The following is a 56651-nucleotide window of genomic DNA, read 5'->3' as shown; positions in this document are numbered from 1 at the left end:
ACCCGGCTTGGCGGAGCGAGCAAGGGGTATTTCAGTACGATGAACTTTTCGCTGACGCGCGGCGACAACCGGGACGATGTGCTTGAAAATTACCGGAAAATGGCGCGGATTCTGGGAACGGATGTGTCAAAGATGGTGCTCAGCCATCAGACGCACACGACGAATATCCGTCTTGTTACGGAAGCGGACGCTGGAAAAGGAATCTGGCGGGAACGCGATTATGAAAACATCGACGGGCTTATCACAAACGTGCCGGGGCTGACGCTGGTTACATTTTTTGCGGACTGTGTACCATTATATTTTGTAGATCCGGTGCATCATGCCATCGGACTGTCGCATTCCGGCTGGAAGGGAACCGTTCACCGGATGGGACAGAAAACGATCGAGGCGATGGGAGAGGCGTTCGGCACGAAGCCGGAGGATCTGCGCGTCTGCATCGGACCGAGCATATGCCGGGACTGTTATGAGGTCAGTGAGGATGTGGCAGACGCATTTAAAGAAGAATTTGGAGCAGAAATCAGTCAGGATGATTCAACATCCTGTTATTCCTGGAATGGGAAATCGATTCTCATGAATAAGGGGAATGGCAAGTACCAGCTTGACCTCTGGGGCGCGAACCGCCGGGTGCTCCTGGATGCCGGAATTTTGCCGGAGCATCTGGCTGTGACGAATGTATGTACGAAATGCAATCCGGATCTTTTATATTCACACCGCGTGATGGGAGATAAGAGGGGGAATCTGGCGGCATTTTTATCGCTAAAGTAAGTATACAATCTGTCTGTCAAACAAGTGAATGAATGTTTTGCAGAAAAGAACAGCAGCATGATTGAAAATCGGTCGTTCAAGTCCGGTTTTGTCAATCATGCTGCTGCCGTTTTTTTCGCCGTTTCAGCGAAGATTCAGAAGAGCCCTACGATGCCTTATTTACCAGCCATCTTTTTTTCCTGTTCCTCAATCATCTTTTTGACCATATAGCCGCCGACGGAACCAGCCTGTGCGGAGGTCAGGTTACCATTGTAGCCCTCGCTTAACGGAACGCCAATCTCATTGGCAACCTCCATCTTAAAGCGGTTCATCGCTTCCTTGGCTTCCGGTACATTGGTTTTGTTAGTGTTGTTGGAACTAGACATAACAGACGCCTCCTTTTTTGCGTGTGCCCCTTCAAACTTTCGTTTGTCCGGGTGTCTCTTTTTGTTACATTCTCAGTATGCGGATCTTAAAAGTGAAATACACTAGAAGGTTTTGTGCAAATTGACATTTTGGGGCAAAACACCCACAATGTAGGGAAAAAAGTTAGTATTGATCCGATTTTATGCTTGTATATCAGTAAAACTCATACTATAATAGAACAGATGTAGTGTTAAAAAATACGCAAACTGTTTGGTGAATTTTACGGTTGCAGTTCAAAATACATTAATATTTCTAGTAAGATGGAGAAAAATCCATGCGGGTAATAGCAGGAAGTGCCAGAAGGCTTACTTTAAAGACGATCGAGGGAATGGATACGAGACCGACGACGGACCGTATCAAAGAAACTCTTTTTAATATGATTCAGAATGATATCTATGGATGCACATTTCTCGATTTATTCAGCGGAAGCGGGGCGATCGGGATCGAAGCTTTAAGCCGCGGGGCAAAAGAAGCTGTTTTTGTGGAGAAGAATCCGAAAGCGGCGGACTGCATCCGTGACAATCTGAAAGCGGCCCGCCTGGCTGATAAGGCGACGCTGTTAAACTGTGATATTTCGGATGCATTGAAACGGATAGAAAACCGGAAGAGTGCGTTTGATTTCATTTTTATGGATCCTCCGTACAACCATCTCTGGGAGAAAGAAGTGCTTACTTATCTGGCGCATTCGTCCCTGGCAGATGAACATACGATGATCATCACAGAGGCATCGAAAGAGACCGGGTGCAGCTACCTTTCAGAACTGGGATACCATCTCGAAAAAGAGAAGATATATAAGACGAATAAACATCTGTTTATCCGAAAAGCTTGAATACCAAAGGAGAAAAAAAGATGAAAACAGCCATTTATCCGGGCAGCTTTGATCCGGTGACGCTCGGACATTTTGATATTATAAAGCGATCCTCCGAAATTTTTGATCAGGTCATCGTGGGAGTTTTGTGTAATAACGCAAAATCTCCGTTGTTTTCTGTCGAAGAACGTGTTAAGATGTTAGAGGAAGTGACAAAAGACATTCCTAACGTGGAGGTGCAGTCGTTTGACGGACTTCTGGTCGATTTCATGCGCCAGAATCACGCAAAGGTCATCGTGCGTGGTCTGCGTGCGATCACGGATTTCGAATATGAGCTGCAGCTCGCGCAGATGAACCGGGTGATTGCACCCGAAATAGATACCCTGTTTCTGACAACGAACCTTAAATACGCGTATTTAAGTTCCAGTATGGCAAAAGAGGTTGCGATGTACGGCGGAGACATTTCCGAATTTCTCGATCCGGTCATTGCAAAACAAGTACAGGAGAAATACCAGGCGCTTCAGGAAGACAGGGAATGTAAGTAAGGAGAAAAGCTATGAGCAGAATTGAACAGATCATCACAGAAATTGAAGATTATATCGACAGCTGCAAGTTTCAGCCGCTGTCCAACACGAAGATTTTAGTAAATAAAGAAGAGATTGAAGAACTGCTCGTGGAACTGCGTCTTCGCATTCCGGAGGAGATCAAGAAGTATCAGAAGATCATCAGCAACCAGGATGCGATTCTGCAGGAGGCACGTTCCCAGGCAGACGCGATGGTAGCCGAGGCGACCGCCCAGACCAATGAGCTGGTTAATGAGCATGAGATCATGCAGCGTGCATATGCAGAAGCAAACAGCATTATTGAGCAGGCAAATGCACAGGCACAGCAGATCGTGGACAACGCTGTCACAGAGGCAAACAATATCCGCCAGGGTTCCGTTCAGTACACGGACGACATGCTCCGCAGCCTGCAGACCATCATCAAGCATTCGATGGAGGGCGCGCAGAGCCGTTTCGAGTCTTACATGAGTTCGATGCAGTCCAGCTACGATGTCGTATCTTCCAACCGCAATGAGCTGGCTGGCAGTGTCGTGACCGAGCCGGAGGAGAACACAGGCGCCGAGGCAGCAGCGGCCGCTACACAGGCGGCATCCGGCGAAGCAGCAGAATAAAGAGAACGAACGAGAGACTGGCGTGAACCAGTTTCCACAGTACATAATGCCGGATGGAAAGTCCGGCATTTTTTTCTCTGTCTTTTCGGCTGTCCCGTATGACTGAATTTGTCTGGGCGATCCCGGATAACCCGCCAAACGCGGCACACGCCGCTATCGCACCGGATTGAACCGGGATACTGAATATAGCACCAGAACGGGCGATCGCATCGATGCCGGTTGTCATTTCAGCCGTCCCGATCAGAAACAGACGCAGCGTGCCGGAACAGAAGGCGTCGGCAAAGGCAGCGAGGATCGAATACAGCATGATCAAACCGCCGATGCGGACCTGCAGTTCGATGCAGTCCATCAGGATGGTGTCGAAGGAAGCGGGAACGGAGACGGATGTGGATTTTGTGCGGGCGGGCTTGACAGAGCCGGTTTGTTTCGAAAAAGATCGGTTTTGAAGGCTAAAAGAAGTTACTTTATTATAAATGCATAGGAGACTTCCAACCAATAAAAGCGGCGTATATAGTGCCAGAACCAGATAGTTTGACGGAACTGCCGGGTTCAGCCTAGGTGCAGCATATCCGGCGATAAACATGGGGCTTGGCGAAGCGCTGATGGCGGTCAGAAGCCGTTTTTCATGTGCCGAAAGCAGCGATTTCTGGTTAAAATCGGCGGCAGTTTTCATTCCCATCGGGTAACCGCAGAGCATCCCGGCAAGCAGGGCATAGCCGCTGTAGACAGACATACCAAGATGTTTCAAAACTGGGTGAAATGGCGCTAGAAGCAGCCGGACGCCGCCGTGTTCAGCTAAAAGCTTTGAGAAGAGCATAAAGGGAAATAACGTCGGAAAGACCGTATTGAACCATAAAAGAAGTCCTTTCTGTGCCCCATCCGCAGAGAGACGCGGATGCGAGAGCAGAAGCGACAGGATAAGTGCTGGGAACAGGGCGGATACTATTTTTTTTATATATGGCATGGGAGCGCCTTTCTATCATTAAAAAGTAATATAAAGATAGATTATATATATGTAGACAGAAAATGGCTCATTCCTTTTGGAAGCCTGAAAACCGGCATACCGAACAAAGAAAGAACGAATGAGCGCGAAGAAAAAGTCTTTAGAATCACGATTATAAATGGATATACAGAGCAATAGACAAAAACAGGAGGAAAACGATTGGATTACCGAGAACTGCCGGAAGAATTTCTTGAAAAAATGAAACAATTTCTGGGGGAGGAATACCCGGAGTATCTGGCTTCGTATGAGGAAGAGCCGCGTTCAGGGCTGCGCGTCAACACGGGCAGGCTGACACCGGAACAGTTTTTAGAGATGGCACAGACGGCGGACTGGAATTTGAAACCAGTGCCGTGGACGAAGAACGGTTTTTATTATCAGGGCGAACGCCCATCCAGGCATCCGTGGTACTACGCGGGACTCTACTATTTGCAGGAACCGAGTGCGATGTCACCGGCGGCATGGCTGCCGATCAAGCCGGGCGACCGGGTTCTGGATTTGTGCGCGGCACCGGGCGGTAAAAGTACGGAACTGGCGGCGAAATTAGCCGGTACAGGTGTCCTGTTTTCCAATGATATCAGCAATTCGCGCGCAAAAGCGCTTCTTAAAAATCTGGAAATGTTCGGAGCGGGAAATATCTGTGTAACGAGCGAGGCACCGGAAAAAATGGCTGGCATCCTGCCGGAGTTTTTTGATAAGATTCTGGTCGATGCGCCGTGCTCCGGCGAAGGTATGTTCCGCCGCGATCCGTCGATGGTAAAGAGCTGGAACGAAAAAGGTCCCGATTATTATGCGCCTCTGCAGCGCCAGATTCTCGACTGTGCCGTGCAGATGCTTGCGCCGGGCGGGAAACTGGTTTATTCGACCTGTACCTTTGACAGGGGCGAGGACGAGGGGACGATCGAGTATATTCTGGAGAAATATCCGGAGATGGCGGTCGTGCCGCAGAAACCGGAATATGGCTTTGAGGGAAGCCGTGGCATTGAGGGCTGTCTGAGATTGTTTCCGCACCGTCTGGAGGGCGAAGGACATTTTGTTGCGCTGCTGGAGAAGCGGGCGGAGAAACCGGACGCAAATGTCAGGGATTTGGAAAATGCTGGTGAGAAAGCATTGAGCGCTCCACTTTCGGTAGAGAAAATAGAAGCGCGGTTGTGCCGTATGGCGCAAGATGGTAAGTCCAGACAGATGGCTTATGGAAAAGCGGAAGGGAAAACGTTTAGAAAAGGAAAAAACGGGGTGCAAAACCAGACAGCCGAAGACTTTTCTCCCCTGTTCGACCTTCTGCGCCAGCTTCCGGTAAGAACCTGGAATCCCGATCAATTCTACCGTGACAACGAGCGCATCTATTATCTCCCGGCAGCGCTGGCAGGCGACAATACGCGCTATTTTAAGCCGCTCCGCTGTCTGCGTACCGGGCTTCTGCTCGGAGAACTGAAAAAAGGGCGGTTTGAACCATCCCAGGCGCTGGCGATGAACCTGCGGATGAAGGAATTTGTAAATTACTTAAATTTTAATGCCTCGGATGAGCGCACGATCCGCTATTTAAAGGGCGAGACATTGACAGCCGCAGAGGAAGAGGCAGCAGATGGTCTTGTACTAATCTGTGTGGATGGATTTCCACTTGGCTGGGCGCAGAAACGGGGCGGTCAGCTTAAAAATAAATACAATCCCGGATGGAGGTGGCAGTGATGGGACAGGGTAAAAGTATACGTTTAGACCGTTTCCTGGCAGAGATGAAGCAGGGAACGCGCAGTCAGGTAAAAGAGATGATCCGCAAAGGGCGGGTTCTGGTCGATGGAACCGTCTGCCGCGAGTCTGACCGGAAAATATTCCCGGACGAAACCCGGGTTACACTGGATGGACAGCCGGTTGGCTGGGCAGACACGGAATATTATATGTTAAATAAACCGCAGGGCGTCGTTTCCGCAACGGAAGACGGGCGCTATCAGACTGTCATTGACCTTATTGATGAAGCAAAGCGAAAAGACCTCTTCCCGGTCGGACGCCTCGATATTGATACGGAAGGACTGCTTCTCATCACAAACGACGGTGCGCTGGCGCATGAGCTTCTGGCACCGAAAAAACACGTGGATAAGGTCTATTTTGCACGCGTAAAGGGAACACTGAAAGAAGGAATCGAAGCGCGCTTTCAGGCAGGACTGACGCTGAAGGATGGCACACCGGTACGGCCGGCAGAGCTTGTGATCGAGAAAAAATGGAACGACGCAGGAGAAGACCTCTGCGAGGCGCGCCTGACCATCCATGAAGGAAAATTTCATCAGGTAAAGCGGATGTTTGAGGCAGAGGGCGGCGAAGTCATTTACCTGAAACGCCTTTCGATGGGACCGCTTGCCCTGGATGAGGCACTGGCGACGGGAGAGTACCGGGCGCTGACGGAAGATGAAATTAGAGCGTTAAAAGAAAGAACGCTAATCTCACAAAATTGTGTATCGAATGACGAAAATTTGTCAGACATCCAAAATAACACACCTCCTGAAATTAATTGGAACACAGTAGACGCCGTCCTCTTCGATCTCGACGGCACCCTGGTCGATTCCATGTGGATGTGGAAAGCGATCGACGTGGAATTTTTAAAGCGTTACGGCTATGACTGTCCGGAAGATCTTGAGAAGGTGATCGAGGGCATGAGTTTTTCCGAGACAGCAATCTATTTTAAAGATCGCTTCCAGCTGCCGATGACCCTGGATGAGATAAAGGCCATCTGGATTGAAATGTCGATCGATAAATACCGCCATGAGGTACCGCTGAAATCGGGTGTTGCGGAATTTCTTTCATTTTTAAAGAAAAAAGGAATCCGCATGGGAATTGCAACGAGCAATGCACAGGATATGGTAGCAGCCGTGCTGGATTCTCTGGATATCCGTTCCTATTTCGGTGTGGTGGCAACTGCCTGTGAGGTGGCAGCAGGAAAACCGGCGCCGGATATCTATCTGAAAGTAGCGGCGGATCTGGGCGTACAGCCGGAAAAATGTCTGGTATTTGAGGACGTCCCGGCGGGGATTCTGGCTGGAAAACGGGCTGGTATGCGCGTCGGCGCGGTCGAGGACGTATTTTCACTTTCCATGACCGAAGAAAAGAAAGAATTAGCTGATTTTTATATCCGGGACTACCGGGAACTGATACAGGGGGCAAGATAAAATGATACATGATTTTTTACCGATCTGCCGGGCGGATATGGACAAGCGCGGCTGGGAGAGCTGCGATTTTGTCTACGTGTGCGGGGATGCGTATGTCGATCATCCGTCATTCGGCCACGCGATCATCAGCCGTATGCTCGAAGCGCACGGCTATAAAGTAGGCATCATCGCCCAGCCGGACTGGAAGAATCAGAAATCCATCCAGATTTTGGGTGAGCCGCGTCTCGGATGGCTGGTTAGTGCCGGAAATATGGATTCGATGGTGAATCATTACTCTGTTTCCAAAAAGCGCCGCGCAAAGGATTCCTACACACCGGGCGGCGAGATGGGAAAACGTCCGGATTATGCGACGATCGTCTATTCTAACCTGATCCGCACCTGGTCGAAAAAGCCGATCATTCTCGGCGGTATCGAAGCCAGCCTGCGGCGTCTGGCACATTATGATTACTGGTCTGGAAAAATGAAACGGTCCATTCTGCTGGATTCCCAGGCAGATCTGATTTCCTACGGAATGGGCGAGCGCTCGATCGTGGAGATCGCGGATGCACTGGCCAGCGGCATCGAGGCAAAGGATATCACCTTCATCGAGGGAACTGTTTATAAGGCGGAAAACCTGGATTCTGTTTACGACGAAATCCGTCTGCCGTCTTACCGCGAGGTTTCCTCTGATAAAAAGACGTATGCGGAGAGCTTTTACACCCAGTACAGCAACACCGATCCATTTTCGGGAAAACGCCTCGTTGAGCCGTACAGCGACCGCCTCTATGTGGTCCAGAATCCGGCGGCGAAACCACTGACCCAGGAAGAGATGGACGATGTTTACGCACTTCCATACATGAGAACCTGGCATCCGTGTTACGATGCAGCGGGTGGTATTCCAGCGATCACGGAAGTAAAATTCAGCCTGATCAGCAACCGCGGATGCTTCGGCGGATGCAGCTTCTGTGCGCTGACCTTCCATCAGGGACGCATCGTGCAGACCCGCAGCCATGAATCAATTATTCAGGAAGCAGAACTTTTGACCCAGGAACCAGATTTCAAGGGGTACATCCACGATGTCGGCGGTCCGACCGCAAACTTCCGGCACCCGGCATGCGAAAAACAGATGACCTACGGTGCCTGTCCGCACAAACAGTGCCTGTTCCCGCAGCCGTGCAAAAACATGAATGCCGATCACAGCGACTATATTTCCCTGTTAAAGAAGCTGCGGGCGATTCCGAAGGTAAAAAAAGTTTTCATCCGTTCGGGTATCCGTTTCGATTATCTGCTGGCGGAGAAAAACCGGGCATTCTTGCGGGAGCTTTGTCAGTACCATGTCAGCGGACAGCTCAAGGTAGCGCCGGAACATATATCGGATAATGTATTAAAACGGATGGGAAAACCGGAGAATAAGGTTTACCGCCAGTTCATGAAGGAATATGCAGCGATGAATGACTCGCTGGGAATGAAGCAGTACCTCGTTCCGTACCTGATGTCCTCCCATCCGGGTTCCACGCTCAAGGAGGCGATCGAACTGGCAGAATATCTGCGCGACCTCGGCTACATGCCGGAGCAGGTGCAGGATTTCTATCCGACGCCATCCACACTATCTACATGTATGTATTACACGGGATATGATCCGCGCACGATGGAAAAAGTGTACGTGCCGACCAACCCGCATGAGAAAGCGATGCAGCGTGCGCTGATCCAGTACCGCAACCCGAAAAACTATGATCTGGTACTGGAAGCACTCCGTCTGGCAGGCAGAACGGATCTGATCGGTTTTGATAAGAAATGCCTGATCCGTCCGCGGCAGATCAAAGGACGCGATTTCGCGGCTGGCGGATATAAAGGGGCGCATCATGGCAGCCAGACGGCAAAACCGGCTGCTGCCAATCGTGCAAAAGACACCAAACGACCGGCTGTGGGCAGTATGGCCGGGCACAAACAGACCGGCATAAATGGAAATGGACGAAATGCGGGGGGATTTGGCAGCGCTGGTGTTGGAAAGAACGGTGGCAGCGGAAAGAAAAAAGCCATCCGGAACGTGCACAAGAAGAAATAAAACTCATGTACTCTCGGAATGCAGGAAAGACTCCGAGAGTACATACTTGAGACGGGAGGAATTTCTCATGAAAATTGCGATAATTACAGGTGCCTCTTCCGGCATGGGGCGCGAGGCAGCCAGACAGCTGGCGGATCGCTTTTCGGGACTCCAGGAAGTCTGGCTGATTGCCCGCCGGATGGACCGGATGCAGGAGCTGGAACGGACGCTGCCGATCCCGGCGCGTTGTTTTTCCATCGATTTGACGGATGCATCCCAGCGCGAGACGCTGGAAAACGAGCTGGCGGCGCGCAAGCCCAACGTAAAGATCCTGGTAAATGCTTCCGGCTTTGGTAAAATCGGAACAGTCGGGAACCTGCCGCTTGACGATGAAACGGGAATGGTAGAACTCAACTGCGGGGCGCTGTGCGCGGTCACGCATATGGCGCTTCCCTATATGAGCGAAAACAGTCGGCTTCTCCAGTTCGCGTCGGCAGCGTCCTTTCTGCCGCAGCCAGGATTTGCCATCTATGCAGCAACCAAGGCATTTGTTTTAAGCTACACCCGCGCCCTGCGGGAAGAACTCCGTCCGCGCAGAATCGGTGTGACGGCGGTCTGCCCCGGACCGGTCAAAACCGAGTTTTTCGACATTGCCGAGACAACCGGGGAGATTCCTCTTTATAAGCGTCTGGTGATGGCAGATCCGCACAAAGTTGTAAAACTTGCCATCCGCGACTGTATGGCGGGAAAAAGCGTGTCGGTTTACGGCGTATGGATGAAGGCATTCTTTGTGCTCTGCAAGGTAGTGCCGCATGAATGGATTCTGCGCGCGATGCAGGCGTTAAACCATTAAATCAGACAAAAAGCTAGTATCATTCAATAAAAACATGATAGAAAGGATTTTTACACCGTGAAAAAGATAAAAAAAGGCGATTATGGCTACCGCAATCATTTCAAGCGGAAACAGCTTTTTATCATCGCACTTCTGGCATTATTTATCATCGCACAGCTGGTTGGGCGGTCTTTTACAGACAATGATTCCGTCAAAAAAATTCTGACGGTCATGGCGATCGTCACGGTACTTCCGGCGGCGAATCTCGCTTCCCCGCTGATTGCCATTTTCAAATACCATACGCCGGAGCAGGCGTTTCATGAGGCATATATGCCGTATGAGGAAAAATTTGAAGTTCTCTATGATCTGGTTCTGACGACACCGGAAGATGTGATTCCGTCCGATGTGACCGTCGTTCACCCGACCGGCATCTATGTGTACTGCATTAATCCAAAGCTGAATGTAAAGCGCGCGGAGGCAGGTTTAAATGAACTGTTAAAGGCTAACAAACTGGATCCGAACCTGAAAATCGTGACCTCACGCAGCACCTTTGACAAGCGGATTCACAGCCTGAAACCGGCGTCAGAGTATGAGGACGATGGAACTGTAGAGTACGGTGTGCGCGTAATAAAAGGATTATCGATGTAAAAAAGGGAGGCGGCAGCCATGCGGATGCTGACAGTATCTAAAAATGAGGCGGGGCAGCGCCTGGACAAGCTGCTGGCAAAATATCTGAATCTGGCGGGAAAAAGCTTCATTTATAAAATGATGCGGAAGAAAAATATTACCCTGAACGGAAAAAAATGCGACGGTTCCGAACATCTGACCGAGGGCGATGAGATCAAGCTGTTTCTGGCAGAGGAGACGATCGAGAAATTTTCGGAAGTGAAGATTCAGAAGGTTCAAAAGAAAAAGCTCGATATCGTCTACGAGGACGAACATATTTTACTGATCAATAAGCCATCTGGAATGCTGTCCCAGAAAGCGAAAGAGACGGATGAATCGCTGGTCGAATACCTGATCGACTATCTGCTGGATTCCGGCAAATTAAAGAAAGAGGACCTGGCGTGCTTCCGCCCGTCCGTCTGCAACCGCCTCGACCGCAACACAAGCGGCATCGTGGCAGCTGGACGTTCCCTGCCGGGACTGCAGATCATGTCCGAGGTCATCAAGGATCGGAGTCTGGGAAAATATTATGTCTGCGTCGTGCGGGGAATCGTAAAAGGCGAAGCCCGCATCGAGGGATGGCTGACGAAAAATGAAAAGACGAATCAGGTGTCGATCCGAAAAGAGGAGACCCCTGGAAGTCTGCCGATCCGGACTGCATACAGACCGCTGGTATCTGGAAATGGATATACCCTTCTGGAGGTTCATCTGATCACCGGACGATCCCACCAGATCCGCGCCCACCTGGCTTCCATCGGACACCCGATCGCCGGGGATCCAAAGTACGGCGATCCCCGGGTCAATGAGGAAGTGAAGAAACGCTTCGGCGTCCGTTCGCAGATGCTTCATGCGTGGCGGCTGGTAATGCCGGAAACGATCTCCGAGCCGCTTTCATATCTGGCGGGCAAAGAATTTACCGCGCCTATGCCGGCGGAGATGAAGCAGATGGAAACGATGATGAAATCAGCTCCAAAACGCCCAGCCAGTCATCGCCCGTAAATTTTAAATTGTGGGAAAAACTAAAAAATGAGTGGAGGAGCAACAACATGGGGACATGGAACAGCCGGGGACTTCGTGGTTCAACCCTGGAGGATATGATAAACCACACAAATGATCTTTACCGAGAGAAAAAGCTGGCATTGATCCAGAAAATCCCGACGCCGATCACGCCCGTCTCGATCGATAAAAGCAGCCGCCATATCACGCTGGCGTATTTCGATCAGAAGAGTACCGTCGATTACATCGGCGCGATTCAGGGCGTCCCGGTCTGCTTTGATGCGAAAGAATGCGCGGCAGATACATTTCCACTGCAGAACGTCCATCCGCATCAGGTCGCATTTATGCGGGAATTTGAAGAGCAGGGCGGGATTGCTTTCTTAATTATATATTTTTCACAGAGGGATGAACTTTACTACCTGCCATTTTTCCATCTGGACGCATACTGGGAGCGGATGCAGCAGGGCGGACGAAAGAGTTTTACATATGAGGAAATGGATAAAACGTGGCGCATCAAAAGCCACCGGGATATATTAGTCCATTATCTGGAACCGCTGAGCCGGGATTTAGGAGAAAGAGAGGATGATTTTTCATGAAAACAGCCGTAGAACGTTTTTTGAAATATGTATCATATGATACGCAGTCAGACGAGGCATATGACACCTGCCCGAGCACAAAAAAACAGCTTCTGTTAGCCAATGAGCTGAAACGCGAGCTGGAAGAAATGGGTGCATCCGATGTGCGGATGAGCGAGTACGGATACTTGTTTGCACGCATTCCGGATAATACAGGCAGTACCTCTGCACCGCAAGAAGCGGAAGCTTCTTTCAGCACTGCGTCTGCTCACGGTGCATCCGGCGTTGGACAGAAAGCCACCATCCCGGCGCTTGGCTTCATTTCCCACATGGACACCGCGCCGTCCTTAACCGGAACAAACGTAAAGCCGCGCATCGTCCAGGCATATGACGGCAAAGATATCGTATTAAATGCAGAAAAACAAATTGTCATGAAAGTTTCAGAATTTCCGTTTTTAGCCGACTTAAAAGGTCAGGATCTGATCGTAACCGACGGAACCACGCTTCTGGGCGCCGACGATAAGGCAGGCGTGGCGGAGATCATGACGATGGCAGAATATTTCCTGACCCATCCGGAGATTCTGCACGGCGAGATCTGCATCGGGTTTACGCCGGACGAGGAGATCGGACGCGGCGCCGATCGTTTCGATGTGAAAGACTTCGGCGCGGCGGTTGCTTACACGGTAGACGGCGGTCCGATCGGCGAGATCGAATATGAAAATTTCAACGCCGCTTCCGGCAAAGTCCGGATTCAGGGAGCCAGCATCCATCCGGGTGATGCGAAGCTCAAGATGAAAAATGCCCTTCTCATCGGCATGGAATTTCAGAGCCTGCTGCCGGTCTTCGAAAATCCGATGTACACAGAAGGTTATGAGGGATTCTATCACCTGGATGAAATGAGCGGAAATGTAGAAGAGGCGCAGTTAAATTATATCATCCGCGATCACGACCATGAAAAATTTGAACAGAAAAAGAAATTTTTCGCCGAAGCCGCCGATTTCCTGAACCGCAAATACGGTAAGGGCACCGTGATCGCCGAAGTAACGGACAGCTACTACAACATGAAAGAAAAAATTGAGCCGTGCATGTACCTGATCGATACCGCCAAAGAGGCGATGACAGCCTGCGGCATCGAGCCGGAGGTCGTTCCGATCCGCGGCGGCACCGACGGCGCCCGCCTCTCCTACATGGGGCTCCCGTGCCCGAACCTCTGCACCGGCGGATATAACTATCATGGAAAATATGAATTTATTCCGGTGGCGTCATTGGAGAAGACGTCCAGGGTTCTAGTGGAGATTGGGAAAAAGTTTGCTGTCATAAGAAGCAGTGTAGAGTGATTATGAAATAAAGACAATCCTTTAAACAGGCAAATTGCCCTTATATAATAGTGCAAATTGCCTGTTTACTTTCATGAACTGGTAAGTCAATATTAATTTTTCTGTTAAATGGAATCCATTTCATTATTTCTATTATAAAATTTATTATGGAAACAGGATGAGCTTCATACTGGATATTTTATATTTTTTAGACTTCTATGGAATCGGATATTTTTGTGCTAAAAAGCTAACGAAAAAAAACGGATACAATTCCGCTTGATTTTTCGCTCTCAAACAAAGCATTTCTGTTTGGTCTGGGTGGTGCGTTTGCTGGGGTGTGTTTGAATCTATTTTTTAATCGGAATTTTCATGTAAACTTTTTCAGATGGCAGTCGTTTATGATTTGTTTTGGTGGATTCACTCTCATGTACCTTATTACCAGTCATACCAGTAAAAATAGAAGCGTCAGCGCAAATGAAACATTGTCACAAAAAGCGTCATCCAATATGCAGCCTATAAACAATGTATCCGCAGCAGAGGCAACGGAGCAGCCACTAACCAGAGCAGCGACAGAAATACCCATCAACCAGGAACATTTTTTTGTTGCAGACATTGATAACGAACTAGATTATGTTTTTTTAGATGAAATTTTATATCAATCATTTAATGGAACTGGCTTAAAGATAGTTGCTATTTTCCCCTTCCCCCGCTACCAGGTTTAAAATCTCCAAGTGTATACAAGTATGTTTATGCATAATATGATTTTGAAAAATGCTTCCTTATTTTTGCACAAATATATAGAATCACTTTTAGCCATATTGTATGTATCATTTCACATACAGGAAATACACCCGTTATATGTTTGTGCGTATTTACAGAATAAATGGTTGCAAAATTCTTACTTGCATATCCGAACCAGATATGTTACATTTAACTCATCAAGCATATATATTTCTTTATCTGCAATTCAAGCAATCTTATATTCTAATTATTAATCTGAGAAATCTTATGCTTATCCAACTTGGCAATACGAAAGAGCAGGAGATTCTCAGAAAAGCCAGATTCTCCTGTCAGAAAGGGGAGAATTATGGGGAATTTAATGAGGGTGCGGAGAAATCACAAGGACACGCTGTTCCGGATGCTGTTCAGCACAAGGGAGAATCTGCTGAGTTTGTACAATGCAGTGAATCATTCGCATTATACAGATCCGAAAGAATTGGAGATTGTGACGCTGAAAAATGCTGTATATATGAATATGAAAAACGATCAGGCATTTTTGCTGGATATGCAGTTAAACTTATATGAACATCAATCGACATGGAATCCGAATATGCCACTGCGTTTTCTGTTCTATGTGGCGAAAGAGTACCAGATGCTGGTCCGGAACCAGACCTTGTACGCATCGGCATTGGTGGAATTGCCGACACCGCATTTTGTAGTATTCTACAATGGAGAAAAAGAACGGGAGGCGGAGGGGCTGCTTAAATTGTCACATTCGTTCATGCAGAAGACAGAACATCCTGAGCTGGAATTGCTTGTGAAGGTTTTAAATATCAATCTGGATAAAAATCTGGAGATCCTGGAAACCTGTCGGTTGTTGAAAGAGTATATGCTGTTGGTTCATAAAATACGGCAGTATGCGATTGAATACAAAGATATCAATCAGGCAGCTGAAAAGGCTGTGACGGAATGTATTGATGAAAATATATTGGCAGAGTTTCTGAGGAAGAATCGAGCGGAGGCGATAGAGGTGTGTATTTTTGAGTATGACGAGAAGAGGGAAACGGAATTGATACGGAAGGCGGAGTTTGCAGAAGGGGAGAAGGTTGGTGAGGCTAAAATACTTTTAAACCTGATTGAAAAAGGCATACTAACAAAGGAACAAGCCCTTGAACAATTTGGTGGTACTTATGAGGACTTGGAAAAAGCAGCTTTATCCGTAACACTGGTTTGAAATTTTCTCCCAAATTCAAGAAAAAACCATTGACAGATCCATATTCCGATGCTAGAATATCTAAGTGTGCCGCACAGCGAGGCTAAAAGTGCGCAAGCCGCCATAGCTGGCGAGTAATGATAATAGGAGGTGCCATCAGATGTACGCGATTATTGCAACAGGTGGTAAGCAGTATAAGGTTGCCGAGGGCGATGTAATCAAAGTTGAGAGACTCGGTGCTGCTGCAGGTGAAGCTGTTACTTTCGATCAGGTTCTGGCTGTTAACAACGGTGAGATGAAGATCGGATGCCCGACTGTAGAGGGTGCTACTGTATCCGCAACAGTTGTTAAAGAAGGCAAAGGCAAAAAAGTTATCGTTTACAAGTATAAGAGAAAAACTGGCTACCATAAGAAAAATGGTCACAGACAGCTCTTTACAGAAGTTAAGATCGAAAAGATCAACGCTTAATTGAAATGATTCAAGTAGACGTATACTCCGATTCCAAAGGATGTACCACGGGAGTGGAAGTAAAGGGACATGCTGGATATGATGAGTACGGCAAAGATATTGTCTGTGCGGCTGTATCCGTTCTGACTGTCAATATGGCTAATTCGGTGGAAAAATTTACCGATGACGGTTTTAAGGGCAGTGTGGATGAAAAGACAGGTCAGTTTATTTTTCATTTTACCGGTACTGTAAGTGCGGAATCAAAACTCCTGATGGATTCGCTGATACTTGGACTTACCGATATCGCGGAGAGTTATGGAGATAAATACATTAAAATTCGATTCAGGGAGGTGTAACGCATGTTTAAAATGAACCTTCAGTTATTCGCTCATAAAAAAGGTGTTGGTTCCACAAAGAACGGTCGTGATTCTGAGTCTAAGAGACTTGGTGCGAAGAGAGCAGACGGACAGTTCGTATTAGCTGGCAACATTCTTTACAGACAGCGCGGAACCAAGATTCATCCAGGTGTGAACGTAGGACGCGGTGGAGATGATACATTATTCGCTATGGTTGACGGCGTCGTAAAGTTTGAAAGAAAGGGCAGAGACAAAAAGCAGGTTTCTGTTTACCCGAGAACAATTAACGAATAATTATAAAGAAGCTCCATACGGATTGTATGGAGCTTCTTTCAGATCAGAAGGAGGTATTTATGTTTGCCGACAGTGCAAAAATTTATATCAGATCCGGAAAAGGCGGCGACGGTCATGTCAGCTTCCGCCGGGAACTTTTCGTAGCTGCTGGCGGTCCGGACGGCGGCGATGGCGGTCGCGGCGGCGATGTCATTTTTGAAGTGGACGACGGACTGAATACCCTGACCGATTTCCGTCATGTCCGCAAATATGTGGCTGGCGACGGAGAGCAGGGCGGAAAGCGCCGCTGTCACGGAGCAGACGGCGAGGATCTGATTGTCAAGGTTCCAGAAGGAACCGTTATCAAGGATTTTGAATCCGGTAAGGTAATCGCGGATATGTCCGGCGAGAACCGCCGAGAAGTGATTTTAAAAGGTGGCAAGGGCGGTCTTGGAAATATGCACTTTGCGACCTCGACGATGCAGGTTCCGAAGTATGCACAGCCGGGACAGCCGGCACAGGAACTCTGGGTACAGCTGGAATTAAAGGTAATCGCAGATGTTGGTCTGGTTGGTTTCCCGAACGTCGGTAAATCGACCTTACTTTCACGCGTTTCCAATGCACGTCCGAAGATTGCCAATTACCATTTCACGACGCTGAACCCGCATCTTGGAGTGGTTGATCTGCAGGATGGACAAGGCTTTGTCATGGCAGATATTCCGGGGCTTATCGAGGGTGCTTCCCAGGGAATCGGTCTGGGACATGATTTCCTGCGCCATATCGAGAGAACCAAGGTTCTCGTTCATGTTGTGGATGCGGCATCCGTCGAGGGACGTGATCCGGTTGAGGATATCCGTACCATCAATGCGGAGTTAAAAGCATATAATCCGTCGCTTTTAGAGCGTCCGCAGGTGATTGCTGCCAACAAGGTAGATTCGATTTACAATACCGGCGAAGAGGACTGGGAAGACCCGGTAGAGCGCTTAAAACGCGAATTTGAGCCGGAAGGCATCCAGGTATTTGCCATTTCTGCAGTTACCGGACAGGGTGTAAAAGAGCTCCTTTACCATGTAAATGATCTGCTGAAAACGGTTGACCGCAAGCCAGTTATTTTCGAAAAAGAATTTGAGTACCAGTATCAGGGCGAGAATCTTCCGTATACCGTGGAACGCAATGAAGATGGTATTTATGTGGTAGAAGGACCGAAGATCGAGAAGATGCTCGGTTACACAAACCTTGATTCTGAGAAGGGCTTCCAGTTCTTCCAGAAATTCTTAAAGGACAGCGGTATTCTGGCTGAGCTGGAAGAAGCTGGCATCGAAGAGGGCGATACAGTTCGTATGTATGGTCTTGAATTTGATTACTATAAATAATTGACATTTACGTAACTGTTCAGTACCTTCACAGTCACGCGCAAAAATCCATTAAAAATTGCCTACGGCAATGGGATTTTTGCCTGCTGGTCCATGTTTTCGTACGGTCAGCGCAGTAAATGCGCAGACCTACTGAATAGTTACACATTTACAATATTTCAAACTCAGAAATCCACACTGGATCTGAGTTTGAATTTTAACAGGAGATAGATTTTATGACAAGCAAACAGAGAGCTTATTTAAAAGGTCTCGCGATGACCATGGATCCGATCTTCCAGATCGGCAAATCCAGCCTGACGCCAGAACTGACCGCTGCTGTGGCAGAGGCGCTGGAGGCCCGCGAGTTAATTAAACTGAATATTCTGAAGAACTGCGTCGATGACGGCAATGAGCTGGCAGCCGTTCTGGCTGAGCGTACCCACGCACAGGTAGTACAGGTAATCGGCAAGAAAATTGTTCTTTATAAAGAGGCAAAGGACGAGAAGAAACGTAAGATCGTTCTGCCAAAATAAAGGAGCTGCATTCTGCGAATGAATCTCTGACAGAAAGGATACGGATGACGATGAAAAAGATCGGTATTATGGGGGGAACATTTGACCCGATCCATAATGGACATATCATGTTGGGAAGACAGGCGTATGAAGAATATGATCTTGACTGCATCTGGTATATGCCCTCCAGGATCCCGCCGCATAAAAAGGATCATACGATCACAGCGGCAAAGGACCGTTTGGCAATGACTGCAGCTGCGATCGCGCCGTATCCTTATTTTAAGCTGTCTGATTTTGAACTTCGCAGAACCGGCGGAAATACCTACACAGCAGACACGCTTCGCTTATTGAAAGAAGAATATCCGGATGTTGAATTTTTCTTTATCGCGGGCGCAGACTCAATTATGGACATTGAAAAATGGTATCATCCCGAATATGTTCTTCCAGCCGTCACATTTTTGGCGGCAGCAAGAGAGCATGAGGAGGCGGATCGTTCGCTGGATGAGCAGATTTCCTATTTAAACCAGAAATATCAGGCGCATATTCTGCGTCTTCACTGCCGTGAAATGGATGTTGCTTCGGCGGAGATCCGCGCGGCTTTCCGAGCAGGACACGCAGCAGACGTTCGTTCCCTGGTGCCGAAGGAAGTCTGTCAATATATCGAACAGCACGGCTTGTATCAGGAGGTAAATGTGTAATGGACGAAAGAATTACAGAGATACGGAAGCATTTGAAAAAGAAATTGAACCCGATGCGCTATGAACATACGCTGGGTGTTTCATACACATGTATGGCTCTGGCAATGCGTTACAGTGCCAATCTGGATCAGGCGGAGATGGCTGGACTTCTCCATGACTGTGCAAAGCGCTATGATGATGCGACTATCATCTGCAAATGCCAGGAGCATGGCATTGAACTGACTGAAGGTGAACTGCGGGCTCCGGCTGTGATTCATGCAAAATTAGGCGCATGGATGGCAGAACACAAGTATGGTATTACCGATCCAGAGGTCTTATCTGCAATCGCCTGCCATACGACCGGAAAACCAGCGATGTCCCTGTTAGACAAGATCCTGTACGTAGCCGATTACATCGAACCGCGCCGTGATAAGGCGCCAAATCTGCCGAAGCTCCGCCGTCTTGCATTTGAAGATCTGGACGAAGCGCTGTATCAGATTCTGGACAGCACCCGCAATTATTTAAAGGAAACGGGCACGGCAGAGGATGATACAACCGAACAGACCTGGGAATACTATCATGAACGTCATGTTCATCAATAGACACATTAACAGGATTTAAATAAAATAATGAGGAGGATAATCCCCGTGGAAGCAAAAGAGCTGACCAAACTTGCCGTAAAGGCGCTGGAAGATAAAAAAGGCGAAGATATTCGCGTCATTGATATTCATGGAGTATCTGTACTGGCTGATTACTTTGTCATCGCAGACGGAAGCAACGCCAGCCAGGTAAAGGCAATGGCAGATAATGTAGAGGAAGAACTCGGCAAAGCCGGTCATGAGTGCCGTCAGATCGAGGGCTATCAGACTGCTGGATGGATCCTGATGGATTACGGCGATCTGATCGTACACATTTTCTCCCGCGATGACAGACTGTTTTATGATCTGGAGCGCATCTGGAGAGATGGAAAAGTAGTTGAGAATGTGGAGGAATTGTAATAGATTTTTGTTTCATTCCTTTTATATCACGAACAGAAAGGGAAAAACCTGCAAATGGTTTTTCCCTTTTATCGCGAATAAGAGAGAAAAACTTGAAATCTGTGTTTTCCCATCTATCGCGAACAAGGCTGATAAAGTGTTTTCCTTTCAACTCAAAACTTACTTTTTAAAAGCGCTCCATTTTGTAAATTTCAAAAATAGTGAAATAAAACGAGTTACAAGGTTGGAATACGCTAATTGCAACGAACGCAATTTGTTTATTGAGAAGTGTTGTATCAAAGCAATAAGTATATATATTGATATTTTTTTAAAAGATCATATAATAGTGGTAGGAAAAACCCTACATTCCCTACTGCTATAGTATGATTGGTACTGGTGGGTCTGTCCTTTCCGTGGTAGAATATTTACGTTATCAAGAAACACGGTCCTGAATCATGGAGGTGCAAAGTATGGAACCAATGTATTTGTCAATCCAGCCGGAAGAGACAGGGGAACGCATAAGAAGACTGCTTTTGGAACAAGGGTATACGATTCGGGAAATCCAGGGAGCTTTCGGGTTTGAAAATCCGCAGGCCATTTACAAATGGCTGTCCGGTAAATCGTTACCCAGCATCGACAACTTCATTATTTTAAGTAGATTATTGCATACTACGATTGAAGATATCCTCGTCATTGACGGGGATATTCCTCGTTTATGGGGAATTTTAAACCGATGGTTGAATGACATCCGTTGCCGTATGATTTACAATCGGATCAGAAACAAATGATAGCGGAGAGGACGGTGAAACATGGAATCGGAACATAAATTTATGTTAAATGATATTCTGCGAAAGAAACGGAAACGTAAGATGCGCAAACCGGAATGTCCTGTTTTTCTTACTTACGGACCGATTCACGTTTTCCCCTTGGAATGGATAAAACGTTGGAAAGAAGATATCATCTGCATCTGTCAGAGATTGCGTTACGGATACTGCTACCGTGATGCCTGGGCGATTGACCAGTGGTTTCTTGTTATCATCCCCAACATGCTCAACGATCTACGTATCAACGGTCATGGATATCCGGGATCTTTCACAGGAACCGAAGAAGAGAATGTGCGGAAATGGAACCGGATCCTAGAACATATGGAATTTCTATTTCGGGAGGCAAACGAGGAAACCTGTCACCGGAAAAATCCATATGAAGAAGCATATGATCAGGCAAGAGAGGCTTTCACCCGGAAATACGGGATGTTTGGTGAAAAGCTGAAAACCGAAGAAGAAAAAGAGCAGGAAAAAGATAAAGGTTATTACTGTGTGCATACCATGTCCGATGTGCCGGAATACAAGGAAATATTGGACCAATGGTTTGCAGCGGAGAAGGAACTGGCAGCATACCGAGATCGGTGTATGAAAGAAGGAATGAAGCTTTTTGCCAGATATCTCTGGGATCTGTGGGACTGAGATCATTTTTATTTATATTGATAAGAACATTGTGGGAGGCGAAAATCATGCAGAAAATTACATCGGCTTATGCAAATAAGATGCTGAGAAGCCTAGAAGAAGACAAGGCATTCTGGGTAAACAAGGAATCGACATCCAGTACTTACGTGGCTGCGGTCAACGAGGAACCAGTCGTTCCGGAATATGATTACATGACTGTTGCGAATACGATTGATGAGATTGACAGGAAGATCCTTACTATCAAGCACACATTGAATCTGACCAATGCCACCGCAAAAGTGCAGGTCGGCGCTCAGGAAATGAGCATTGACGGCATCCTAATCCGGATGGCGCAGCTCAACAAGAGAAAGACGGTGCTTGACGATATGCGCAAGAGACTTCCAAAAACGCGAGTCTATGGCAACTCCTTCGGTTCTTCTGGTTCGGCACCGGAGTATAAGTATATCAACTACGATCCGGAACTGATCCGGCAGGAATATGACCGCATCTCCAATACGATCATGGAAATGCAGATTGCACTGGATCGTTATAATCAGACGGTGCTGTTTGAGGTGGATATCTAAGTAGAATTTCCGTACAGGGCATACTTCTAACAAAAAATTACGAGTGGTTACGGTTCATTGTCATCGCTTATCGGTTATTTGTTATCGGGTTATGTGTTTCGGTTCATGGAGACGGCTTTGGAAAAGCATATCATGCAGATTTTCAAATCACCCTGTAAAAAACCTGTGAGGGATCACGGTGCCAAGGTACGGTTTTCAGGCACAACGGCTGCGGAAGCAATTCCGTAGCCATTTTTCATGGTAAGAAGGATTTCGGTCTGAAAGAGTTCAAAACCTAACTCAAAACTTACTTTTTAAAATCGCTCCATTTTGGAAATTTCAAAAATAGTGTACTGAAGTGGGTTATAAACACGGAATGGATTGGGTCACAAGAATTCCAAAACCGGAATTATGATAAAGCGCTTTATGATTTCAGGCAGGAACGTCTGAGCGAAAATTTGACTCAAAACGTTATCCGCAGAAACCGCTAATTGGAAATTCGAATTCGATGATGATATAGTTGGGCAGAAAAAATCGAAAGGAGATCAGACTATGGGAAGACTTTACAAAATCAACCAGCCGTGTCCCAAGTGCCATGAGGAACATAATTGGTGGCACATTCAGCTGACGGATGAGGAACAGGCGAAGATGGATGCGTATGTGGCAGCCAGTGAGGGAAAATCATCCTTGGAGTTACTTCTGGGCGAGCCGGGAATTGTTGTTATGCGAAAGCTTAAGTGTTGTTGCTGCGGTCACGTATTTGAAGTGAAACAGTACATTATTCAAGGGTATATCAGCATATGAAGCATAAAACAGCTTGTTTCTAATAGTAAATTCCAGTTTTGAAGAACTTTGCAAAACTAACGTCCATAAAAATCATGATATTTTGATTTGCCAGAATTTACTTTTGCAAGTGATTAGCTAAATCAGAACTTAAACTTGCAAACTGGAAGCTCGGATTCCAATTCAGCTCTCCTAGAAAGATCCCTTCGATTTTTCGGGGGATCTTTTTGTGACATAGAAAACCTCATCCTATGGTGAAAAAACAAAACAAAAAACAGAAAAACAAAGAAAAAGAAAGATTAGTACTTGCTTTTCCTATAAAAGGTGCTTATAATGTATGTAAATAAATCAGCTGCTAGTTAGTAGCAAAACTAATAAATACATATAAGAGGAGAAGAAGAGATGAGAAAAAAACTTGCAGTAATGATGGCTGCTATGGCCGCAACCGCGATGGTAGGGGGCTGTGGTGCAAAGGATGCAGCACCGACCGGCGCAGAGACCAAACCGGCTGAGACTTCTGCTGCTCAGGAGACAGAAGCAGCTCAGGAAGAAACCAAAGAGGCTGATGCCCATGAGGCAGAATACCTGGCAGAGTTTTTCGATGTACAGATCAAAGAAGATCCGGACAGTGCTGCTTTTTCCGCTGACCTGAAAAAGGTAGCAGGAGATGAGGCACCGGCTGTCGAGGGGGACATGACCTGGTTTTCTGCTGTGAAAGCTGCTGTGGCTGCTGCTGATTATGAAGAGCTTGCTCTTAGCTATCCGGAAGATAAGATTAAAGATCGTCTTGAACAATATGGGGTAAAGATGGATGAGACGAATGAATATGCCAGATACGTTGCTGCTGCTCTGGATACCAGCCTCATCACTTCCGAAACTGCGAAAAAAGTCGTTGCAGAAGATGCCTTTACAGCTGAGGATGAAATCAGTCTTCTGATGGCAATTGCCAATGCAAATGGAGACGCAAGAAACTACCTTGGCATGTCAAATGATCCAGACATTTACGCGAAACTGGACCAGGCATGGAATTCCTTTATCTTATTTGATGACAGCAAACTGGCAGAGATCGGAAAAGAAGCTGTACAGAACAAGGTAACCACCGGATATGGATTAAAATCTGCTGCATACAGTGCCCGCTTTTTACCGGAACTGACCTTACAGTACGGTCATTCTGATATCAAACATGTACATCAGCTGATGGGGCTTCTGAACAGCGAGAATATCACAGCAAAGGTTCAGCTTGAGCCGAAGATTAGTATTTACCAGTATCTGCCGGAGTGGGGTCCGATCCCGGAGGCTACTCCAACCTACGAAGTAAAAGAATATGAAGATCTTGCACTGGTATATGCAGTAGAATATGACCTTGAGCTTGAGTTCGACAATCTTGAGGATATGAATCGTTTTGACGAAGTAATCAAGACGTACGCAAAGAAAAATGAAGGAAATGAAGAAGCAAAGGGCCTGATCTATGCATCCTGGTGGCAGCCGCTTTATTCTTCAACCAGAACAGATATGCCGGAGACTGATTATCATCAGATCTATGATTGCGTAATCACGAACGATACATATTCCATTCATCCATTTACCTTACCGGAAGATAAAGATGAGGTTGTTGAAAAACTGACGGAAATCTCCGACGGCCTGGAAGTTGTACCGGTTGAACGCTTCTGCAATACCGCTTTCTATAATTACCTGGAAGGTGAGGACTATCAGTAATATGCATGCAATCGAACGTGCAGAATACATCTTGTCCATGCTGGAGAAGAATAAAGTAGTCATGGTGACGGATCTGAGCCGTGAAATGGGAGTTACGGAAGAAACGGTTCGAAAGGATCTGGAAAAACTGGAAAAACAGGAGAAATTAAACCGTGTTCACGGAGGTGCCTACTTAAACGAAGGTTTTGGCAATGAAACGCCCATCTCGGTTCGCAGCAAGGTGATGCAGGAAGAGAAAAAGCTTCTTGCATCTCTCTGCATGCAATGGATTCACGAAAAGAGTTCCATTTTTCTGGATTGCAGTACCACGGCTCTTCATATTGCAAAGCAATTAGCGGATTTTCCCGGCAAGCTGACCGTCATGACCAATTCTCTGGCAGTGGCAAAGGAGATTGATGCGAATCCGCAGATTCGTCTTATTTTATTTGGCGGTGAGCTGAATCGCGATCGGGAAGCGTTTGAAGGACAGACCGTACTGGAACAGATGAAAACCTGCTTTATCAATTATGCATTTGTCAGCAGTGCCGGCTGCAGTCTGGAGGCAGGTATTACAGATTCCACCCGTGAAGAAGCAGATATCCGTCGTCAGGTATTAAAGCAGGCGAAACATAAGATCCTGGTGGTGGACAATACGAAGATCGGACGCAACGAGGTGTATGTGATCGGAGAGTTGGAGCAGCTCAGTCAGGTGGTTGTGGATCATTCCATCCGAAAAACCAATCCGGACCTATGGGAATGGTTCCAGGCACATCAGATCCCTGTCCTGGAAGGGAAAGCGGAAAGAAAATCAAAAACCAAAGGAGATGAGCGATAAGATTATGACAGATTTGAAGGAACTGAAACAAAATGTGCTGATGACAGCGAAAAAGGCCTATGATGAAAAGCTGATGGCCGGAACAAGCGGCAATATCAGTGCTTACTTTCGTGAGAAGCAGTGGATCGTAATTACTCCCAGCTCCTATGATTACAGTTTGATGGCGGAAGAGGATATCGTAGTGATTGATCTGGATGGCAATCTGGTCGAAGGAAGACACAAGCCATCTTCCGAGTGGAAAATGCATGCTGAGATTTACCGTCACCTGTCCCATGCTAATGCGGTGGTGCATACACATTCTCCTTATGCAAGCAGTTTTGCGGTAAACCATCAGGAAATTCCAGTTGTACTGATTGAAATGATTCCTTTCTTAAAAGGGAAACTGGAGGTAAGTCCTTATGCACAGCAGGGAAGTGCAGAGGTTGGTCTGAATGCAGTTCCAATCCTGGAACGGAAAAATGCCTGTCTGATGGCCAATCACGGTGTCGTGGCTATCGGCGGAACATTACCGGAAGCATATACAAACAGTGTTTATGTGGAGGATGCTGCAAAGATCTATCATCTTGCACTCTGTTCAGGACATCCGGTTGTGATCAAAGAATACGAGGAGGTCTGATATGACAAAGGCGTATGAACGATTATTAAAATGCTATCAGTGCTTTAAAGACAAAATTAATTTTAAGCCGGAGGTGGCACTGGTGCTGGGATCCGGACTCGGTGATTATGCAGATACCATTCGGGTAGAAGCTGTTTTGGATTATCATGATATTGAGGGTTTTCCTGTGTCCACAGTCAGCGGACATAAGGGCAGATTTGTCTTTGGATACGTAGGAGATGTCCCGGTCGTAATCATGCAGGGACGTGTCCACTACTATGAAGGATATTCCATGGAGGATGTAGTTCTTCCCACCCGTCTCATGAAGATGATGGGGGCCCGGGTCTTGTTTCTGACCAATGCTTCCGGCAGTGTGAATTATGATTACAAAGCCGGTGATTTTATGATGATCACCGACCAGATCAGTAATTTTGTACCGTCTCCTCTCATCGGACCCAATGAGGAGATGCTGGGAGAGCGTTTCAGCGATATGTCTGAGATTTACCGTAAGGACCTTTGTGAGATCATCCGGGGTGCTGCTGCAGACCTTCAGATTCCGCTTCAGGAGGGAACCTATATCCAGCTGTCCGGTCCGAATTTTGAAACTCCCCATGAAGTAAAAATGTGCCGGATACTTGGAGGAGATGCAGTAGGAATGAGCACCGCATGCGAGGCCATAGCTGCCAATCATATGGGCATGAAGGTCTGCGGTATTTCCTGCATTTCCAATCTGGGATGCGGAATGACTGATCAGCCTTTGAGTGCGGAGGAAGTGAAGGAAACAGCTGACCGTGTTGCACCGTTATTTAAACAGCTGATTACGGAATCCATAGTTCGAATCGGTAAAATGATCTGAGTGATGAATAAAAAACAAAGGAGATGATAAAGTGGACAATCAGTCAGAAGCAATCAAAAATGTGTACTTGCATGAAGACGGCAAAGCTGTGATCATCATTGATCAGACTAAGCTTCCAACGGTTACCGAATACCTGACCCTTGGAACGGCGAAGGATCTGTATGATGCCATTTTTGAATTGAAAGTCCGGGGAGCACCGGCAATCGGAATTTGTGCGGCATTTGGAATGTATGTTCTGGCCGGAACGATTGAAACCGGGGATTACGATGAGTTTTTAAAGAAATTCAGAGAGTATAAGGATTATCTGAACTCTTCCCGTCCAACGGCAGTGAACCTGAGCTGGGCATTAAACCGCATGGAGCAGGTAGTGACAAGCCACAGCGATGCTTCTGTACCAGAGATTCTTGGATATCTGAAGAAAGAGTGCATGGATATTCAGGAAGAGGACAGCCAGATGTGCAGAGCGATTTCTGAATATGGTTTAAGCCTTATTAAGGACGGAGACGGAATTCTGACACATTGCAATGCCGGACCCTTAGCCACCTCCCGCTATGGAACTGCCTTAGGACCTCTCTTCCTTGGAAAAGAGCAGGGCATGAATTTCCATGTATTTGCAGATGAGACAAGGCCGCTTCTTCAGGGAGCAAGACTTACCTCATATGAGTTAGATCAGGCAGGAATCGATGTAACATTGATTTGTGATAACATGGCCAGCATTGTAATGAAAAACGGCTGGATCCAGGCCTGCTTCGTAGGCTGTGATCGTATCGCTGCCAACGGTGATGCGGCCAATAAGATTGGAACCAGTGGTGTTGCAATCCTTGCAAAACATTACGGAATTCCGTTCTATGTATTAGGACCGAGTTCAACCATCGATCTTGACTGTGCAACTGGCGATGATATCCAGATCGAACTTCGAAGTCCGGAAGAGATCAAAAGCAAATTTTATGAAAAACCGATGGCACCGGAGGGTGTCAAATGTTATAATCCGGCATTTGATGTAACCGATCACACGCTGATCGCCGGAATTGTAACGGAAAAAGGAATCTGCAGATCACCGTATACGGAGAGTCTTGCAAATATGTTTGGCAAAAACAAAAAATAGGAGGAAAAGATTGATGAAAAAATTATTTGGTATTGTAGCAGGTGTAGCAGTATCCGCAGCGTTAATGACAGGATGCGGTGGAAACAATAATACAGCCGAGACAAAGGAAAATACGGCTGAAACAGCAGCAGCTTCTGCTGAGAACGCTGATGGAGATTTAAAGATCGCCATCGTGACCAGTCCATCCGGTGTAGATGACGGCTCCTTTAACCAGGATAACTACAACGGTATCCTGAAATTTATCGAGTCTCATCCGGGAGCAACCGTAACTCCGGTTCGCGAGGAAACCGGTGATCCGGCTGCAGTTATTCAGGCAGTTGCTGATATCGTTGCAGACTACAATGTGATCGTATGCCCGGGCTTCCAATTCTCCGGAATCGGAACCATCGCAACCGATAACCCAGATGTAGATTTTATCCTTGTAGATACGAATCCGACCGATTCTGAGGGTAATGACATCGAATGTGATAATATTTATGCAATGACTTTCAAGGAGCAGGAAGGAGGTTTCTTCGCGGGAATGGCAGCTGCACTGGAGTCTGAAAGCAAAAAGGTAGCTGTAGTAACCGGTATTGCATACCCAAGCAATGTAAACTATCAGTACGGTTTTGAGAGTGGTGTCAATTACGCAAATGAGAAATATGATACCGGTGTTGAGATCGTAGAGATCCCATCTTACGCAGGCGTTGACGTTACCAATAAAAATGTAGGTGGAAACTATGTTGGAAGCTTTGCAGATGAAGCAACCGGTAAAGTTGTTGGAAAAGCTCTCATCGATGAGGGCTGTGATATTCTGTTCGTAGCTGCAGGCGGTTCTGGAAACGGTGTATTTACTGCTGCTAAAGAAGCTGGCAATGTAAAAGTAGTAGGCTGTGACGTAGACCAGTATGATGATGGTGCTAACGGTTCTGATAACATTATTTTGACTTCTGTACTGAAAGTTATGAGCATGAACGTAGAGAAACAATTAAATGCTATCGCAGACGGAGGTTTCCAGGGAGCAAACGCTCTGTTAGGTGCAGATTCTGATTCTGTTGGTTATGTAACAGAGGAAGGACGTCAAAGCATGTCTGAGGATACCGTGAAGAAGATGGACGAAGCATATGAACTTGTAAAAGATGGAACTATCGTTCCGGCAGCAAACTTTAACGGAATTGAGCCGGAAGATTTCCCAGGATTGAAATAATACGTTCTGTACCAGAAAATGAGGAGGCTTAAATGTCGGAATATATCATTGAAATGAAGCACATCACAAAACGTTTCCCAGGTATCGTGGCAAACGATGATGTGACGCTTCAAATTAAAAAAGGTGAGATCTTCGCACTGCTTGGCGAAAACGGTGCCGGAAAATCAACTTTGATGAGCATGATATTTGGTATGTATGAACCGGATGAAGGTGAGATCTTCATCCGGGGTAAGAAAGAACAGATTCATTCTCCAAGCTACGCAACAAAACTCAATATTGGTATGGTCCATCAGCATTTTAAGCTGGTACAGAATTACACGATTACAGAAAACATTATTCTGGGTTTAAAGAAGAAAGACAAACTGTTTGGAATCCTTCCCTATGTTGATTTAAAAAAAGCAGATCAGGAGATCGAGGCGCTTTCTAAGAAGTACGGTCTGGAAGTCAATCCGATCGATGTGATCGAAAATACAAGTGTATCGACACAGCAGCGTGTCGAGATCCTGAAAATGCTGTACCGGGAAGCTGAAATTCTGATCTTTGATGAGCCGACAGCAGTGCTGACGCCTCAGGAGATTGAATCCCTGCTGACGATCATCCGCAACCTCAGAGATGATGGAAAAACCATCATCCTGATCACCCATAAGCTGGAGGAAATCAAAAAAATTGCAGATAGATGTGCGATTTTAAACAGAGGAAAGCTCATCGATGTTCTAGATGTCGCCACGACCTCTACAAAGCAGATGGCCAATTTGATGGTTGGACGGGAAGTTTCTTTTGAAGTAGAGAAATCAGAGCCTCATTACCGGGAGACTGTGTTAGAGGTAAAGAATCTCACTGTAAAAAATCAGGATCATTTTGAAGTAGTAAAAAATGTATCCTTTTCTGTCCACGGCGGAGAAGTATTTGCCATTGCCGGAGTATCCGGCAATGGTCAAATTGAGATTGCAGATGCGATTGCAGGAGTTGAGAAGGCAGCTTCAGGTAGTATTCTTCTGAATGGAGTCGATATCACCAATTACTCCATCCGCAAACGAACCCTGGAAGGAATCTCTTATATTCCGGAGGATCGGCAGAGCTGCGGCCTGGTCATGGATTTTACCCTGGAGGAAAATCTGGGACTGAAAAACTACTTCCGAGAACCATTTTCCCATAAAGGTGTACTGGATAAAGCAGAATTTTCCCAGTACGGAAATGAACTGATTGACCGGTATGACATCCGGAGCAGTCAGGGAAACAAGACCATTGTCCGCTCCATGAGCGGCGGTAATCAGCAGAAGGCCATCATCGGAAGAGAGATTGAACTTCAGTCTCCTCTGATGATCTTTGTGCAGCCAACCAGAGGTCTGGATATCGGAGCCATCGAAAATATCCATAAGCAGATTATCCGACAGAGAGATGCAGGAAAGGCAATCCTGCTGATTTCGTTAGAGCTGGATGAGATCATGAATTGTGCAGATACCATCGGAGTAATATATAATGGAGAAATCCAGAAAATAGCAGCTGCAAAAACGCTTACATCAAATGAAGTGGGAGAATTTATGATGGGGGTGCACCAAAATGCTGAAAATTAAACACAGATTGAAAAAGATGCTTGTCAGACTCCTGGGAAATGAAAAATACCAGGGTATCACCATTCCCATGTCGGCCATTTTCTTAAGCCTTCTGGCTGGAGCTGTGATCATTCTTTCGCTTGGCAAGAATCCTCTGTCGGCCTATGGTAACCTTCTTCAGGGGGCTGGATTCCTCCCGAAACCGAGTTATGCCGGATATAAGAATATGCTGACCGACTTCACCAGTTATATGAATGCCTGGACTCCGATGCTTTTTGCGTCTCTGGCAGTAGCAGTCGGTATGTGTGCTGGACTCTTTAATATCGGTGTCTCCGGTCAGATGCTTACCTCTGGTTTTATCACAACTCTGGTGATCGGATATAGTTCCCTTCCGGCAGCGGTGGCTAAGCCATGCGTACTGATTGTCGGAGCAGTCGTTGGTGCACTCATCGGTGCACTTATTGGCTGGTTAAAATACAAATTTAATATCAATGAAGTCGTATCTTCGATCATGATAAACTATACGGCCCAGTATGTGATCAGCTTTTTCATCAACACGTACTATATCAATCCGGTTTCCAGGCAGTCCCAGGCCGTCTCGAAAGCATCCCGCCTGACTCTGATGGACACACCCGTCGGAAACTTGAAAATGGATATTCCCTTAGGAATCCTTCTTGCAGTTCTGACTGCAGTCCTGGTGAAGTTCGTGTTAGATCGCACCGTATTTGGCTATGAACTCAAATGCGTGGGACTTGGAAGAAAAGCGGCCATGTATGCAGGTGTCAATGTTGGCAAAAGCATGATCATGGCGATGATGTTCTCCGGTGCATTAGGAGGCCTGGCAGGAGTGACGTACTACCTGGGGTATTTTGGTTCGATTCAGCCCCGCGTCCTTCCAAGCACCGGTTTTGATGCCATCGCAGTGGCACTTCTTGCAGGAAACCATCCCATCGGCATCATATTTTCATCTCTTCTGATCACAGTGATCAGCAAGGGCAGTACCTACATGAATTCAGCATCCGGTCTGGAATCAGAGATCGCATCCGTTATCACCGGATTGATCCTGCTGTTTTCCGCCTGCGGTGTATATATCCGTTACAAAGTGAATCGAATGAAACAAGAGTTAAATGAAGAGACAGAAAGGGGGATCAGCTGATGGAACGAATCCTGATTGATGGTTTATCCTTTGCGATCCCGCTGTTCGTAATGGCAATCGGAGGGATCTACAGCGAAAAGAGCGGCGTGACGAATCTGGCTTTGGAGGGATTGCAGGGAATGGGGGCATTTATAGGCGCCTTTGTGGCCGTTCTGGCTGCAGGCTATTTTGGAAGCAATTCCCAGGTTCCTTATTATCTCGCAATTGTATGTGCCATGGCAGGTGGAATGCTGTATTCGCTCTTATATGGACTGTTATGTATCCGTCTGAAGGCAAATCAGATCATTGGCGGAGTCGTGATCAATATCCTGGCTATGTCACTGACTGCATTTTTTACAAAACTTTTAAACCGCCTTGTGTTCGGTGCAGCTTCGGAAAAATTTGTTCTGGGTGTGTCTGCACGGTTTACAATTCCGCTGCTCTCCGGCATCCCAGTAATTGGAGCCGCATTTAAAGATGTCTATCCATTTGAGATCCTGATCCTTCTGATCGCAGTTGTTGCCTGGTATGTGCTGTATAAAACGCGTTATGGCATGAATCTTCGTGCCTGTGGAGATAATCCTCACGCAGTAGACGCAGCAGGAGAGAATGTTACCCGGATCCGTCTGATTGCAGTCCTTGTATCCGGTGCTCTGTCCGGTCTGGCTGGAATCAGCTTTGCTTATTCCATTTCAGCGAACTTTTCTTCCAACATCTATGTGGGATACGGATATCTGGCGATTGCAGCCATGATATTCGGAAACTGGAAGATCCTTCCTACACTTGGATCCTGCCTGCTGTTTGGTTTTGCCCGATCCGGAGGCTATTATCTTGTCCAGAAGATGCAGATGCCCAGCAGTTACTCGGATCTTGCCATGACGCTGCCTTATATCGTTACAATGCTGCTTTTGATTTTCTTCTCAAAATACAATCGTGCTCCTCGTGCACTTGGAGAGATTTACGACAAAGGAAAGAGGTAGAACATGAATATTCGTTTTTATAATGCCCAGATTCTTCCGATGAATGGAAATATGGATATCATCCACGGAGAGGTATGGGTCGAAGGGAACACTATTACATATGTAGGTCCTCATAAGGAATGCGGCAATGTGTGGGACCGTGAGATCGATGCAGAAAAAAATCTCATCATGCCGGGCTTTAAAAATGCACATACGCACACAGCCATGACGTTTCTTCGATCCTATGCGGATGATATGCCGCTGCAGGACTGGCTGACAAAGCAGATTTTCCCGATGGAAGCAAAATTACAGCCGGATGATATCTACTGGCTCTCCAAACTGGGAATCATGGAATACCTGACCAGCGGTATTACCTCCTGCTTTGATATGTATCTGAATACAGAAATGATGGCTAAAGCATCGGTAGAATGTGGATTCCGGAGTGTACTCGTCAGCGGAATCAATGATTTTTCCTCTTCATTGGAGGAAGTGGAGGCAGATTTTAATACCTACAACCAATATGATGAGCTGATCAGGTATTGTCTGGGATTTCATGCAGAATACACTTGTTCCGAAGAACTCTTAAAAAAGATTGCCGAGCTGTCACAGCGCTACAAGGCTCCTGTATTTGCTCATATGTCAGAAACAGAACGGGAAGTGGCAGAGTGTGTACAGCGCCATGGAACTACACCTGCAGCTTATCTGGATTCCTTGGGCTTATTTGAACATGGGGGCGGTGGATATCATTGCATTTGGTTTACCGATGAGGAAATAGAACTCTTCCGCAGGAAAGGACTGACAGCGGTAACCAATCCTGGATCCAACACAAAACTTGCAAGCGGCATCGCCAACACTACGGCATTTTTGAAACACGGAGTCAATATGGCCATCGGCACAGATGGACCAGCCAGCAACAACTGCCTGGATATGTTCCGGGAAATGTTTTTAGTGACGGGACTGGGAAAACTTCATGATCGGGATGCATCTGCAGTACCAGCAGAAGAAGTTCTGAAAATGGCAATAACCGGCGGTGCAAAAGCAATGGGACTGACAGACTGCGACTGCCTTGCAGAAGGCAAAAAGGCGGATCTGATTATGATCGATCTGAACCAGCCGAATATGCAACCTATCAACAACCCGATGAAAAACCTGGTATACAGCGGAAGCAAACAGAATGTGAAGATGACCATGATCAACGGCAAGATCCTCTATGAAGACCAGAAATTCTTCATTGGGGTGGAGCCAAAGGAAGTTTACAAAAAGGCAAATGAGATCATAACCCGAATGAGACAATCGTAGGTAAAAGCGTTAAATTCCGTTGACAACACATTCTTTATTTGATACTATTTATCAAGTAAATTCAATATTCCATGAGGGAGTAGTTAGCGCGAAAGTGTGGTTTGTCAACATTCTGATTATAGCAACTGTATAATCTGGCAAATCTTAAATAATGAGACTCATGTATATCGATGGACGACAGTTTTTGTATCATGCATAGCTGTCAGTTGATATACATGAGTTTTTCTTTTGTGCATTGATGCAAAAAAGGGAGGACATCATAATCGACAGTAAGCGGTGAGGGAACATGCATTACATCTAGGAGGAAATGAAAAATGATGCTGTTTTTTAAAGTGTTTTTTACAGAATTTATCGCAGAGATGGGCGATAAAACCCAGCTTATGCTGATTGCTCTCACTTCAAAATATAAGTTGAGAGATATTATACTAGGAACTGCGGCGGCGATTCTTGTTCTGAATGGTCTTGCGGTTCTGGCGGGCGGACTTGTCAGTGAATTTATTCCTGACTGGCTTATTAAGATGATTGCAGCACTTGCATTTCTGTATTTCGCCGCATCGACTCTTGCCGGTGATGATGAAGAAGAAGAGGAGGAGGGCGGTAAATCAAAGATTCAGTTCGCACCCTTAGCTGTTTTTTGTACATTTTTTGTGGCAGAACTGGGAGATAAGACTCAGCTTACAGCCATCACGTTCGGAGCCAATGAAGGCATGAAATCAGCCTTTGTTGTATGGATTGGATGCTCTCTGGGACTTTTTGCAGCGGATATTCTCGGAATGCTGGTTGGATATCTTTTAAAGAGCAAAACTCCCGATGGGCTGCTGAATACACTGGCATTTGTTATTTTTTCCATATTTGGTGCTTTCACACTTCATCAGGGACTGAACATGATGAACGCAAGAGTCTGTCCGATTCCGGTATGGTCGGTATGGATTGCTGCGGCTGTTATTTTTACGGCCTTATGTGCCTGGATCTATATAAAAAGAAAGAAGGAAAATAAATGCGATATTTAAAACCACATTATTATGATAAATTTGTCTGTACAGCAGGAGATTGTCCGGATAGCTGCTGTGCCGGATGGCAGATCGTGATTGATGAAGCCTTTCTGGAGCGATATGGAAATGAAAAGAGCGAGTTCGGAACGCGATTACGCAATTCTATTGACTGGGATGAAGAATGTTTTTACCAGAACAATCGGCGCTGTGCATTTTTAAATGAAGAAAATCTCTGCGATCTTTATAAAGCACTGGGACCAGATTCTCTTTGTGATACCTGCCGGATGTACCCGAGACATACGGAAGAATACGAGGGACTTCGGGAATTATCTCTTTCCCTGTCCTGTCCGGAGGCGGCTAGAATCATTCTTTCCTGTAAAGAACCGGTCCGTTTTCTGGAAGAAGAGGACGATTTGGAGGACGATTTTGAAGAATTCGATTTTATGATGTTTTCCCAGTTGGAAGATACAAGAGATGTTCTGTTTTCGATTTTACAGGATCGATCCCTTCCTCTGACACTCCGAATGTCGGCATCCGAACAGCTGACAGAACAATATCAGATCCGGGTGGAAGAGCAGAAGGAATATGAAATTGATGAACTTCTGCGAAACTGTGAAGCTCATCATCAGAGAAAAAAACTCCAGGAATTTGTATCAGAAAGTCTTGCTGAAAAAGGCATTGATGCAGCATCTCTCCATCGGTGGGCACGCCAGATAGAAGAATTGCAGGTACTACGCGGTCTGGAACGCCTGCGTCCGGAATGGGATGATGTGCTGGATGGTGCTGAAAAGTGGCTGTATCAGGGAAGTGAGGAAACCTATCATAAAATTTGCGAAGAATTTCATAAGGCATATGGAAGCTTAGGAAGTCACAAAGAAGAATGGGAAAATCTGGGCGAGCAGCTTTTAATGTTTTTTGTCTATACCTATTTTTGCGGGGCTGTCTACGACGATATGGTCTGTTCCAAGATGGAACTGGCATTGTTCTCTGTTCGCTGGATACAGGAATTCCTGATGGTCAGATGGCTGGAAAATGGAAAGAAACTTTCCGTGAAGGATGTGGAAGAAATCTCCTGGAGATATGCCCGGGAAGTAGAACATTCCGATGATAACTTAAATGCACTGGAAGACTGGCTTTTTGAGCGGTATGCACCAGTTTAATCACCGAAAGAAGCATATTGCAAAAATGAATCATACGAACAAAAAAGCTCTATTCTATAAAATTGAGCGTACCGTATCTCCGGACGTCAACGAATAGAGCTTTTGAGTTAAATTTTGTCACATAATGCTTCTGCCATTTTCAGATAATACATGAAAGGTAAGCGACAGCGAACCAATGTGTTACCGCATAAGGCGCAACAGGCCGATTACTTTCCCAAGAATCTGTACTTTATCCACAATAATCGGATCCATGGTTGCATTCTCCGGCTGGAGACGATAGTGACCGTTCTCCTTGAAGAAACGCTTAACGGTAGCTGAATCATCGATGAGTGCAACCACGATCTCGCCATTCTCTGCGACACTGGTCTGTTCCACGATAACACGATCTCCGTCATAGATGCCCACATCGATCATACTATTGCCGCGGACCTTCAGCATAAAAGTTTCGCTGTTCGGAAGCAGTTCTGCCGGAATCGGGAAATAGTTCTCCACATTCTCATCAGCCAGAATCGGCGCACCGGCTGCTACAGTACCGATAAGGGGTACATTTACCAGTTCACGGCGGGACAGGTTAAAGGTGTCATCAACGATCTCGATGGCTCTCGGTTTCGTCGGATCCCGGTGAATATATCCGTTCTTCTCAAGCTGTTCCAGATGAGAGTGGACAGAAGAGGTAGACTTAAGCTGTACCTTTTCACAAATTTCACGTACCGTCGGCGGATAACCTTTCTTTAAAATGCATGCTTTAATAAATTCCAAGATCTCTTTCTGTTTATCTGTAATACGTCCCTGTGCCATATAGATTCCTCCTGTCGATGAAGTATATAAAATGTTTTTAATATCGGATATACAGTGATTCTGGCAGGATACAAGTCGAACGCCCACCTGATGGGACCAGCAGCTGAATCACTGAAAGGTCTGGCCTATAGTAAGCCCTTATTATATTATATATAGTAACATATGTTCGGGCAAAATGCAAACTATTGTTCGTTTTTATCAATGTTTTCTTTTTTAAGCTGTTCTCTTGCCTGCTCAAGCAGCACTTCCAGACGGGCATTTTCTTTGTCTGCCTGACGAAGGAGTTCCTGCATTTCCCGTTCTTTTTTGAATAGTGCGCGCTCCATCGTAAGCTCCGCCTGGGCTTTGCATTGCTGAAGACCCACATCAGCATCCGCTTTTTGTTTTGATAATTCCTGGGTAAGTTCTGTGAGTTTCTGCTGTAGTTCTTTATTTTCAGTTTCAAGTGCCAGAATCCGATCGGATGCATGCTGATAGGACTCTGACTTTACCTCCTGTTCCTTCTGAGAGTGAGAGAGAGCAAGTACAGTATCATGAAGTTCCTGTTTGCATTGCAAAAGCTCATTCTTAAGCATTTCTTCTGATTCTTTTGAATGTTCATTTTTCTTCAGCTGATTTTGTGCCTCTTCTAGTTTCTCCTTCAGCATCTGGTTGATCTGTTCCTGATCAGCAGCACCTTTTCTGAGCGATTCTAGCTGTTCGGTGAGTGTCTGTTCCTGCTTGGTCAGCAAAGCGAACTCCGCATCCATTTTTTTCTTTTCTGCTTGAAGTTGTTCTACTTTTTTCTGTAACTCTGTGAGGCGCAGTTCTTTTCTCTGGAGTTCAGAAGAGAACTCCTCCCGTGCTCTGGCTTCTGCATTCTGGTTCAATTCCAAGCTATACAGATATGCGGAGGTGATGGACTTAACCATGGTTTCAAACTCCTCAATCTCGACACTTCTCCCCGGAATTGAGGATTTGGCTTGATTTAACTCAAACACCTGCATCACATGATCAAAGCCCTGGGCCTGGTTCATTCCTTTTTGTTCGCAAAATGCACGGAAAGCATCCGCTGTATCGGAATCGATTCGAAAGTTTGCCTGTTTAATTTCTCCCATATTCTATATTCTCCAATCTATTTTTTTGTAACTGTTTATGCAACTATTCAGTAGGTCTGCGCATTTACTGCGCTGACCGTACGAAAACATGGGTCAGCAGGCAAAAATCCCATTGCCGTAGGTAATTTTTAATGGATTTTTGCGTGTGACTGTGAAGGTACTGAACAGTTACCTGTTTGTTTAATACCCTGACATTCTTGCTGCGAGGTGGTAACTGTTCATACTCATGTAGACAGTTACGCGAGATAATACTCTGCTTATCAAACTGATTTCAAAGAAGTGCTTTGCAAAGATCATGCGCCAAGTCTTATAACGTTCGATTTAAACTGAAATTTCAAATTGCGTCATACTTTATTTTATGTATATAGATTATCATGAAACCACAAGGGCGTCAATCTGATTCTGTGATATGTTATATATATGTTATACATAATTATTGTTATACATAGATTATGATTTTGATAGTAAAAATAGGAATGAAACCATCAACTATTCGTGAAAGGATGCTTTCGCGAATAGTTTTATCGACTTTTATGGACATATTTGCCAGAAATAGCAGCGCAGTTTTGTGCAATATGTATGATTCCCTATAAAAATCTATATACCTAAAGTATTTAGATTTTTATAGGAAGCAGGTGTCTGCTGCTTACGAGCAAAGCCGCGTTTTCTTACGGCACTTTTGAAACCGAAAGTACCGTAAGAAAAGGTGGTGGCAATAGAAATTTGCCGTATTTAAATGCGAAGCCACGGCAAATTTCGTTACTGGGCACGTATGCGGGAACAGTAGCAAACTGCGAACAAATGTTTGTTTTTTCTTTCAAAACCATTGACAAACATTTGTTCGTGTCGTATAATGTAACCATACAGAACAAATGTTCCTGACATTTTTATAATATTCAAATCTCTTCTCATTCTTTAAGAACAGATTTGAATACAAAAAGACGATTCCAACAAAACACGAGAGGAGAAGATTGCAAATGTATACGTTGAAAAAAGGTGTTATGGTTTTAGCTGTTGTTTTCATCATGCTGCTTTCGGGCTTTTTTGGACGGAGTCTGATGTATGTGATGGCTGAGGAAGAAGCAAATACTAGACCGGAAAAGTACTATACCAGTATTCATCTGAAAGATGGAGATACGCTCTGGAGCATTGCTCAGACATATTGTGCAGATTCGGAGGAGTCAGTTGAGGAGTATGTACGGGAGCTGCGCCAGATGAACAGTCTTTCGGATGACCATATTGACGCAGGGCATTACCTGACCATTCGTTATTATAAATAAATCGTTACCGTTCACATACACGTACACACAACCGATAACAGAGACAAAATCAAATTTATAGAATTTTCCATATTCCTGTCCGTAGTCTGTTCATTTAATCTATTTTCTGGTAGAATAAAGTTTAGCAAGCAGTCTATATCTGATTAAATGACAAGCGACAGATGAACAGGAGGAAATAAGGATATGAGTATTGTATATCACGAATCATCGAAGATATTTCATTTATATAACCAGACCATCAGCTATATCATGATGGTTCTTCCAAACGGACATATGGGACAGCTGTATTATGGGAAAAAGATTCGTGACAAGGAAGATTTCTCATACCTTCTTGAATTAGCTCCCAGAGACATGGCATCTTATCTCTATGAAAACGATCGCACCTTTTCACTTGGACATATTAAGCTGGAGTACGGTACTTACGGAAGCGGTGATTACCGGCATCCGGCAGTAGAGATTCTCCAGAATGATGGAAGTACCTATTCAGATTTTCAATTTACTGGATATCAGGTTACATCCGGAAAGCCAAAACTGCCGGGACTTCCCGCTACTTATACTGAACAGGACGGGGAAGCTGAAACTCTTATTATTACGTTAAAAGATACCCATACTAATCTGGAGCTGCATCTTTTATATACAATATTTGTCGAGGGCGGTGTCATTGCCCGAAGTGCTTCTATTTCCAATCAGGGAGACATTTCTGTACAGGTTCAGACCGCGATGAGTCTTTGCCTGGATCTTCCTGACCACGATTATGAGTGGATGCAGTTTTCTGGGGCATGGGCGAGAGAGCGCGCACTCCACACACGCAGGCTTGAGTATGGCATTCAGGCGATTGACAGCACCCGGGGACATTCTTCCCATGAGCAGAATCCGTTCATTATTTTAAAACGCCCTTCGGCTGACGAATTTCAGGGAGAAGCCATTGGCTGCAGCTTGATTTACAGCGGTAATTTTCTGGCTCAGGCAGAAGTGGAGTCACATGGAACCACCCGTCTTATGATAGGAATTAATCCGTTTGGCTTTAGCTGGGAGCTGAACCCTGGTGAAACCTTCCAGACTCCGGAGGCAGTGCTTGTTTACTCCTCTCAGGGACTTAACGACATGAGCCAGACTTTACACCGGCTGTACCGGCGCCGACTGGCAAGGGGGTACTGGCGTGATCGCGAGCGCCCAATCCTGATCAATAACTGGGAGGCAACTTACTTCAATTTTACCGAAGAAAAACTTCTACAGCTGGCTTCCAGAGCGCAGAAATGCGGCATAGAGCTGTTTGTTTTAGATGACGGCTGGTTTGGTGCCAGAAGCAGCTCAAAAGCCGGACTGGGCGACTGGGAGGCAAACCGTGACCGTCTGCCAAACGGTCTTTCCGGACTGGCACAGAAGATAGAAGCGCTCGGCATGAAGTTTGGTCTCTGGATCGAACCGGAGATGGTAAATGCCGATTCCGATTTATTCCGCACGCATCCTGATTGGATCCTCCAGGTTCCAGGGCGAACGCCTTGTCACGGACGTTACCAGTATGTATTGGATTTTTCCCGGCAGGAGATCCTTGATTACATCTATGAAAAGATTGCATCGATTCTGGAAAGCGCCTCCATTTCCTATATCAAGTGGGATATGAACCGGAGCCTCAGTGATGTATGGAGCAGAGGCGTTTCCGCCAGACAGCAGGGAGAAGTATTTCACCGCTACATTCTGGGTGTTTATCAGATGTATGAACGGCTGACAACACGTTTCCCGGACATTCTGTTCGAATCATGTGCCAGCGGTGGAGCGCGTTTTGATGCAGGTATGCTGTATTACGCACCGCAAGGCTGGATCAGCGATGATACAGATGCGATTGAACGTCTGCGGATTCAATACGGTACTTCCTATGGTTATCCGATTAGCTCGATGGGCTCTCATGTATCTGCTTCTCCAAACCATCAGCTTCATCGTCAGACGCCGCTTTGGACACGTGCCAATACCGCGTTCTTCGGAACTTTCGGCTATGAACTGGATCTGACACAGCTCGGAGAAGATGAGCTATCTGAATTAAAAATTCAGACAGCCTTTATGAAACAGCACCGGTCCCTGATTCAGTATGGTACTTTTTACAGACTTTCCAGTCCGTTTGAAAACAATATCACTGCCTGGATGGTAGTCAGTGAAGACCGCACAGAAGCCCTGGTCGGCTGGTATCGGACACTGAATGTCGCCAATGGTCCGTTTACGCGGCTGTATTTACAGGGACTGGAAGAATCCGTTCTTTACAATGTCACGGAATATACAGAAGGACACGAAAGTGCCGTAAGCACCCACTATGGCGACGAACTGATGAATTTAGGACTGATTACCAGTGACGCCTCTTCCGGACAGTATATGGATGGTAGAAGAGAGAGCTGCGACTTTGATTCTCGCCTGTTTTATCTACAAAAGCCGGCTGAATAATAAAATAAAAGCATTGAAAGGGGATTCTTCCGAATCTAATTTTCTAAAGAAGAATCCCTGTAACTGTTCAGTAGGTCTGCACATTTACTGCGCTGACCGTACAAAAACATAGGTCAGCAGGAAAAAATCCCATTGCCGTAGGCAATTTTTAATGGATTTTTGCGCGTGACTGTGAAGGTACTGACCAGTTACGAAACCCTTTTAATTTAAGTCCGGCGTTTCCCCGTATAATCCCGCTTCCGGCGTTCATTTATGATATGATTTAGAATCCCGCCACCGATAATAATAACGGCTGCCATCATCATCACACGTTTCGCTCCTTCCTGCGGAAGTGTACTCTTAGACGCAATCGACGCGGTATTGAATTGAAGAGTATATTCGATTTCATGAGGCGTTCCCATCGCCAGTGTATCCGCCCTGACTATAAGTTCTTTTGTTAGATCCAAAACAGGGATCGTAAAATGAGAGTTTGCGTCCTTGGCACTTTCATTCTCGTATTTTCTATTATCTACCACCATGTAATCATAATTGGAACTGCTCCATGTGACGGATATGTATGCCGTTCCATCTGTCACCGTCAGAAGAGCAGGACTCTGGATCGAAGCTTTTCCGCTGCCTCCGGTCATCGTTACCTCGATGGCATATTCACCATCCTCCAGGGAAGGCGGCGTTCCAGCAGCCGCCTGCGACGTCAATGCCCACCGGCTGTTAAATAAGATACAAATAATTCCCAGAAGAATGAAACCTATTTTTTTCATAGATAGAAACTCCTTACCCCGTGTTTATAAATTCTTTTTCTTATACAGAAACCAGGACGCAGCAACCGAAAAACACGCCAGATACAGAAGCAGGATTCCAATCGTCGTATAAGAAAATGCCTCATGATTGGCGATGCTGCGAAGCGCCGCACTGGTCTGCGATAAGGGCAGATATTCAATCACCTGGCGCAGACCATCTGGCATACTCTGGGCCGAAAAGAATGTATTACACAGATATGCCATCGGCATAATCACATAATTCGAAAAACGCGGTACATCGGCATGGTTTTTGGCATAAAAGGATACCACAACTCCAATTGTGGAAAACACAGAGCCGTTCAAAAACATCAGAAGAAACGACCAGCCGTTAAAACAGAGCCCCGTTCCGATCGGCAAAACCAGAAGAATAATCACGGCTCCCGCATATAATCCCCGGAGGCTTCCGCCGATGATCTGTCCCGCGATGAACTGCCACAGCGGGGTAGGAGAGATGATGACCTGGTCAAATGCCTTTTCGTATAATCTCTGGACGTTTAAGTTCTGGGCGATAGCATTGAAACTGCCGTTCATGGTCGTTAAGGCAACTACACCCGGAATCAGAAAGTTCAGATACGATTGTCCGTGCGACATGGTCTGGATTCCAAGACCAAACACCAGAATATATAAAAGAGGGGCAATCATGGCAGCAAGCGTGATTTTATAAAAATCCCGCCGGAATTCTACCCATTTTTCCCATAACACAGTAAGGATACCCATTGTTACCGGCATTCCAGCTGCTGCCCGATTGTCTCCAGAAATACATCTTCCAATGTCGTACTGCGAAGCGCTGTTTCCTGTTCTGACGCGGACAAATACTGAATTGCCTCCTCCTTTCCATGAAAATAGTGTGATTTCAGCCCATCTGGTAAAGTCTCATCGACCGCATACCGCCCCAGCGTCTCTATCATATGCCCCGGAGCATCTGTTTCCTCCAGACGTCCACCGCACATAAAGCCGACACGGTCACAAAGCGTTTCTGCTTCCTCCATATAATGCGTTGTCAGAAGAATGGTAAGCTTTTGCTGATTCAGCTTTTTCAGAAGATTCCACATCTGACGGCGGGCAAATGCATCCATCCCTGCAGTCGGTTCATCCAGAAAAAGGATTTCCGGTTCCGTTAAAAGTGCCCGGCAGACCATCAGCTTCCGCTTCATGCCTCCGGAAAGCTTTCGGACGGTTCTCTTCCGATAATCGATCAACCCGCAGAATTCCAGCAATTCCTCTGACCGCTCCCGAATCTTTTTGATCGGCATATAATAAAGACGTCCCTGATATTCCATAATCTCGTTCATCGTCATATCCTGACGCATCGAGTATTCCTGCGTAACGACACTGAGTTTTTGTTTCAGCTGATTTTTCTGACGTGTCAGCAGCTCTCCGTTGATCCAGATTTCACCCGAAGTCGGAAGCAGGAGAGTGGAGAGCATTCCGATGGTGGTCGTTTTTCCGGCACCATTCGGTCCCAAAAGCCCAAAGAACTCTCCTGTCTCAATTTTCAGGTTCAGATCCTCGACCGCTAGAAAATGATCGTATTTTTTTGTAAGATGCTTTAATTCAATCATGGTTCCCTTCCTTCACGACAATAATCGAATAATAACTTGCCCGATCTGGAATTTCATCGATTTTATGATAAATATGCTCCTCTGGCATACCACAATTTTCGATCATGGTACCTGTCATATGCTTTTCTTTCAGGGTCGCCTTGACAAGCGGCATCTTGGAAGCTGCTTTCATCAGAACCTTGGTACCTGGAAGTTCCAGCGCCGCCTCAATATCATAAGTGGACGGAATAATATGAAGCTGTTCTGAGCGGTCAACAAGACTGTCCTGAAGCTTGGCGCTGACCGCGCAGAAGGACGGAATGCCATTGATGATTTCAGTTGCATAACCATGTGCTTTTACAACCCGATGGATATAAATATAGGTACTGTAAATCGTTGGATCTCCGAGCGTGAGGCAGGCAACATCCTTCCCCTGTTCCAGCTGCTCTATAATCTGATTCGAGGCAGCCTGGTATGCTGCATTTAAAACAGCTTTATCTTTTGTCATCGGAGTAGTGAGGTTTAAGCATTCCTTTTCATCCAGATTTTCCACGATCCCGCTGGCAATTTTATAGGAAACTGCATTTTCCTTTCCATCCGCCGGTACCGCAATCACCGGGCACTTCTGAATCGTGTCAACTGCCAGATACGTCATGAGCCGCGGATCGCCCGGACCTACTCCTATGCCATATAAGGTTCCTTTTATCATAAACATTTCCTTTCTGTGAAAACTGTGAGAAATTGTAACTGTTCAACTTTTAAAATTTTTGTACGATGCCTTTTTTGCTTTTTTTATAAAGTACGAAATTAGCCTTTTTCATCGAAAAATTTAAAAGTAAAAAATTTTGTACTTTATAGTTAGTGGTTAATAAAAGGCTTAGATACAAGGATTATAGCATAAAGTACAAAAATTTCAAAATGTACTTTATTTCAGAATGTACTTTATTTCGAAACAGAATAAAGTACATTTTCAAATCGCTTCATTTGAAAAAGGAATGATGCAGACATGTTGAGCGCAGGCTCAATGTGGCTGCATTTTTTTCTTGTTTTTTTATAAAATCCTATTGACAAAATGATTCAGAAACACTAATATGATAATATAACATTATATAATGATATATAATCAATCGATTGAAGAGGAATTCGACTAAAGGAGCTAAGAAAATGAAGGTAATAGGGATTGGGGACAATGTATGTGATAAGTACATCCATTTAAAAACCATGTTTCCTGGGGGGGGGCAGGCGCTGAATTTTGCAGCGTATGCCGGAATGCTTGGAGCAGATGCCGCATATTATTTTAATCCGTTTGAATATGATAAGAAAAATGTACGGAATTTAAAAATGTATATGCAGTGACGAAGATAAACAGAGGGAGGAGCAGTTATGCGGTTTGCAGCGGTAGGATTCACCTGTATTGATGTATACAAAAACTTAAATATCAGTTACCCGACAGGCAATGGAATCGATCTGATGTTTAATCTGATGGATTTGGTTCCCGAGCTTGTGCCGTCCGTGGTGACGGCGATTGGAGATGATGCCTATGGACAGTCTATGCTGGAAGCGTGTCAGAAAAGGAAGGTAGATACCGGACATGTTACCATTGTTCCCGGGGGACAGACGGCAGTGATAGAGATGCTGTTAAATGGCAGAGACCGGGTGCATCACAGGGCGGAAAAAGGAGTCATGATTCCATATCAGCCAACGGGAGAGGATATGGATTTTATCCGGACACAGGATTACATTCATACCGATCTTTCGTGGAATGTGACAGGATTGCTGAAGGACATGAGAAGCAAGGGAACGAAGATCTATTTTGATTTTTCTAAGCGGTATCGGCATGAGGATGTTCCGACCATTCTAAAAAATATCAATTATGGTATTTTTTCATTTGAAGAGGAGACCGAGGAGGTAAGAGAGCTTTTGCGGATGGGCTGTTCCATGGGAGCCGAGGTGCTGCTTGCCACATTTGGGGAAGGAGGCTCTCTGGCTTTTGACGGAACAGAGTTTTATCGACAGCCGTGCATACCGGCACCGAAGCTGGTGAATACCGTAGGCGCGGGAGATTCCTATGGCGCCGGCTTTATGAGCGGAATTCTTCGGGGCAGGAGCATACCGGAATGTATGCTTTCCGGCGCGAAAAAGGCTGCTGAGATTGTCAGTATATTTGAACCTTATCATGTGTAAAGGAAGCTTTGGAGAGAAAGGAGTTGTCGTTTCGTGATTATTGATGTACATGTACACCCGGTGTTATTTGGTCCGATCTGTACAGATTCGGACAGGGTGAATTTCAGAAAGAAGGCGTTTGGCCTGTACAAATCATCTCCTGTGCCCATGGAGCAGGTCATGGCTGTGATGGATCATGCCGGAGTGGATCGGGCGGTAATTCTTGCGGAAGATTATTCTGCATCGATGGGACAGCCGATTGTGTCAAACGAAGAAGTAAAGAGGATCGTAGAATTGTTTCCGGAACGCTTTATCGGCTTTGCCAGTGTCGATCCGCGAGAGGAATGTGCGGCAGAAAAACTGAAGGACGCGTTTGAAAAGCTGAATTTGATGGGTCTGAAGCTGAATTTATCCCATTTAAATATGTATCCGGATGACAGACGGTTAAAACCGTTATTAGATCTGTGCACAAAGTATGACAAGTCGGTGCTGTTTCACAGCGGCTTCAGCTGGGAACCGGATTCCCCGTCAAAATATACACGTCCGATTTTGTTTGAAGATATCGCCGTGGAATATCCGACGCTTCGGTTCTGCCTGTCGCATCTGGGATGGCCCTGGGTGGATGAGCTGTGCATGCTGTTGTTAAAGTATCCCAATGTTTATACAGATACGGCGACGGTATTTATGGACAGCCCCAAAAACTATTATGAACAGATTTTCTTGAAAAATATGGCTCCGGGATGGCTGCAGAATAATCTGATGGATAAGGTGATGTATGGATCCAACCTCCCCAGATTTCGCCAGGTCAGAACAAAGGACGGTCTGGAAAAACTGAATCTTCGTCCAGATGTGCTGAAAAAAATCCTGGGAGAGAATGCGGAAGTGTTTCTGGGAATGAAAGGAAGAGGCTATGATTATTAAATCTTATACGCATGAAATTGCCAGCAGACAGGAATTTGAAATGGTAAAAATCACAGATCAGGTGCAAAAGGACGTGGCTGCCAGCGGAATCACGGCAGGAGTTGTTTTTGTCATATCCATGCACACGACTACGGCGATTATGATAAATGAAAGCCTTCCCTGTGTGGAAAAGGACATTGAACTGACGCTGGAACGGTTGATACCAACAGACGGAGATTACGTGCATACCCATATGCTCCCAAGCTATGGAACCTGCAGCGGAAATGCCCCGGGACATTTGAAGTCAATGCTTTGCGGAAATCATTGTGTGCTTCCAGTAATAGATGGAAAAGCAGCGGGCGGAAGTGCCCAGGATATTTATTTTGTGGAGTTCGATGGACTGAAGATAAGAAAATATACGGTTCAGATCATGGGAGAATAACCTGATTTTTCCTGTAACAGAGAATAGCGCCCTGCTTTGCCAAAGTGAGGCGCTATTCTTCTGCATCGAATTCGATGCCAGTGTGTGCACACGATTATAAGTGCTCACCAAAGCAACGGATTCTTTATCAAAAACGAAACATGGATGCTTGTACTTTCTGTAAAGGTTTGCGAAGAAAGGAACGGCATTATATTTGACTAAGAGAAGGTCACTTTACACCTCTCAAAATGGGTAAAGTGACCTTTTTATATTATCTTTTATTTAAGGGGAATCATGTATTAGAAGCAACTTGTGATAAGAAAACTAGGAATGTAACATTTTTAATCCTCTTTTTAAATAAATTGGATTCTTATAATATTATGGTTTTCAGAACTTATTTCTTATCTTTTGGTATTCTCTAGGTGAATATCCTTTTAGCTTGTGGAAGAGTCGGCTGAAATAAAGCTGGTTATCATACCCGACAATCTTAGAAATCTCATTGATGGAATAAGTTGTTGTTTCAAGTAAAATCTGAGCATTGGTGATTCGGATTCCTACAATAAATTGCATTGGTGTGGAACCAGTGAATTTTTTGAAATTTCGGATAAACCAGCTGACACTCATCCCTCGTGAGGCAGCATAATCGTCAATATTAATATAGAAATTTCAATCAATATCTTAATGATGCAAGGTTAAACTACGCATGTTATCGTCTGGAAAATACGAGGGATTCTATTACAAATATTTGTCTGGATAGTGGATTTGAAAGTCAAAGAACGTTTAACCGAACATTTAAAGAAAGATACAAAATATCGCCGAGTGACTATCGGAGTAAATGCGTGAAAGATATGTTGTTATAAACGGTTCTATTAATGGAAAAGAGCTTTCTGTATCCACAAAGAAAAATCCGGAACGGAAGTTTCAGACGGAAACCCATACCGTTATAGGAAAAGCAGCCGGAGACTTCCAGAACCAACAGAAGATCCAGAAAAATGATCGTGAACAGAAGCTGGCAGGAATCTACTACAACCGAGGAAGAAATGCAGGCTGTAAACCGGAACATCAATGAGCAGAAAACGCAGACCATCGAGACGCTGCGGCAAACCATTAAAGAATGGGACATTTCATGAAGAATTGGAGAAACTGTTTCCAGAATTAAAATAGACACATATAATTGAACCGGCCTTTCATACATTGAGAGGGTATTCTTAATCAAAACATAAGGGAAATCCGTATAGAAATCAATGAAGATACAAAGGAAACAATGCAGGAGAAGATTAAACGGATGCCGGTTACAGAAGCAAGCCGAATGGCAGTGTAGTAAAATTTGGTGGATGTAACTGAAGAAAAAATATGATATAATGTGAGTAACAAGTCGGGATTTATAAAGGAGAATATTGATGAAACTATTTTTATGTTCGCACTTTTCAAGTGTAGGAAGTCTGATAAAGGAAGAAATTGAAAATAAGAAAGTCGCATTTATTCCAACAGCTTCACTGCGTGAAGGCTACACCGGTTATGTCGGCTCGGCTCGAAAATTATTCAAAAAGTTGGGAGCAATCGTAACTGAAATTGATATTTCAACGGAGGCTTATTCAACGATACAGTCTGTTTTTGAAGAAGCAGATGTGATATATTTTACCGGCGGAAATTCTTTCTTTCTTATGGACCAGCTCCGTAAAACGGGAACTGATGGACTGCTGAAAAAGGAATTGGCAAATGGAAAATTGATGATCGGCGAGTCAGCAGGCGCAATTATATGCGCTCCAAGCATCCAATATATCGAGCAAATGGATGAAAAGCCGGAGGACTACTCACAAGAAGATGATGCAGGGATTGATTTGATTGATTTCTATGTTCTTCCGCATTATCTTACAGCACCATTTAAGAAAGTTACCGAGAAAATAATGACTGAGTTTTCGGATTTGAATCTATGCCCAATTAACAACCGTCAGGGAATTGTAATTGATGGTGAAGATTCAAAGGTTATTTGCAAAGACTAATTTGAAAATTCCAGTTTGCCGATGCTAAAAGGTTAAAACAGAATATCGCGGAGACGATGGACTATACGATTTATTAAAATATATTATCTATGCGAGTTTCTACATAATTGTGATTAAAACGGGTATGGATTTCTATGGGTATAAGCGCTTTCCGAAACTATACGAATCGTATTCTGCACCGTGGTATACAGAAGCATTACTGTATATCGCTGCCTCGCTTTTCGTGATTGTCGTATGTTTTGTGCTCAGAGTAATCATTGGACGAAAGATGAAGAAGAGGTGAGCTATATGTTTATGCTGTTTGAGTTTATGTTTCCGATTATCTTCGTAATGGTTTTTGGCATGATCATCTTCCAGTTTGTGACAGGAATCGGAACATGGCATAAAAACAATCAGTCACCGCGTTTGTCGGTGAGTGCAACCATCGTCGCAAAGCGTGAAAATATCACACATCATAGCCATGCAAATGCGGGTGACCTGTCTGGAACTCATGGCTACCATTCGACTTCAAGTACCAGCTACTATGTCACGTTTCAGGTAGAGAGCGGTGACCGGATGGAACTGTCGGTTTCTGGCAGAGAATATGGAATGCTGGCGGAAGGCGACATTGGGAAACTTACGTTTCAGGGAACGAGATATCTGTCATTTGAGCGCGTGTGATTCTGGAGGTGATAGTGTGAAAGGAAGTAGACGAGGAGGTGATTTTAAGAAAAAGTTTATGTCAATTCAAGTTAACGAATCCAGAATTAATGTCGCGATGGTCTTCTAATAATGAAGAACCAATGTCACATTAGTTTGTTGGACATGCCCAGTGTGTGCACACGATTATAAGTGCTCACCAAAGCAACGGATTCTTTATCAAAAACGAAACATGGATGCTTGTACTTTCTGTAAAGGTTTGCGAAGAAAGGAACGGCATTATATTTGACTAAGATAAGGTCACTTTACATCCCTCAAAATGGGTAAAGTGACCTTTAACATCAATTATGCGACGGGTGACAGCTCGGCTTCTGGAACAAACAAGACGGCAGAAACAGAGCAGGCCACACAGGCTGTTACGCAGGCAGCTTCTCAGCAGACCAACACGGAATCCTATATCCTCAATACCAATACAAAGAAATTTCATCGGCCGTCCTGTTCATCGGTCAAACAGATGAAGGAGAGCAATAAAAAATCCTCATCAGAGAGTAGGGATGCGCTGATTGCTGCAGGTTATGATCCGTGTAAAAAATGCAATCCGTAAAAATGTGTCAGATATTTAAAAAATATGGAAGAGGAAGGTTGTAGTTCTATATTGCAATACTTCTTCTTTGCGCATATTGGATATGCTGTTGAGGGCGACTGTTGCACGCAGAAGATAAGTTGCGCCGGTCTGCGATAATGTGCTGTTTGTATAAGGAAAAGGACAAGGAGTTATGATGAATTTTAGTGGGATATTGATTGGTGTGCTTACCTTTTTTCTGATTGGATTGTTCCATCCTATTGTTATATATGCGGAGTATTACTTTGGAAGCCGCTGTTGGCCGGTATTTTTGCTGGTGGGCATTTTGTGTATGATTCTATCCGTAAGAATGCAGGAAATACTTTGGTCGGTTTCCCTGGGTGTCTTGGGCGTCAGTTGCTTTTGGAGCATTAAGGAACTGAAAGAACAGGAAAAAAGAGTGGAAAAAGGATGGTTCCCGAAGCGGAAGGTGGATAAGCACTAAAGAAGAAAGCGGGGAGATGAGAAGATGGCGGTATGGAGATTACAGGTGAATACTGGAGGAGCGAACGTTGCGGATTATTGCTTGCAAAACCATGTTGCAGCACTTTGGGCTGGCAAGGTACTTGCTATGGAACGTTTACGAAATGAGAGATAGAGCGTATGGAAATAATCTATACGTTGTCAACGCACCATAGCGTTTACTATACGTTCTATTTTTTGCCTTTTTAAGAAAAGTGATTAAAAAACTATTGACAATTTGTTACTGGGAGAGATAGAGAGTGCGTTTTGATGAACTTTTTGAAATGAGAAAACTGACAGGAATAAAATTAAAGGACTACATCAGTAGCAATGGATTCTCTAAGGTATCGTTCTGCAAAAAGACAGAAATTTCTCGACCTACTTTAGATAAAATTTTAAATGGCGAGATAGATAGTAAAAGCTCATTCGATAAGCATTTGAATAAAATTTTTACCAGTTTGGGCATTGGCCCGGATACTTTGATGGAATTTTCAACGAAAACGCAAAGCGTAGATGCGATGTACTCGCAAAAGGCTCTGATAAATTATCAAATGAATGATAAGGCAAAGATGGAGTATGATCTGTTGCAGGATATTTTAAACCTTTGCAGTGTTTATTATTAGAGGCAGAAGGCTATGAGTGAACAAACTACAGCAGCCAACTTAGACGAAGTTATTGAGACACAGATGAAGCAGAGTGAGAGTGCTTGAACTAGGAAAACCGATGGCATAGACTATAAGCAGTCGAGGTCATCGGTTTTTACTTGGCAAATATGAATTTTAAACTTTATTTTAGCAAAATACTATTTTCACTTTACACGGAAATAAAGTACGAAATTAGCCTTTTTTACCTAAAAATTTTTTTTACTTTTTGCCTTTTTGCCCTTTACTCTATTTCTCTCAGCTGCACCTTATTCCTTGCGCTTCGCCGCCGTTCATCCTCCAGCGCCGCATAATGCTTCTTCGTCGTATTGACATCACTGTGTCCCAAAACATCTGCGACGAGGTAAATATCGCCGGTTTCACGGTACAGATTCGTGCCGTAGGTGCTGCGGAGTTTATGTGGCGTGATCTTTTTTAGCGGTGTGACGAGCTGTGCGTATTTTTTGACCATTTTTTCCACGCTGCGTACGTTAATGCGCTTACGCTGCATGGAGAGGAAGAGTGCTTCTTCGCTGCCTTCCTCTGGGACAATATGTTCACGCTCGCTGAGATAGTCCTGAAGCGCATATTCTACCTCGGCACCAAAATATACGATGACTTCCTTTCCGCCTTTTCGATGAATCCTAAGACCACCGTTTCGGAAATCAACATCGTTGATATTCAGTCCGACACATTCTGATACACGAAGCCCCGTACCAAGCAGAAGCGTCATCATCGCCAGATCTCGCAGCTTGGTCTTTGCATGGTAGGCTTTCTGTTTTTCGGTCAGACATTCGCCATCCTCAACCTCATCCAGGAAACGCGCCACCTCGTCAACATCGAGGCGTATAATTTCTTTTTCATGAATCTTGGGAAGCTGCAGAAGAGAAGCGGGATTATTCTGAATCCGCTCGGTCCGGTAAAAATAGTTGTAAAAGCTTTTGACCGTCGATACTTTCCGCATGATACCCCGCTCTGTATTCATCAGATCCTCACGTTTTTCGGTCGAATAACATTTCAGATACTCCATATATTCTTCCAGATCCATCAATTTGATTTCATCCAGAAGAGAGAGCGGCAAATCGCGCAGCTTCTTTGATTTAAGCTCTGGATTTGCTTGTTTCAGGAAATCAAAAAATGTCTTTAAATCATAGGCATACGCAAGCCGGGTGCGCGCTGATGTACGAGGTTCAATGCCGCGGAAGAAATCGGTACAGAACGGTGGCAGCTCTTTCAGAATGCCTCGGATTCGTTTTGTGTTTTCGATGTCTTCCTGTTCGTGGTAGGAGAGTGCAGCCATATCACAATTCCTCCTTTGGTGATGATGAAAGGTCCGAATGTATCAAATTTTTCAGGTGTTGATCGGTCCGTTCCGGCCATCCGGGATTGTTTCCATCAATAATCGCATGGAAAAAGCGATCCTTTACCCCCGGTGAATCATGGTTGAGTTTCCTTGTTAATTGTTTCACATACTCGCGTTTTGTTTTTCCATCTACGGGACATGGATTTTTACAGACTGGAAGATGATATTTGTTTTTAAATCCGATCACATCGGCTTCCTGGACATACATCAGCGGGCGGATCAGCGTCAATCCCGTTTTGTCCAAATGGGTTTTCGGCGAGAAGGAATAGAAACGCCCCTCATAAATCAAGGATAAAAGCATGGTTTCGATCAGATCGTCGCGGTGATGTGCATAGGCGATTTTATTACAGCCAAGTTTCAGAGCTGCTTCATTTAAAGCGCCTTTTCGCATCTTGGCACAGAGCGCACATGGATTGGATTCCTGACGGGTTTCAAAGAGAATCTTGCCGATTTCCGTCGGAACGACCGTGTAGGGCACGTTTAATTCATCACAAAGCTCCTGAACCGGTTTTAAATCAAATGCAGCCGCATCCGATGAAAGCGTCGGCGACAACCGGTTCGAAACCTCCGGAGAAAGTGCCTGAAAGCCCAGATCAACTGTAATAGCACAAAGTTCAAATGGTTCCGGGTAAAACCGACGAAGCCCCTGTAAAGCATATAAAAGTGTCAGGCTGTCTTTACCGCCAGAAATACCGATAGCTATTTTATCGCCGGATTGAATCAGACGATAGTCATCAACCGCCTGGCGGGTTAAACTTAGAAGACGTTGAAGTTTCATGAGAACATCCTTTCAAATCAAATATAATTAATGAATAGATTAGCAAATATTTTAATTGCATAAGCATACTTATATTTCAAACTATTCGATAAAGTAGGCTTTCACGAATAGTTTTATTTGTCCCCTATCATACCATGTTTCCCTTTATTTGTAAATAAACAAATAAACCTAAACGCAAAATGGATGCCGCCTTTGCCCTTTACCAGTAAACACTCCAGCCAAAAAACAAAGGTAACATCCATCCAACTCTTAATCCAAAAACGCCCGGTAATACGGCCAGACCGTATGGACCTTTCCGACCGTTACATTGCTTGCACTGCCGGATTCATGTACGCCCAGTATGGTTCCGTCTGCGTTCCAGCCTAAAAACATTACAACGTGCGAATTACCGCCAAGCTGGACAAGCAAGTCGCCTGGCTGAAGCTCTGCGCTGTTGATCGCCCGTCCTGTCCGCACAATCTCGTAGGTGCTGGCGGCACCCATTCTATTGCCAAGCGCGGTCCAGTATACCCAGTTGACCCATCCAGAACAGTCAAGCCCTGACAAAATCCGTCCCTTGTAATCCGGGCTTGTCACGCTGGCAAAATGATTGCCGGAAAGTCCTGCTGTACTCGGTTTTCCTCCATAATAATATGGAATCTTGCCAACGGAATTGAGCGCGCATGTGATAACGGCACGCCGCTCCGGTGATAAATCCTCTGGAAGTAAATCCAGGTAAGACGCAATTTCTGCCGGTGTCAGCGGATTCCCGAGTGCAAATTCTGAACTGGCAAGCCCGTACATTTCCTGCCAATCCTGAGCAGCGAGTGTCTGGGCGGCTGTCTGTTTTTCTTCCGTCCAACCCTGCCAGTTCCCGACAGCCTGATTTCCCGTTCCATCGAGTGCAAACAGATTATGCTTCTCTTTCAGACCGGTTGTCTTAACGGTAATGGTCAGATCAACATGTCCCGGGCAATATTTTCCGTTTTCATTTAATGTAACTGCCGCAGCGCTCTCCGCACTGAACGTCACCTCTGACGGGGACGCAACCGCTTTTGATTCGGCTGCCTGCTCCTGTGTGGAAGCCCCCGGTCCCTGTGCCGGTTTGACATAATTATTTGCTGTGGATGCCGCCTCGCTCTCCGTTAACGGCTCTTCTGCCGCTGTCTGACTGTCTCCTGCGCCCTGGGCATCTAAAGCCTCCGAGGATGCCTCTTCTGCTGCACTGCCGCTCTCCACATCGTCATCTGCTGTTTCCTCTGTTGCCGGCTCGTCCGGCAGTTCTGTACAGCCCTCACAGTAATACACATTGCTAATGCTCACGTGGTACTGGTGGGAACTGGTCCAGAGCTGATTGATATAGGTATTGAACAGGTCTGTATTTTTCCAGTCAAGGCTGTATGTATATACATTTGCCATGGACAAAATATCGGTCGCATTGGATGCGAGGGACGTCGGCTTTCCGTCTCCGTCGCATATCTGGAAACGGATATTTTTCCAAGTTGGAACTACCCAGCTCGCCGGGTCCTGCGCGTTATGCTCTGGATTGGAGGGATCATAGCTGCCGAGTACCTGCGCAGCTGGCAGTCCCATTTTCTGGGAAGCTGTAAGCGGTGTCGTCTGGATCCACCCGTAGATCTCCGATATCCACTGTGCATCCCTCGCTCCAAGCGCTTCGTACATCTTCGCGCCCCAGGTATCTTCTGTCCCCATACTCCGGAATCGTTTTGCAAGTTTATACCATGGAAGAGACTCAAATGCCGCCAATGGATCAGACAAATCAACAGCGTTCTCTTCCGTCCGGAGCGCCATCAGGTTATACTCCGTTTCCGACGGAACATATTCTTCCGAGTCTGCCCCCAGACCATTTAAAAACCGGGATGCCATGTGAATCGGGTGTACCATTTTCTTCATCAGACGGTCGCAGAAGGATTCGTCTGTATCATTTTGTGTCTCCTGGCCTAAAATCCCATCTGCAATCACAACTTTATCAGCAGGCACACCGACTGATAAATCCACCTCCGGGCGCACTGCTTCGGCAATCCCGCACAATAAAATACCCGATGCCGCCATGAGCGCCGTTCGGATTATATAAGAATGTCTTTCTTTCATCATCATTTTCTTCATGTATCTACATTCAAAATCTCAAGTAACTATTTTGTTTTTATACCCCAACGCAATCTCATCTTCAAAGCATCCAGGCGCAAAAAACCGGTGCGTCCTTTCTGATTCTTCACCAGAAATTCAAACACACCGGTTTTAATTATACTTTTATGCGTTCTCGTTTATCTTAAGAAATTCTTGTTTCTTTTTGGCGAATTCCTTAATAA

General features: G+C 45.5%; 63 protein-coding genes and 1 pseudogene (2 of these 64 running past the window's edge). 51 read left to right on the top strand and 13 right to left on the bottom strand.

Going from position 1 to position 56651, the window contains the following annotated elements; genetic code table 11:
* Positions 1-765 carry the 3' portion of a peptidoglycan editing factor PgeF gene (gene pgeF / locus DWV73_RS02295; protein WP_117795441.1) on the top strand. 126 nt of this gene lie to the left of the window's left edge, so only the last 765 of its 891 coding nucleotides appear in the window; its start codon lies off the left edge, out of view; its stop codon occupies positions 763-765.
* A 155-nt stretch (positions 766-920) separates the two neighbouring features.
* On the opposite strand, the gene DWV73_RS02290 is transcribed toward pgeF, so the two are convergent.
* On the bottom strand, positions 921-1130 hold the full coding sequence (locus DWV73_RS02290) for an alpha/beta-type small acid-soluble spore protein (protein ID WP_022358773.1): 210 nt from the start codon (positions 1128-1130) through the stop codon (positions 921-923).
* A 314-nt stretch (positions 1131-1444) separates the two neighbouring features.
* Here DWV73_RS02290 and rsmD point away from each other — a divergent pair, with 314 nt between their 5' ends.
* Genes rsmD through DWV73_RS02275 form a run of 3 tightly spaced genes read left to right on the top strand, consistent with a single transcriptional unit; the run spans position 1445 to position 3152 of the window.
* Positions 1445-1999: a 16S rRNA (guanine(966)-N(2))-methyltransferase RsmD gene (gene rsmD, locus DWV73_RS02285; RefSeq protein WP_022358774.1), complete on the top strand. Its 555-nt coding sequence runs from the start codon at positions 1445-1447 to the stop codon at positions 1997-1999.
* A 20-nt stretch (positions 2000-2019) separates the two neighbouring features.
* The gene (gene coaD / locus DWV73_RS02280; protein WP_022358775.1) at positions 2020-2523 is read left to right on the top strand and encodes a pantetheine-phosphate adenylyltransferase; all 504 of its coding nucleotides are present in this window, start codon (positions 2020-2022) and stop codon (positions 2521-2523) included.
* Positions 2524-2534: 11 nt separating this feature from the next.
* Positions 2535-3152 carry a hypothetical protein gene (locus DWV73_RS02275; protein WP_022358776.1) on the top strand — a complete coding sequence of 206 codons (618 nt, stop codon included), beginning with the start codon at positions 2535-2537 and terminating at the stop codon, positions 3150-3152.
* Here DWV73_RS02275 and DWV73_RS02270 read toward each other — a convergent pair.
* Complete coding sequence (locus DWV73_RS02270) at positions 3118-4116, bottom strand: nucleoside recognition protein (RefSeq protein ID WP_242995703.1); 999 nt, start codon at positions 4114-4116, stop codon at positions 3118-3120. The two genes, DWV73_RS02275 and DWV73_RS02270, sit on opposite strands and share 35 nt — an antisense overlap.
* Positions 4117-4314: 198 nt before the next feature.
* Between DWV73_RS02270 and DWV73_RS02265 the strand changes: the two genes are divergently transcribed.
* The 34 genes from DWV73_RS02265 to fliB all read left to right on the top strand — a co-directional run bounded on the left by DWV73_RS02265 (position 4315) and on the right by fliB (position 36404).
* Positions 4315-5841 carry an RsmB/NOP family class I SAM-dependent RNA methyltransferase gene (locus DWV73_RS02265; protein ID WP_117795439.1) on the top strand — a complete coding sequence of 509 codons (1527 nt, stop codon included), beginning with the start codon at positions 4315-4317 and terminating at the stop codon, positions 5839-5841.
* Complete coding sequence (locus DWV73_RS13120) at positions 5841-7310, top strand: pseudouridine synthase (RefSeq protein WP_117795437.1); 1470 nt, start codon at positions 5841-5843, stop codon at positions 7308-7310. The genes DWV73_RS02265 and DWV73_RS13120 overlap by 1 nt, the downstream gene beginning before the upstream one ends.
* A gap of 1 nt (position 7311) precedes the next feature.
* Complete coding sequence (locus DWV73_RS02255) at positions 7312-9354, top strand: YgiQ family radical SAM protein (RefSeq protein ID WP_242995702.1); 2043 nt, start codon at positions 7312-7314, stop codon at positions 9352-9354.
* A gap of 67 nt (positions 9355-9421) precedes the next feature.
* The gene (locus DWV73_RS02250; protein WP_117795435.1) at positions 9422-10186 is read left to right on the top strand and encodes an SDR family NAD(P)-dependent oxidoreductase; all 765 of its coding nucleotides are present in this window, start codon (positions 9422-9424) and stop codon (positions 10184-10186) included.
* Between the two features lie 57 nt (positions 10187-10243).
* Positions 10244-10813, top strand: a complete 570-nt coding sequence (locus DWV73_RS02245) for a hypothetical protein (protein WP_022358597.1) — start codon at positions 10244-10246, stop codon at positions 10811-10813.
* An 18-nt stretch (positions 10814-10831) separates the two neighbouring features.
* The gene (locus tag DWV73_RS02240; RefSeq protein WP_117795433.1) at positions 10832-11830 is read left to right on the top strand and encodes an RluA family pseudouridine synthase; all 999 of its coding nucleotides are present in this window, start codon (positions 10832-10834) and stop codon (positions 11828-11830) included.
* A gap of 47 nt (positions 11831-11877) precedes the next feature.
* Entirely contained in the window at positions 11878-12423 is a 546-nt protein-coding gene (locus DWV73_RS02235; RefSeq protein ID WP_117795431.1) for a Holliday junction resolvase RecU, read from the top strand.
* Positions 12420-13739 (top strand): peptidase T, encoded by a 1320-nt coding sequence (gene pepT / locus DWV73_RS02230; protein ID WP_117795428.1) that lies wholly within the window; start codon positions 12420-12422, stop codon positions 13737-13739. Before DWV73_RS02235 ends, pepT begins: the two co-directional genes overlap by 4 nt.
* Positions 13740-14116: 377 nt before the next feature.
* Complete coding sequence (locus tag DWV73_RS02225; protein WP_147341919.1) at positions 14117-14440, top strand: hypothetical protein; 324 nt, start codon at positions 14117-14119, stop codon at positions 14438-14440.
* Positions 14441-14805: 365 nt separating this feature from the next.
* Complete coding sequence (locus DWV73_RS02220) at positions 14806-15672, top strand: transposase (protein WP_117795424.1); 867 nt, start codon at positions 14806-14808, stop codon at positions 15670-15672.
* 139 nt (positions 15673-15811) lie between these two features.
* Entirely contained in the window at positions 15812-16120 is a 309-nt protein-coding gene (gene rplU, locus DWV73_RS02215) for a 50S ribosomal protein L21 (RefSeq protein WP_106999905.1), read from the top strand.
* Positions 16121-16125: 5 nt separating this feature from the next.
* The gene (locus DWV73_RS02210; protein WP_022359434.1) at positions 16126-16455 is read left to right on the top strand and encodes a ribosomal-processing cysteine protease Prp; all 330 of its coding nucleotides are present in this window, start codon (positions 16126-16128) and stop codon (positions 16453-16455) included.
* A 3-nt stretch (positions 16456-16458) separates the two neighbouring features.
* Entirely contained in the window at positions 16459-16749 is a 291-nt protein-coding gene (gene rpmA / locus DWV73_RS02205) for a 50S ribosomal protein L27 (RefSeq protein WP_022359433.1), read from the top strand.
* A gap of 59 nt (positions 16750-16808) precedes the next feature.
* Positions 16809-18101 carry a GTPase ObgE gene (obgE, locus tag DWV73_RS02200; RefSeq protein ID WP_106999904.1) on the top strand — a complete coding sequence of 431 codons (1293 nt, stop codon included), beginning with the start codon at positions 16809-16811 and terminating at the stop codon, positions 18099-18101.
* A 215-nt stretch (positions 18102-18316) separates the two neighbouring features.
* Positions 18317-18613 carry a ribosome assembly RNA-binding protein YhbY gene (yhbY, locus tag DWV73_RS02195; protein WP_022359431.1) on the top strand — a complete coding sequence of 99 codons (297 nt, stop codon included), beginning with the start codon at positions 18317-18319 and terminating at the stop codon, positions 18611-18613.
* Positions 18614-18663: 50 nt separating this feature from the next.
* The gene (gene nadD, locus DWV73_RS02190; RefSeq protein WP_117795776.1) at positions 18664-19290 is read left to right on the top strand and encodes a nicotinate-nucleotide adenylyltransferase; all 627 of its coding nucleotides are present in this window, start codon (positions 18664-18666) and stop codon (positions 19288-19290) included.
* Positions 19290-19871: a bis(5'-nucleosyl)-tetraphosphatase (symmetrical) YqeK gene (gene yqeK, locus DWV73_RS02185; RefSeq protein WP_022359429.1), complete on the top strand. Its 582-nt coding sequence runs from the start codon at positions 19290-19292 to the stop codon at positions 19869-19871. The genes nadD and yqeK overlap by 1 nt, the downstream gene beginning before the upstream one ends.
* A 27-nt stretch (positions 19872-19898) precedes the next feature.
* Positions 19899-20267 carry a ribosome silencing factor gene (gene rsfS, locus DWV73_RS02180; protein ID WP_106999903.1) on the top strand — a complete coding sequence of 123 codons (369 nt, stop codon included), beginning with the start codon at positions 19899-19901 and terminating at the stop codon, positions 20265-20267.
* 449 nt (positions 20268-20716) lie between these two features.
* Positions 20717-21034 carry a helix-turn-helix transcriptional regulator gene (locus DWV73_RS02170; RefSeq protein ID WP_106999901.1) on the top strand — a complete coding sequence of 106 codons (318 nt, stop codon included), beginning with the start codon at positions 20717-20719 and terminating at the stop codon, positions 21032-21034.
* A 189-nt stretch (positions 21035-21223) separates the two neighbouring features.
* Entirely contained in the window at positions 21224-21709 is a 486-nt protein-coding gene (locus DWV73_RS02165) for a hypothetical protein (protein WP_207661028.1), read from the top strand.
* 47 nt (positions 21710-21756) lie between these two features.
* Positions 21757-22272 carry a hypothetical protein gene (locus tag DWV73_RS02160; RefSeq protein ID WP_106999899.1) on the top strand — a complete coding sequence of 172 codons (516 nt, stop codon included), beginning with the start codon at positions 21757-21759 and terminating at the stop codon, positions 22270-22272.
* Between the two features lie 531 nt (positions 22273-22803).
* Complete coding sequence (locus DWV73_RS02155; RefSeq protein ID WP_117795419.1) at positions 22804-23055, top strand: hypothetical protein; 252 nt, start codon at positions 22804-22806, stop codon at positions 23053-23055.
* Positions 23056-23436: 381 nt separating this feature from the next.
* Entirely contained in the window at positions 23437-24750 is a 1314-nt protein-coding gene (locus DWV73_RS02150; protein ID WP_117795417.1) for a hypothetical protein, read from the top strand.
* Position 24751: 1 nt separating this feature from the next.
* Complete coding sequence (locus DWV73_RS02145; RefSeq protein WP_106999897.1) at positions 24752-25564, top strand: DeoR/GlpR family DNA-binding transcription regulator; 813 nt, start codon at positions 24752-24754, stop codon at positions 25562-25564.
* The gene (locus DWV73_RS02140; RefSeq protein ID WP_242995701.1) at positions 25554-26180 is read left to right on the top strand and encodes a class II aldolase/adducin family protein; all 627 of its coding nucleotides are present in this window, start codon (positions 25554-25556) and stop codon (positions 26178-26180) included. Before DWV73_RS02145 ends, DWV73_RS02140 begins: the two co-directional genes overlap by 11 nt.
* Before the next feature lies 1 nt (position 26181).
* Positions 26182-27015, top strand: coding sequence for a purine-nucleoside phosphorylase (locus DWV73_RS02135; RefSeq protein WP_106999896.1), 834 nt, complete (start codon positions 26182-26184; stop codon positions 27013-27015).
* Positions 27016-27046: 31 nt separating this feature from the next.
* A complete protein-coding gene (gene mtnA, locus DWV73_RS02130; protein WP_242995700.1) occupies positions 27047-28120 on the top strand; it encodes an S-methyl-5-thioribose-1-phosphate isomerase in 1074 nt (357 codons plus the stop codon).
* A gap of 13 nt (positions 28121-28133) precedes the next feature.
* Positions 28134-29306 carry a BMP family ABC transporter substrate-binding protein gene (locus DWV73_RS02125; RefSeq protein ID WP_117795415.1) on the top strand — a complete coding sequence of 391 codons (1173 nt, stop codon included), beginning with the start codon at positions 28134-28136 and terminating at the stop codon, positions 29304-29306.
* Positions 29307-29338: 32 nt separating this feature from the next.
* Complete coding sequence (locus DWV73_RS02120) at positions 29339-30880, top strand: ABC transporter ATP-binding protein (RefSeq protein ID WP_117795413.1); 1542 nt, start codon at positions 29339-29341, stop codon at positions 30878-30880.
* A gap of 16 nt (positions 30881-30896) precedes the next feature.
* Positions 30897-32015, top strand: coding sequence for an ABC transporter permease (locus tag DWV73_RS02115; protein ID WP_338126555.1), 1119 nt, complete (start codon positions 30897-30899; stop codon positions 32013-32015).
* Positions 32015-32974 carry an ABC transporter permease gene (locus DWV73_RS02110; protein ID WP_106999892.1) on the top strand — a complete coding sequence of 320 codons (960 nt, stop codon included), beginning with the start codon at positions 32015-32017 and terminating at the stop codon, positions 32972-32974. The genes DWV73_RS02115 and DWV73_RS02110 overlap by 1 nt, the downstream gene beginning before the upstream one ends.
* Before the next feature lie 3 nt (positions 32975-32977).
* A complete protein-coding gene (locus tag DWV73_RS02105; RefSeq protein WP_117795410.1) occupies positions 32978-34252 on the top strand; it encodes an amidohydrolase in 1275 nt (424 codons plus the stop codon).
* A gap of 314 nt (positions 34253-34566) precedes the next feature.
* On the top strand, positions 34567-35262 hold the full coding sequence (locus DWV73_RS02100) for a TMEM165/GDT1 family protein (protein WP_117795407.1): 696 nt from the start codon (positions 34567-34569) through the stop codon (positions 35260-35262).
* Positions 35250-36404, top strand: a complete 1155-nt coding sequence (gene fliB, locus DWV73_RS02095; RefSeq protein ID WP_117795405.1) for a flagellin lysine-N-methylase — start codon at positions 35250-35252, stop codon at positions 36402-36404. Before DWV73_RS02100 ends, fliB begins: the two co-directional genes overlap by 13 nt.
* A gap of 180 nt (positions 36405-36584) precedes the next feature.
* Here the strand turns inward: fliB and lexA are convergent, their stop codons facing one another.
* Positions 36585-37202, bottom strand: coding sequence for a transcriptional repressor LexA (gene lexA, locus DWV73_RS02090; RefSeq protein WP_022359416.1), 618 nt, complete (start codon positions 37200-37202; stop codon positions 36585-36587).
* 182 nt (positions 37203-37384) lie between these two features.
* On the bottom strand, positions 37385-38299 hold the full coding sequence (locus DWV73_RS02085; protein WP_117795403.1) for a hypothetical protein: 915 nt from the start codon (positions 38297-38299) through the stop codon (positions 37385-37387).
* Positions 38300-39276: 977 nt separating this feature from the next.
* Between DWV73_RS02085 and DWV73_RS02080 the strand changes: the two genes are divergently transcribed.
* Together DWV73_RS02080 and DWV73_RS02075 are read left to right on the top strand one after the other, a co-directional pair.
* Positions 39277-39579 carry a LysM peptidoglycan-binding domain-containing protein gene (locus tag DWV73_RS02080; RefSeq protein ID WP_242995699.1) on the top strand — a complete coding sequence of 101 codons (303 nt, stop codon included), beginning with the start codon at positions 39277-39279 and terminating at the stop codon, positions 39577-39579.
* A gap of 183 nt (positions 39580-39762) precedes the next feature.
* Entirely contained in the window at positions 39763-42012 is a 2250-nt protein-coding gene (locus DWV73_RS02075) for an alpha-galactosidase (RefSeq protein WP_117795401.1), read from the top strand.
* A gap of 206 nt (positions 42013-42218) precedes the next feature.
* On the opposite strand, the gene DWV73_RS02070 is transcribed toward DWV73_RS02075, so the two are convergent.
* Genes DWV73_RS02070 through cobI form a run of 4 tightly spaced genes read right to left on the bottom strand, consistent with a single transcriptional unit; the run spans position 42219 to position 45059 of the window.
* Positions 42219-42770, bottom strand: a complete 552-nt coding sequence (locus DWV73_RS02070; RefSeq protein WP_117795399.1) for a hypothetical protein — start codon at positions 42768-42770, stop codon at positions 42219-42221.
* A gap of 24 nt (positions 42771-42794) precedes the next feature.
* Positions 42795-43526 carry an ABC transporter permease gene (locus DWV73_RS02065; RefSeq protein ID WP_117795397.1) on the bottom strand — a complete coding sequence of 244 codons (732 nt, stop codon included), beginning with the start codon at positions 43524-43526 and terminating at the stop codon, positions 42795-42797.
* 2 nt (positions 43527-43528) lie between these two features.
* Positions 43529-44371 (bottom strand): ABC transporter ATP-binding protein, encoded by an 843-nt coding sequence (locus DWV73_RS02060; protein ID WP_117795395.1) that lies wholly within the window; start codon positions 44369-44371, stop codon positions 43529-43531.
* Positions 44364-45059 carry a precorrin-2 C(20)-methyltransferase gene (gene cobI / locus DWV73_RS02055; protein ID WP_329750926.1) on the bottom strand — a complete coding sequence of 232 codons (696 nt, stop codon included), beginning with the start codon at positions 45057-45059 and terminating at the stop codon, positions 44364-44366. The genes DWV73_RS02060 and cobI overlap by 8 nt, the downstream gene beginning before the upstream one ends.
* Before the next feature lie 455 nt (positions 45060-45514).
* Between cobI and DWV73_RS02050 the strand changes: the two genes are divergently transcribed.
* From DWV73_RS02050 to DWV73_RS02035, 4 genes are read left to right on the top strand one after another with little or no spacing between them, the layout of a single operon-like run.
* The gene (locus tag DWV73_RS02050; RefSeq protein ID WP_333549850.1) at positions 45515-45706 is read left to right on the top strand and encodes a hypothetical protein; all 192 of its coding nucleotides are present in this window, start codon (positions 45515-45517) and stop codon (positions 45704-45706) included.
* Positions 45707-45733: 27 nt separating this feature from the next.
* Positions 45734-46534, top strand: coding sequence for a PfkB family carbohydrate kinase (locus DWV73_RS02045; protein WP_106999878.1), 801 nt, complete (start codon positions 45734-45736; stop codon positions 46532-46534).
* A 33-nt stretch (positions 46535-46567) separates the two neighbouring features.
* Entirely contained in the window at positions 46568-47434 is an 867-nt protein-coding gene (locus tag DWV73_RS02040) for an amidohydrolase family protein (RefSeq protein ID WP_106999877.1), read from the top strand.
* A complete protein-coding gene (locus tag DWV73_RS02035) occupies positions 47424-47855 on the top strand; it encodes a secondary thiamine-phosphate synthase enzyme YjbQ (RefSeq protein ID WP_117795393.1) in 432 nt (143 codons plus the stop codon). Before DWV73_RS02040 ends, DWV73_RS02035 begins: the two co-directional genes overlap by 11 nt.
* 366 nt (positions 47856-48221) lie before the next feature.
* Here the strand turns inward: DWV73_RS02035 and DWV73_RS02030 are convergent, their stop codons facing one another.
* Positions 48222-48458, bottom strand: coding sequence for an AraC family transcriptional regulator (locus tag DWV73_RS02030; RefSeq protein ID WP_181986194.1), 237 nt, complete (start codon positions 48456-48458; stop codon positions 48222-48224).
* 17 nt (positions 48459-48475) lie between these two features.
* Between DWV73_RS02030 and DWV73_RS02025 the strand changes: the two are divergent.
* The 7 genes and pseudogenes from DWV73_RS02025 to DWV73_RS01990 form a co-directional block, all read left to right on the top strand.
* Positions 48476-48694, top strand: a pseudogene (locus DWV73_RS02025) (helix-turn-helix transcriptional regulator); the annotation flags it as partial.
* Entirely contained in the window at positions 48670-48903 is a 234-nt protein-coding gene (locus DWV73_RS12830; protein WP_117795390.1) for a hypothetical protein, read from the top strand. The pseudogene DWV73_RS02025 and the gene DWV73_RS12830, both read left to right, overlap by 25 nt.
* 331 nt (positions 48904-49234) lie before the next feature.
* A complete protein-coding gene (locus tag DWV73_RS02015; protein WP_007888235.1) occupies positions 49235-49837 on the top strand; it encodes a Type 1 glutamine amidotransferase-like domain-containing protein in 603 nt (200 codons plus the stop codon).
* A 288-nt stretch (positions 49838-50125) separates the two neighbouring features.
* Entirely contained in the window at positions 50126-50497 is a 372-nt protein-coding gene (locus DWV73_RS02005) for a DUF2500 domain-containing protein (RefSeq protein ID WP_106999873.1), read from the top strand.
* Between the two features lie 298 nt (positions 50498-50795).
* The gene (locus DWV73_RS02000) at positions 50796-51080 is read left to right on the top strand and encodes an Ada metal-binding domain-containing protein (protein WP_117795388.1); all 285 of its coding nucleotides are present in this window, start codon (positions 50796-50798) and stop codon (positions 51078-51080) included.
* Positions 51081-51255: 175 nt separating this feature from the next.
* Entirely contained in the window at positions 51256-51543 is a 288-nt protein-coding gene (locus DWV73_RS01995) for a DUF4491 family protein (protein WP_117795386.1), read from the top strand.
* Positions 51544-51820: 277 nt separating this feature from the next.
* The gene (locus DWV73_RS01990) at positions 51821-52183 is read left to right on the top strand and encodes a helix-turn-helix transcriptional regulator (protein ID WP_117795384.1); all 363 of its coding nucleotides are present in this window, start codon (positions 51821-51823) and stop codon (positions 52181-52183) included.
* 262 nt (positions 52184-52445) lie between these two features.
* On the opposite strand, the gene DWV73_RS01985 is transcribed toward DWV73_RS01990, so the two are convergent.
* The 4 genes from DWV73_RS01985 to DWV73_RS01970 form a co-directional block, all read right to left on the bottom strand.
* Positions 52446-53501, bottom strand: coding sequence for a tyrosine-type recombinase/integrase (locus DWV73_RS01985; RefSeq protein ID WP_117795383.1), 1056 nt, complete (start codon positions 53499-53501; stop codon positions 52446-52448).
* 1 nt (position 53502) lies between these two features.
* On the bottom strand, positions 53503-54342 hold the full coding sequence (locus tag DWV73_RS01980; RefSeq protein WP_117795381.1) for a tRNA 2-thiocytidine biosynthesis TtcA family protein: 840 nt from the start codon (positions 54340-54342) through the stop codon (positions 53503-53505).
* Positions 54343-54591: 249 nt separating this feature from the next.
* On the bottom strand, positions 54592-56448 hold the full coding sequence (locus tag DWV73_RS01975; protein ID WP_117795379.1) for an NlpC/P60 family protein: 1857 nt from the start codon (positions 56446-56448) through the stop codon (positions 54592-54594).
* A gap of 144 nt (positions 56449-56592) precedes the next feature.
* On the bottom strand, positions 56593-56651 hold the final stretch of the coding sequence (locus tag DWV73_RS01970; RefSeq protein ID WP_117795377.1) for a cytidylate kinase-like family protein. 589 nt of this gene lie beyond the right edge of the window; the window shows 59 of its 648 coding nt (coding positions 590-648); the start codon falls outside the window, past its right edge; the stop codon is at positions 56593-56595.

It is taken from the genome of Clostridium sp. AF12-41 (assembly GCF_003461685.1).
In the GTDB taxonomy this organism is placed as follows: domain Bacteria; phylum Bacillota; class Clostridia; order Lachnospirales; family Lachnospiraceae; genus Otoolea; species Otoolea fessa.
Note: the sequence above shows the minus strand (reverse complement) of the source record. Positions and strands in the feature narration are given on the sequence as shown.

What these genes read in the sequence shown, in the direction of transcription:
- cobI (WP_329750926.1), bottom strand. Translation starts at nt 45,059, where the DNA reads ATGATAAAAGGAACCTTATATGGCATAGGAGTAGGTCCGGGCGATCCG.
- DWV73_RS02255 (WP_242995702.1), top strand. Translation starts at nt 7,312, where the DNA reads ATGATACATGATTTTTTACCGATCTGCCGGGCGGATATGGACAAGCGC.
- rsmD (WP_022358774.1), top strand. Translation starts at nt 1,445, where the DNA reads ATGCGGGTAATAGCAGGAAGTGCCAGAAGGCTTACTTTAAAGACGATC.
- DWV73_RS02140 (WP_242995701.1), top strand. Translation starts at nt 25,554, where the DNA reads ATGAGCGATAAGATTATGACAGATTTGAAGGAACTGAAACAAAATGTG.
- lexA (WP_022359416.1), bottom strand. Translation starts at nt 37,202, where the DNA reads ATGGCACAGGGACGTATTACAGATAAACAGAAAGAGATCTTGGAATTT.
- DWV73_RS02045 (WP_106999878.1), top strand. Translation starts at nt 45,734, where the DNA reads ATGCGGTTTGCAGCGGTAGGATTCACCTGTATTGATGTATACAAAAAC.
- DWV73_RS02050 (WP_333549850.1), top strand. Translation starts at nt 45,515, where the DNA reads ATGAAGGTAATAGGGATTGGGGACAATGTATGTGATAAGTACATCCAT.
- DWV73_RS02225 (WP_147341919.1), top strand. Translation starts at nt 14,117, where the DNA reads ATGATTTGTTTTGGTGGATTCACTCTCATGTACCTTATTACCAGTCAT.
- DWV73_RS13120 (WP_117795437.1), top strand. Translation starts at nt 5,841, where the DNA reads ATGGGACAGGGTAAAAGTATACGTTTAGACCGTTTCCTGGCAGAGATG.
- DWV73_RS02150 (WP_117795417.1), top strand. Translation starts at nt 23,437, where the DNA reads ATGAGAAAAAAACTTGCAGTAATGATGGCTGCTATGGCCGCAACCGCG.
- DWV73_RS02250 (WP_117795435.1), top strand. Translation starts at nt 9,422, where the DNA reads ATGAAAATTGCGATAATTACAGGTGCCTCTTCCGGCATGGGGCGCGAG.
- yhbY (WP_022359431.1), top strand. Translation starts at nt 18,317, where the DNA reads ATGACAAGCAAACAGAGAGCTTATTTAAAAGGTCTCGCGATGACCATG.
- DWV73_RS02290 (WP_022358773.1), bottom strand. Translation starts at nt 1,130, where the DNA reads ATGTCTAGTTCCAACAACACTAACAAAACCAATGTACCGGAAGCCAAG.
- DWV73_RS02220 (WP_117795424.1), top strand. Translation starts at nt 14,806, where the DNA reads ATGGGGAATTTAATGAGGGTGCGGAGAAATCACAAGGACACGCTGTTC.
- DWV73_RS02100 (WP_117795407.1), top strand. Translation starts at nt 34,567, where the DNA reads ATGATGCTGTTTTTTAAAGTGTTTTTTACAGAATTTATCGCAGAGATG.
- DWV73_RS02240 (WP_117795433.1), top strand. Translation starts at nt 10,832, where the DNA reads ATGCGGATGCTGACAGTATCTAAAAATGAGGCGGGGCAGCGCCTGGAC.
- DWV73_RS02080 (WP_242995699.1), top strand. Translation starts at nt 39,277, where the DNA reads ATGTATACGTTGAAAAAAGGTGTTATGGTTTTAGCTGTTGTTTTCATC.
- DWV73_RS02135 (WP_106999896.1), top strand. Translation starts at nt 26,182, where the DNA reads ATGACAAAGGCGTATGAACGATTATTAAAATGCTATCAGTGCTTTAAA.
- DWV73_RS02065 (WP_117795397.1), bottom strand. Translation starts at nt 43,526, where the DNA reads ATGGGTATCCTTACTGTGTTATGGGAAAAATGGGTAGAATTCCGGCGG.
- coaD (WP_022358775.1), top strand. Translation starts at nt 2,020, where the DNA reads ATGAAAACAGCCATTTATCCGGGCAGCTTTGATCCGGTGACGCTCGGA.
- DWV73_RS02035 (WP_117795393.1), top strand. Translation starts at nt 47,424, where the DNA reads ATGATTATTAAATCTTATACGCATGAAATTGCCAGCAGACAGGAATTT.
- DWV73_RS01995 (WP_117795386.1), top strand. Translation starts at nt 51,256, where the DNA reads ATGAATTTTAGTGGGATATTGATTGGTGTGCTTACCTTTTTTCTGATT.
- rpmA (WP_022359433.1), top strand. Translation starts at nt 16,459, where the DNA reads ATGTTTAAAATGAACCTTCAGTTATTCGCTCATAAAAAAGGTGTTGGT.
- DWV73_RS12830 (WP_117795390.1), top strand. Translation starts at nt 48,670, where the DNA reads ATGCGTGAAAGATATGTTGTTATAAACGGTTCTATTAATGGAAAAGAG.
- fliB (WP_117795405.1), top strand. Translation starts at nt 35,250, where the DNA reads ATGCGATATTTAAAACCACATTATTATGATAAATTTGTCTGTACAGCA.
- DWV73_RS02160 (WP_106999899.1), top strand. Translation starts at nt 21,757, where the DNA reads ATGCAGAAAATTACATCGGCTTATGCAAATAAGATGCTGAGAAGCCTA.
- DWV73_RS02015 (WP_007888235.1), top strand. Translation starts at nt 49,235, where the DNA reads ATGAAACTATTTTTATGTTCGCACTTTTCAAGTGTAGGAAGTCTGATA.
- DWV73_RS02105 (WP_117795410.1), top strand. Translation starts at nt 32,978, where the DNA reads ATGAATATTCGTTTTTATAATGCCCAGATTCTTCCGATGAATGGAAAT.
- DWV73_RS02110 (WP_106999892.1), top strand. Translation starts at nt 32,015, where the DNA reads ATGGAACGAATCCTGATTGATGGTTTATCCTTTGCGATCCCGCTGTTC.
- nadD (WP_117795776.1), top strand. Translation starts at nt 18,664, where the DNA reads ATGAAAAAGATCGGTATTATGGGGGGAACATTTGACCCGATCCATAAT.
- DWV73_RS02115 (WP_338126555.1), top strand. Translation starts at nt 30,897, where the DNA reads ATGCTTGTCAGACTCCTGGGAAATGAAAAATACCAGGGTATCACCATT.
- rplU (WP_106999905.1), top strand. Translation starts at nt 15,812, where the DNA reads ATGTACGCGATTATTGCAACAGGTGGTAAGCAGTATAAGGTTGCCGAG.
- DWV73_RS01975 (WP_117795379.1), bottom strand. Translation starts at nt 56,448, where the DNA reads ATGAAGAAAATGATGATGAAAGAAAGACATTCTTATATAATCCGAACG.
- DWV73_RS02270 (WP_242995703.1), bottom strand. Translation starts at nt 4,116, where the DNA reads ATGCCATATATAAAAAAAATAGTATCCGCCCTGTTCCCAGCACTTATC.
- DWV73_RS02060 (WP_117795395.1), bottom strand. Translation starts at nt 44,371, where the DNA reads ATGATTGAATTAAAGCATCTTACAAAAAAATACGATCATTTTCTAGCG.
- pepT (WP_117795428.1), top strand. Translation starts at nt 12,420, where the DNA reads ATGAAAACAGCCGTAGAACGTTTTTTGAAATATGTATCATATGATACG.
- DWV73_RS02275 (WP_022358776.1), top strand. Translation starts at nt 2,535, where the DNA reads ATGAGCAGAATTGAACAGATCATCACAGAAATTGAAGATTATATCGAC.
- DWV73_RS02125 (WP_117795415.1), top strand. Translation starts at nt 28,134, where the DNA reads ATGAAAAAATTATTTGGTATTGTAGCAGGTGTAGCAGTATCCGCAGCG.
- DWV73_RS02170 (WP_106999901.1), top strand. Translation starts at nt 20,717, where the DNA reads ATGGAACCAATGTATTTGTCAATCCAGCCGGAAGAGACAGGGGAACGC.
- yqeK (WP_022359429.1), top strand. Translation starts at nt 19,290, where the DNA reads ATGGACGAAAGAATTACAGAGATACGGAAGCATTTGAAAAAGAAATTG.
- DWV73_RS02070 (WP_117795399.1), bottom strand. Translation starts at nt 42,770, where the DNA reads ATGAAAAAAATAGGTTTCATTCTTCTGGGAATTATTTGTATCTTATTT.
- DWV73_RS02005 (WP_106999873.1), top strand. Translation starts at nt 50,126, where the DNA reads ATGTTTATGCTGTTTGAGTTTATGTTTCCGATTATCTTCGTAATGGTT.
- DWV73_RS02210 (WP_022359434.1), top strand. Translation starts at nt 16,126, where the DNA reads ATGATTCAAGTAGACGTATACTCCGATTCCAAAGGATGTACCACGGGA.
- DWV73_RS02000 (WP_117795388.1), top strand. Translation starts at nt 50,796, where the DNA reads ATGGGTAAAGTGACCTTTAACATCAATTATGCGACGGGTGACAGCTCG.
- rsfS (WP_106999903.1), top strand. Translation starts at nt 19,899, where the DNA reads ATGAGGAGGATAATCCCCGTGGAAGCAAAAGAGCTGACCAAACTTGCC.
- DWV73_RS02085 (WP_117795403.1), bottom strand. Translation starts at nt 38,299, where the DNA reads ATGGGAGAAATTAAACAGGCAAACTTTCGAATCGATTCCGATACAGCG.
- DWV73_RS02155 (WP_117795419.1), top strand. Translation starts at nt 22,804, where the DNA reads ATGGGAAGACTTTACAAAATCAACCAGCCGTGTCCCAAGTGCCATGAG.
- DWV73_RS02235 (WP_117795431.1), top strand. Translation starts at nt 11,878, where the DNA reads ATGGGGACATGGAACAGCCGGGGACTTCGTGGTTCAACCCTGGAGGAT.
- DWV73_RS01985 (WP_117795383.1), bottom strand. Translation starts at nt 53,501, where the DNA reads ATGGCTGCACTCTCCTACCACGAACAGGAAGACATCGAAAACACAAAA.
- DWV73_RS02075 (WP_117795401.1), top strand. Translation starts at nt 39,763, where the DNA reads ATGAGTATTGTATATCACGAATCATCGAAGATATTTCATTTATATAAC.
- obgE (WP_106999904.1), top strand. Translation starts at nt 16,809, where the DNA reads ATGTTTGCCGACAGTGCAAAAATTTATATCAGATCCGGAAAAGGCGGC.
- DWV73_RS02145 (WP_106999897.1), top strand. Translation starts at nt 24,752, where the DNA reads ATGCATGCAATCGAACGTGCAGAATACATCTTGTCCATGCTGGAGAAG.
- DWV73_RS01980 (WP_117795381.1), bottom strand. Translation starts at nt 54,342, where the DNA reads ATGAAACTTCAACGTCTTCTAAGTTTAACCCGCCAGGCGGTTGATGAC.
- DWV73_RS02030 (WP_181986194.1), bottom strand. Translation starts at nt 48,458, where the DNA reads ATGAGTGTCAGCTGGTTTATCCGAAATTTCAAAAAATTCACTGGTTCC.
- DWV73_RS02120 (WP_117795413.1), top strand. Translation starts at nt 29,339, where the DNA reads ATGTCGGAATATATCATTGAAATGAAGCACATCACAAAACGTTTCCCA.